Source organism: Caballeronia sp. PC1 (genome assembly GCF_021353155.1).
Taxonomy (GTDB): domain Bacteria; phylum Pseudomonadota; class Gammaproteobacteria; order Burkholderiales; family Burkholderiaceae; genus Caballeronia; species Caballeronia cordobensis.
The window spans coordinates 568,653-624,427 of sequence record NZ_JAJUBH010000001.1 but is presented as its reverse complement, the minus strand read 5'-3'; the positions used below and the strand labels follow the sequence as shown (position 1 = coordinate 624,427).

The window sequence follows — 55,775 nt, the reverse complement described above, 5'->3', positions numbered from 1 at the left end:
AGCGGCAACGTGGACGGAAAGCCGAGCGTATTGCGATACGCCACGCGATGCGTCGCCGAGAACCAGTGCGGCACCACATAGTAACCGTGCATCAGCACGCGATCGAGCGCGTGCGTCGCGTCGACGAGCTGCTCGCGCGTCTGCGCGGAAATCACCTTTTGCAGGATCGCATCGACGGCCGGCGACTTCACGCCCGCGAGATTGTCCGAGCCCTGCTCGTCCGCCGACTTGCTGCCAAAGCGCGACACCTGCTCGGTGCCGGGCACCTGCACGTCGGGCATGCGCACGCTCGTCATGTCGAAGTCGAAGGCATCGAGACGCTTCTGGATCAGCGCGTAATCGACCGTGCGGAAGTTCATCGTGATGCCGAGCTTTTGCAGATTACGCCCGAAGGCGGCCGCGACCGGCTCCATCGACGCGCCGCCGCCGGTGTCGTCGAGGATCTCGAACACGAAGGGCTCGCCTTTCGCGTTGCGCAGCGCGCCGTCGCGGTAGGTCCAGCCCGCCTGCGCCAGCAACTCACGCGCCTTGATCAGATTGGCGCGCAACGAACCGGGCGGATCGGTGTCCGGCTGGCGCGGCATCTCGCCGAACACGGACGGATCGAGCTGCTTTTTCAGCGGGTCGAGTATCGCGAGTTCGCCTTCGCCCGGCTTGCCTTTGGCCTGCAAATCGGTGTTGACGAAGAAACTGTCGATACGCTTGTACTGATTGAAGAACAACTGCCGGTTGAGCCATTCGAAATCGAGCGCGAGATCGAGCGCCTGGCGCACGCGCACATCCTTGAAAAGCGGCCGCCGCGTGTTCATGAAGAAGCCCTGCATGCCCGTGCCGTTGTGCTGCGGAAACTCGCGCTTGATGAGCTCGCCGCTGTCGAAACGCTTGCCGATGTCGCGTCTCACCCAGCTTCGCGCGACGTATTCGACGAGCACGTCGTACTCGCCCGCCTTGAACGCTTCGAGCCGCGCGGTGGGATCGCCGTACAGCTTGTAGTCGATATGCGCGAAGTTGAACATGCCGATGCGCACCGGCAGCGCCGCGCCCCAGTAATCCGGATTGCGCCGGTACGAGATCGTGCGGCCGTTGTCGTACCGGTCGATGAGATACGGCCCGCTGCCAATAGGCTTCTGAAACGCGATCTTGTCGAAGTCGATGCGCGTGCCGTCCGGCTTCATCCCCCATTTGCGCGAGAACACGGGAATGCCGCCCGCGAGCAGCGGCATCTCGCGCGTGGCGATCTTGAACTCGAAGCGGATCGTGAGCGGATCGACGACCACCGCGCGCGCGATCTGCCCGAAATACACCGAAAACTGCGGCGCGGCCTTCGGGCTCTTCAGCGTTTCGAACGAGAACTTCACGTCTTCGGCCGTGACCGGATCGCCGTTCGAGAAGCGCGCTTTCGGATTGATGTGGAACGTGGTGGACATGCCGTCGGGGGCGACGGCGATATCGTCGGCGAGCAGGCCGTAAGCGGTCGATACTTCATCGGAGCTGCCCGTGGTCAGGCTCTCGAACATCAGTGAAAGACCCGGCGCCGGATTGCCGCGCAGCGTGAACGGATTGAACTTGTCGAAGCTCGTGAGGCGGTTCGGGTTGGCGAGCACGAGCGTGCCGTCGCGCGGCGCGTCGGGATTGACGTAATCGAAGTGCGTGAAGCCGGCCGGATACTTCGGCTCGCCGTATTGCGCGATCGCGTGGACGGCGTAAGCCGGGCTCGCCACCGATGCGATCGATCCGGCCAGCGCGCAGGCAATGAATCCGAGCAAGGCGCGGGATGAGCGGATCGTCGTGCGAGTCGTCATGTGCCGTCATGTGCCTCTTGGCGCGATGTGAATGGGGGACGCGTTCGAATGACCCCGGCGAACGCCCGGGACGAACCTTGCGAACGCCGCGAGATTGCCCGGCGAAGCATTGCGATGTGAGAGAATTCTACCCAAAAATTGATACACAGACAACAATGGTCTAAACTCCCTTTACTGGCTTGAGTCCCGCCACTGGTGGGCCTCCGAGGGGTACACAGTCCATGTCAATAGTCCGTGTGTAGCAGTGAGAATTCAACACATATGAGCAAACCAATTCGGCGCGGTGCCGCGTACTACCTACGGCGGAGAGTGCCTCAAGATCTCGTTGCGCACTACAAGCGCGGGGAGATTGTTAAGGCTCTCGGGACCAAGGACCGCCAAATTGCTGTCGTCCTATGCACCGCTGCGGACGACGCCCTTAACGTGGAGTTCGCCCAAGTCCGGGCCAAGCTCAAGCAAGCTAGCGCACCGTCCAAAATCAACCCCGCCAGTCTAGAAAGCATGCTGCCCGAGGAGTGGGGAGACCACGAGGAGAACGCACTCCAAGAGGAGGAGGAGGACGCTATCGCCGACAGACTCGCCGATAAGATAGCCGCACGCCTCGGTATGTCCCGGGAGGCTCTAGGCCTCACGCCCGCCCACACGCCCACCGTAACCGCTCGGGCATCTTACCCCACGCCCGCCGCTCCTCGCCCCGCTGTGACCGAAACGGAGGACCGCACGCTACGGACTCTCGTAGGCCTCTGGCAGGAGGAGCGCAAACCCGACACGCGCACCGCGTCCGCGTACTCCCGGGCCGCCGAGCGGTTCCGCTCCCTCGTTGGGGACATTCCCGTACCGCAGATTAAGAAAGCGGACGTAGTGGCGTTCAAGGACAAACTCGTAGCGGGGGGACACAGCAAGATAACAACGCGGGCGTCCCTCTCTCAACTCTCCACCCTGCTTAAGTTCGCAATGGGCCGAGCTTGGATAGAGCACAACGCGGCAGACGGAGTTACGGTTACCGACAAGAGCAAGGCGTCCGCTAAGGCTAGCCGCCCGCCGTTCGATCTGGCTACGCTTAACCGCCTGTTCTCGTCCAAGATATATGCAGAGGGGTTCCGTGCGCCGCAGGGCGCGGGCGAGGCGCAATACTGGTTACCGCTGCTCGGCCTCTACACAGGCGCGCGCATTGAGGAGCTTTGCCAACTGCGCCCCGCCGACATATTCGAGGAGCAATACCGGGACTCTAGCGGTAACGCGGGTAAGGCGTGGGTGCTTCAGATTACCGAGGACGAGGACGAGGGGCTAGGCGTTAAGAACGCGGGAAGTATACGCCGTATCCCTATCCACCCGGAGCTAATCCAACTAGGGTTTGTGGAGTACTGCCAGCAACAGATCGGCTCCCGGATATTCCCGCTGCTCCGTAAAGACCCGACCGGCCTCGAATCAACGATATGGTCTAAGTGGTGGCACCGGGATTACTTGCGGCGATACTGTGAGCCGTCCGCGTCCAATATGGTGTTTCACTCGTTCCGCCACACGTTCAAGGACGTATGCCGCCAACTTGGGATTAGCAAGGAGCTTGCGGACGCAATCCAAGGCCACACGGATAACACGGCCTCGGGAGGCTACGGCGGCCTGCTCTATCCACTGGCCCCGCTCGTAGAGGCTATGAATAAATACACGGTATATGGATTAACTGCACTTAAAAGGAAAAATTAGAAATATGCGAGTCTTTATCCGGAATCTAGCGTTATCCGCTAGCTGCTTCTTACTTGCCACCACCGCGAACGCGAGCGGCAGCATACTAACGTACAAGGGAACAAAGTTCGGCGTATCGGAGGGCGAGTTTATAAAACAACACCCTAACCAAGGGTTCGTCTGCTCAGATAGTCGCATCTACTCGGGCCGCGAATGCAGGAGCGCATTAGCAACTTACGCAAACGCCAAAGCTGATACAGTGGCCGTATTCTTTGACGATAAATTAGCCCTAATGGTTATCTCCCTAGATATTCCTTCTAGCGATATTACTCAAGGTGCAATCATCGATACTATCGTCCCCAATCAACTAGCGGAGCAATACGGCCAACCCAACAAAACACAATGGCCGGTTACCGTAGAAGGTGGCACACTTTGGACTAAGCGGTGGGATATGCAAAGCGGAGACACCGTGGCTTATGTACACTCCCACCACGTTATTAATGGACAGATTTTCGACTTTCGGAATGTGTCCCTTTCATCGAAGGCCGCCAATAATCTCATTAAGAAAACACCGTCCGATATGTGATTACACCGCACCCATACCCGGCTTGGCCCGAGGCTTAAGAACGTCATAAACCCGGGCCGATTCTTCGATAATCTCCTGCTTGGAGGGATTACCTAAAACCTGTAGGTCGCTAGCCAAGGTCTGACTATTTACCATGATGCGCCGCTTATCGAGAATTGCGGCCAACCTGTTACGCAATCTAGCCTTGTCCCTACTGCGAGTATCGGTGTAGGCCTGATTTATCCAAAGTTCGATAGCGGTTTTAAGGTCAACCACTAGACCGCCTCGATTATTCCGCATCTTTAGAACATAGGTAACAAAATCCCGCTCGCTAGGCGCACACTGCTTAATGCGTTGGAGTGTGTCCAGCATTCGGGCCGATATGGATTTAGCTAAGGGAATGCGTATGTTGTCTCTACGTGCAGAGGCCTTGGTAATCAACTCGCCTGTAGTTTCATCTAGCCAAGTATCCGGCTCAAGGTAAGTAACTGTAGATCGCTCGGCCCGCTTATTACTATTCCAACCGGCCTGCTTGAGCCTAGACCTTGGAACAACCTTAATCCTACCTGACCAAGGTAGATACTTAGGCTCCTCTAGCTTGATTACCTTAGGCTGTTTCTTAGCTAGGGTACCAAGATACTGGTAAGAGTGCTCAACTACCGTAGCTTGCGGCTTAAATCTCGCTTGATGCTTATCTATCTCCTCCTGTGTGAATCGGTATTCCTTGAACAGGTGAGGATAATTGATTCTATCCGGGTCAATTGCATTAGCTGCCGCCTCCGCAATTACGTGGTCTAGATTGTAGGTCATGTAGCCTCGTGGGTACCTCCGTGAGGAACGCGTTGTATATATTAGGCGGAATGCTGGAGAGCCTTACCCCATAAGGGTTTGGGCTTTTCAAAAATGCGGTTTTGCCGCAGATTTTCAGCATTCTGGTAGCCGAGATTGAGGTAAATACCGGGGGTACGCTCAAATGTTAGGCAATTTCGACGTGACACCGACTGGCCTCAGTTGTTTTAACGACAAAAGCTAAAATAAAACTTTTTAACGCCTTAAATCGGCCGGAAACCCTTATTGCATAAGGAATCGCCCTCTAAAACTATCGGGCAAAACGTGCACTCTTTAGCACCACGCGTTACAGCATGCCGTGTTGGCGGAGGCGGTCCCGGATTGGCTGTATTTCGTCCGCATACTCCGCAAGGTCATTACGGAATTGCTCTTGGTACTCCTCGGGCAAGTCCTCGGCCACAATTCCGTAGGCAGCCCATAGTGCGGCGCTCCCGGGCATTAAGTCTGCGTGGTCCGGGTAATCATGGGCGCAGTGGTCTAGAATATGTTGCGCTCTCGGGCTACGCTTAATCTTGATACCTGCGGCCTCGCTACGCTTAATCGAGAGCCTATCCTGTCCAAGCTCGTTACGGAGGCGGCGGAGGGTATTTTCAAGCCTATCTACTGCCACATACTCCGGGCTACGCTTAGTCCCGCCGTTCGCGGTCGTTACCGTAATGGGGGCCTTAGATGCTGCTCGTTGCGCTCTGCGTAATAGGTCCTCGGATGCGAGTAACTCTCCAATACGCGGGTCCTCCCGGTTAAGGGAGGGATTATTTCTCAGTACCTCGCTAATGCGGTCGCTTCTACTCTTTCTGCCCATACTCTAATAATCTCCTTATTCGGCGTTTAACATCGGACATAAATATGTCTTGAATACGTTGGAGAGCGGCCATATCCGCTAGGCGGTCAGCTATCAAGGACATTTCCTTATCCCACCGTGCTCCGGCCTCGGCTCGCTCCCTTTCCAAAGGCCTAGGCGGACCTATCTCCGCCTCTGACTTGCCTCGGGCCAATGTCTCCTCAAGTTTCCGGACCATATCCCGGGCTATCTCTTCGCCGCTCCTGCCGTCGTTCTTGCCTATGTATTTCGCCATGAGTGCCTCCCGTGGAAAGCACCCATAGTAGGACGCGGCTAACCGGCCCGTTCTGCCTCGTGCTTGGCCTGATACTCCCGAGCAAGGGCGTAGTACTCACTGGCGGCCTTGTAGCGGGCCATACGGTGCGCGTGGGTCATAGGCCGCACTACCGTTCGGCCCTTGGCGTCCCGTACGACCGCCATATCTGCCCGAGCCATACGGGTCTCATGCTTCCCGGCCCGGATACACGCCTGAGCCACGGCCAGGGCGTACCCGTTGCGCATTTCGAGCGTGTCCACCATGTGGGCCAAACTGCGGTCCATGTCCGCCGCGTTCATGCCTCCGGTGCATTCGCCCCAATCCGGCCCGTAACAGTGGTCGTGAATGTGGGCGCGGAGGAGATTGTTATGCAGCGGGACCTTACGTTTGGGGCCTTGCTCCGACAGGGGCAGACCGAGAGCACGGCACAGGCGGGTCAGGTGTCGGCGCTGTGCGTGGTAATCGCGTAGGTAACTCACGCCTGCTCCATATCGAACGAGGCCACCAACTCCCCGAGGCAGGACACGGAAACGCCCATACGCTGCGCAACCCGCACAAGGCGGGCGTACACGCTCGGATGGACGCCGCAATTAAACGCGCGGTTGGTCTCCTCCCCCGAGAGGGAGAAAGACGGGCTTTCCGCCCCCGCGAGGGCGAACGCCTTAGAACGAAACATGTTTCCAACGGTGCGCCCCGCCTCCGCCGCCTCGCGGTGCAGGCTTTCGAGAGCGGCTCGGCTAATGCGGAATTCGATGTCTTGATTCATTCCACCTCCGCGTTTTCCAAGTCCTTGTTAATGAGGCGGAGCTTGGCCTGCGCGATCAGTCGATCGTTGATTGCAATGTCCTTGCGGAGCATCGTGTTAGCGATCTCCTTTCCACGAATGAGCGTGTTAAGCGATTCTTCCGTCATGCTAGGGTCGATTACAAATTCCATAAGTTATCCTTAGTTGTAAGTGGGCGGTTTGGGCCGCCCGGGGAGTTCTGGTTAGTAGGCGGAAAAGCCCGAGAGGAAAGCAATAAATTCGTCTTGGTCAATCTTGAGCACCACGTCATTACCGTCTGCGTCCTTGACCGTAACGGTTACTGGGTTGCCACAATTGGTCCCTGCGCCTTGAGCATGAAGAACAGCGGCCTTGCGGTCCGGTTGGCTCATGGTTGCGCGGTATTTCATGCCGAGAGAGAAAAAGTTCATGTGTGTCCTGGGGCGGGTTAATCTGCGAGAAAGGGCAACAGGGAGTAACGCTTAGTGGTTTCTGTGGCCTTGGGACTAGGCTTTGCTGCCTGCGGCTTAACCTTGGCAGGCGCAGCGGGGGCGGCGTCCGGGGTCTCCGAGTACTTAGCCACACAGGCAGAGTTAGCCGGGACAACCACGAGCGAGACCTCATGCACTAGCGAGGTATCGTAGGTCTTGCCGCCGTGCTGGTTAGGCGTTGCGCCCGCGCTACGGAATCCGATGCTGAAAGCCTGCGCCGCGCCAAACTTAGCCGCCGCCGCCCAATCGTCCGCCGTCCGGCTCTCGCCCTTGGGGATCAGGTGCGCCGTAATCATTACGCCTTTGGCGTCCGCCTTGGCCGAGACCACCGTACCGATAGGTAGCTTGTGATCGTGGCCGCCGAGGAGCGGGAGCGGCATTTTGTTAAAAATCACGCCCCCGGGCTTCACAATGTCGCCCACCACGTCAACATCTGACGTAGTGGCGTAGCCTTTCAGGACCCGCATTAGTTGAACACCGACAGGAGCGCCGCCACCGTAGCCGCCGCTTGTTGCTTCACGGCCTCGTGCTGCTTCGCTGCGTGTAGTTGCGGTTGAAGAGCCGCCAACTCGGTACTCAGGCGATGCACCTCCGACTCTGCGGCCCGTTGGCGGGCGAACGTATCCACGTCAACATTCGGACTGAGGCCAGCGGTAGAGAACATATGCAAGCCCTCGAATCCACCAACCTCCTTATGAATCGCCAACCGGGCCTCCGTAGCGACGCGGTTCTGTGCGGCCCGCTCCGCGCTAACCTCCGCAATCTTGGCCGTGAGTGTCTCAACCGAATCCCCTTGGTACTTCAACGCGGCGGCGTTCTGGTACGCCCACATACCCACCGAACGGGCGATAGCGTCCGCGTACACGGCACCGTCCCTAAAGGTGGGCCGTTGCAGCACCTTGGGCATAGCTTGGGCCTCAGCAACCACGGCGTTAATGTCGAATTGAACCGCTGCGGATTCTGCTTTCTTGAAAATACCCATTTGTATTCCTAATTAAAGTTAAAGGTAACGATCCCGAGGGAATCGGCTAGGCCAGTGGATCTACAGGCGGCCCGCCTACATGCACGACTTAGCTTGCTACTACGATCCCGCCACCGGCCAGCACGTAGCGATTCGGGTACGTTGACGCGCCCTCATCCGGAACCGGCTGCACGAGGAGAGCCTCGGCGTAATCGCGCGGGTCTTGGCCCGCAGCGGGGAGACCGTCGAGCCTGATTTGCTGCGTCTGGAGAGGAAATTTCCCCGCCTCATACATTTCCTGAGACAGGTACGAGGACACGTAAGCGTCCGTAGCCCCGGCCCCTGTGTAATCAAGCGACACCTGCATAACCACATGCACGGCGGCAACCGCGCCCGTTGAGGGCGTTACCACGTCCTTTTTAATCATTAATACGCTCCGTAAAAGACGAACCCTTGCACGTACGTATCGTACTGGGCCGAATTCTTAGCTGCCCAAGTCCACGATACCGTACCTGTATTGGTGTCTAACGAGAAAGTGGGGTGAATCAACCCGCCCGAGAGAAACCCAATGTATGAGTCGGGTTGAATAGATATAAACGCCCCGGATTTCATGCGGTCGTCTTGGGCGCTATCGTTAAACCCGCCCACTAACGGCTTGGACGAGATAATGCGCGAAATGCGGTGCGAGGCGTCCAGCACCAAATTACCGGACGCGTCCCAAATACGAAGTCCTGCCGACAAAGGTTAATCCTCTCAAATCTGGTTATATTTCATTTGCCAAGCAAGTCCGCCTTGGCCTCTGAAATTCTGGACAGTCCGCTTGTCTACCCACGACCTAACAACGTTATGGAGGTCCTTTGCGTCCTGTTCTGTCATACTGCCGCCGTTGTTATTGACGACAACGGATACCGGGGAACCACTACCCGCCGAGGCCGTAGAACCGGAACCGACTAACCCGCCCGTAGCGAAGTGCCGCGCCTGCCCCGCGTTAATGCTTTCAAGCAACGAGCGATATTTCTTGGTGCTCGCGGCATTAACCACGAACTCCCCGTTAGAGAGCATTGCCGGGATAGAGTCGCTAGTGCCCGAACCCGCGCCCACGATATGGCCGCCAGTGGCGTAATGCCCCACCCCGCCGCCCGAGCTAAAGAACGAGGTAGACCCGAGGACCGATTCAAAGATGCGGGACTCCGCCGCCTTGAGTGCGATCTTGGCGAGGTCTGCCATAACGCTAGACGCGAACGAGCTAAACGAGAACTTGCCCGTAGTCACGAACTCCTCAAGCGCGGTATTCATATCCCCGAACGCCGTAGAGAACGCGGTACCCGCAACCTCCGCATTGGTCAGCGTTACGCCTGCAATCCCGACCATAGAGAGGCGGATTTGATCGGCGTAGCTCCGCCGTACGGCCATTTGCTTGGCTTGGTCCGCCTGGAGTTGGGCCAGGGACGCATCGTAATAAGACTGGGCGATGGCGAGCTTGGCTTGGTACTCCGTTTGGTCCGCCGTGGGCGAGTCGTATTGCTTGCGGAGGGCGTCCTTTTCCTCCTCGAAGCTGGCGAGCAGTTGGTACGCCGCGTCCGCCTGCGCCTTGGCATCCGGGGCTAAGAACATCGTCGCGTACGCCTGTTGCTGCGCCGCTTGCGTTCTCCGCAACGAGGCCGATTGTTGCTCGGCAAAGCGGGTAATGTCGCTGGACCGCTGCGCCGCGAGGTCCCGGAGATTATCGGTAAGCGTTTGGTCAATCTGCTTACGCTGCGCCGTGAGTTCCTTAAATGTCTTGAGGGCCTCTTGGTACGCCGAGGATTCCGGCTTGGCCTTGGCAAGGTCTACCCGCTTCTGAGCGTTAGCAATCTCCTCGTCCACCGCCTTGGCTTGAATGTCGTGCAGTCGTTGGAAATAACTGTCAACGTCAATTAGGCCCGCCGAGCGTTGCGCCTTAAGGGTTGCCTGTGAACGCTTTTCCTCGGCCTCGATTAGCTGATTAGCCGCAACCATTGCCGTTAGCGCACCGTGGAACGCTTCCGAGTTATTACCGTTCTTGCGCGTGGATTTAGCGTAGTCCTCGTTAATCTTGGCTACGTTGTCGTAATGCCGCTTAAGGGCCGCCTGATAATCCGCACTACCCTTATCCAGACCCGCCGTAGCCTTAGCAAACGCCTTATCCTCGTCCCCAAGCTCTAGGCTATGTTTCTGGCCCGGCGAGGCGTATTTATCGGAGCGGAGGTAACTATCTACAGCAACCTTAGCGTCCCCACCTTTAGCCAAAGCCTCCCGTGCTCGTTGCTGCGTATTAATAACTCCCTGTTGCGCTCGCAATACGTCTAAGCGGGCCTTTTCTTTATCGAGCAGCTCTTGGGCGGACGAGAGATTACCCATTGCGCCCATTGATTTGGCTTGAGCTAGATTACGCTCTGCGGCCTCAACCTTGGCGTATTGGTCTCCAACCTGCTTATCGATTGAGTCCGGAACGCCAATGCCCATTATCGCGTTCTTGGCCCGGGTAACAGAGTAAGTGAGTTGGTTCCACCAATCAACGACTACGCCCATGTGCTTATTAGCATCGGCCTCCACCGCAGCGTGCGATTTAGAAAGGTCCTGCATAATGACCTTGACCGCACTGGCCGTATCCCCGAGCTTGACGAAATTATCAATCTCCTCAATTTGGCCCGCGCTAAAAGTATGGTGCGCCTTTTGATACTCGGCAACCCACTTAAGCACGTCGTCTTGAATCTTAGCCAAGCTCTCGGCGGCCTTATCCGTGCCAATGCCAATATCCGAGGACATAGCAATAGCGGCCTGTGTCGCTAGCTGGATAGAGTCGGCGGTAAATGCGCCTGTGGCCGCAACCTGCGCCATCGCCTCCCGGACCGACTTAAGATTAGTCGTCCCGGTTTGCAGACCGTTAGACATTTCCGCCATCTGCGCGGCGGATAATCCCACATAGCCGCTCGTAGCGTTAATGGCCTTATTAAATTCCTCAACCTGTGCGTAACCATCGTGCACCGTCTTGAGAAACCCGTATGCCGCACCACCCGCCGCCAGAAATGCTACGCCCAACGGGGACATAATCAAGCGGGTAAGGTCCATCGTTTCCGCAAGGACCATCATTGAACCGCCAAACTTGGTCCAACTACCTTGCGAGGCCTCATGTGCCAAAACCATAAGCTCGCGGCGGGAGGCCGTGGTATTAAGGTTGAACTCGTGGGTTTTCTCGCTGGCCTGCTGAATTGCCGAGATATAGCCGGATACTGAATCCGTAACGCCAAGCTGCGCCGCCTTCATTTGCAGGATTTGGGCTTGCGATTTGCCCGCCGTCTGCGCCATGCGGTCCATTTGGCTCACAAAGGAGTTAATGGCCCGGGCCGAGGCGGTAGAGCCTGCCGTGGCCGCCTCTGCAATTGCTTGCTGCGCTACCTTAATGCGGGCCGCCGCTTGATCCTGCGTTTGTTGAAAGGCTCGGGCAGATTTGGCCGCACGGTCTAGCTCGGCGGTATATCCCGAGGCGTCCGCGCTTACCTTAACTGTAGTCTTATTGTCCGCCATTGCTAACGGCCTCCTGAAGTGAATTGATAACGGCTTGGCCCGCTTCCTGTCGCTTTGCCTCGTACGAGGGGCGAATAAAAGGCTTGGCGGCCATCTTGGAGGTACCGAATTCCAACAGACGGGCATACCACGCGTTTTGATTTACGGTTACTGCATAGGTAGCAATCTCGCCCGTTACTGAATCCTCGGGGACGAATACGGTTTTAATGCTGTTTTCGAGAACGCCTGTCCGGTAATGCGGCATGGCCCGAACTTTGATCTCACGGTAGAAAACCCGCGCACCTGCGATAGCTGCTTGGCGTAAAGCAGACTCCGAGGCCGCCACGCTCGCGTTACGGAGGACGTCCGTAAGAGCATCGGGGTTTTCTATGGTTACGCTGTTCTTAGCCACCGTGCGGGCTGTAGTCGCGGAATGACGGGCGGCCACTGCGTCCTGTGATCTGCTCTGCATACTCCCGCAGGATTCGGGATACGGTCTTATCCGAATGTGCCGCCAGCAGGCGCATAGCGTGGTGGGTCTCCGGGGTCATGCGGACGCTAACCACCGCATGGGCGTTGCCGCCATTGTGATGCTTGTGTGTCATGGTGTGTACTCCTTTCTATTACAAACCGAATGTAGGATGTTTCAAAGGCCCAACCGGGGCGTTTATCGAGGTTGCTTCTCTCCTAGTCTGCTGACCACCTTGTAAGCGGATTCTGAAAAGCCCGGAGGCCTTGTGCGGGCTAGCTCCTTCCTAGTCTGTCACGCAACTTGTAAGTGGATACTTAAGGTCGCTTCTCTCTGGGTCTCCGTACCAACAATTAAACGGCCCGTTAATTATTTCCTGCCGCTGCTCTCTAGTCTGTGGGGCAACTTGTGTGCGGGTACTTACTTGGCCTCTCCTAGTCTCTCTACCGACTTGTACGCGGGCGCTGAAAAGCAAAACGGGGCAAGCCTTTCAGCCTGCCCCGCCCTTTCCCCGCCCCGCCCTGTCTATCAGTGCAGCACGTACAGCGTTGTTCCCTCCGGCATTACCGCAAGCGCCTGATTTGCCGCCGCGTGATCCTCCCCGCTGCAATGCCGCACATGGGCCACGATGCACATACCGCCATCCGTGTTGGTTGCGTGGTAGCGGGAAAGCTCGAACCCGTAATGATTGAGGGTTACTTGCGCGGCTTTGAAGTTGTTACGGCTAGCGTCCGGGGTGTTGATAACAAGCGTGGTCATTTGGTCGTCCTCGTCCTTCGTCAATAGGAGCGGCCTTTCCTGACCGCATGAGGAGCATGATAAACGTAAAGACGACTATGTTTAATAGTTGACGTTAGACAGAAAAGTTATGTTTTTATTCGTAGTTATGACTATGAAAATCCGTGCTAGACTGCGGGCCTACACGTAAAGAGGGTTACGAATAATGCCAAGAGGTAGACCACAGAAAGCTCCCGCCCGCTCGCTCAACGTGCGGGTAGAGGAATCAGACCTGGAAAAGCTCGCCCTACTCCAGACCATCACTAAGACATCTACGGCGGACGTAGTGCGGGCCGCCCTGCGGGCCTACATAGCCGAACACGAAGACAAGCTCCGGAAGGCCGGGGAGCGCCTCGCCCGTGGGGAATACTTCAACGAGGGCAAACCCGATGCGCCTTGAAAATTTCATGTCGTGGCAATGGTGGGTGACAGCCGGGATTGGGTCTATCCTGCTTTCGCTGTGCTCGGACCTATTCCGGCGCGCGCTCTATGGGCTACTTGGCAAGGCAAGCACACACTGGCAAGAACGGTCTAATAAGTCTCGTGCTGATTACGATGCCCTCGTTCTGCGCGCAAGTTCGGACGAGAGAATCTACCGCCGTATCGAACGCCAAGAGGTGCGCTGTCGGCTAAACGCGATATACGTGGTAGTTATTGCGTGCACGGGGCTACTCGCGGGGTCTCTTGCGGAGGTACTGCGCGGGACGCCCGGACACGTGCCGATCCTCACTTGGCCCTTTGAACCGCAATCCGTAGCGTTGCAATGGGTTACGGCTGTTTTTACGCTTGTGTTCTTGCTCATGGCGCTATCGTCAATTACCGATCTCTCGCGAGCTACGCGATACAGGAACGTACTTGCGCGAGCCGATGAGCGGAGCGAAACAGCGACGGACACGCCTGCTACACTTCCGCCCCAGGTGGATAGTCCACACGGTACATAGGCGCTCGCTAAGTCATTGATTTTATTGATAGCGGGCGTTCTACCCAAAATCCCGCACCGTTCGGCTTGCGCCACAAGGCCCGCACAGCGCCTGGCCGCCGCCGACGCGCGACATTGACATCAAAGAAGGAGCATTCATGGGCTTTCTCGCTGGAAAACGAATTCTGCTGACGGGCCTGCTGTCGAACCGCTCGATTGCGTACGGCATCGCCGAGGCCTGCAAGCGCGAAGGCGCGGAACTGGCGTTCACGTATGTCGGCGAGCGCTTCAAAGAGCGCATCACCGAATTCGCGACCGAGTTCGGCAGCGACATGGTCTACCCGTGCGACGTCGCCGACGACGCGCAGATCGAAGGCCTCTTCACGTCGCTCAAGGAACGCTGGGACTCGCTCGACGGCCTCGTGCACTCCATCGGCTTCGCGCCGCGCGAAGCGATCGCCGGCGACTTCCTCGAAGGCATGTCGCGCGAGAACTTCCGCGTCGCGCACGACATCTCCGCCTACAGCTTCCCCGCCCTCGCGAAGGCCGCGCGGCCGATGCTGAAAGACGGCTCGTCGCTGCTCACGCTCTCCTATCTCGGCGCGGAACGCGCGCTGCCGAACTACAACACCATGGGCCTCGCGAAGGCTTCGCTCGAAGCCAGCGTGCGTTACATGGCGGCAGCGCCCTCGCTCGGCGGAACCGGCGTGCGCGTGAACGCCATTTCGGCCGGCCCGATCAAGACGCTCGCCGCGAGCGGCATCAAGGGCTTCGGCAAGATCCTGAATTTCGTCGAAGAGAACGCGCCGCTCAAGCGCAACGTGACGATCGAGCAGGTCGGCAATGTCGCGGCGTTCCTGCTGTCGGATCTGGCGGCGGGCGTGAGCGCGGAAGTCGTGCACGTCGATGCCGGCTTCCATGCGGTCGTCGGCGGCATGGGCGCCGAGGCGGAATAAGCGCCCCGTTCTTCGCTTGCAAAAAAGGGCCGCTCACTTCGCGTGAGCGGCCCTTTTTCGTGGCCGGCGCCGCGTTGGGCGCGTGGCTTCAGCGATGTCCGTGACCGTGGCCATTGCCGTGGCCGTTCCCATGGCCGTGGGCATGCCCCGGCGGCGGACCATGATGCGGCCCGCGCCCATGATGGCGATACCAGTCGTCGCGGTTCCAGTAACGGCGCCCGTCCCAATAGCGGCTGCCGTGCCAGCCGATCACCACCGGCGGCGCATAGACCGGCACCGGCTGATAGACGACCGGCGGCGGAGGCGGCGCGTACACCGGCGTCGGTGCAACGTAGACCGGCGCGGGAATGCCGATATTCACGCCGACCTGCACATCCGCGCGGGCGATGCCCGTCCCGCTCAACGCGGTGATGGCGACGACGCCAGCCAGAACCTTCCCCGGGAGTTTCATCTTCATTTGCAAACGGACCTCGCTCTTATGCTTGTTCGCTTGCAACAAAATATAACGGACAGCTTTCAACGCAATATTTCATCTTTGTAAGTTTTTGCGCGTCTGGACCAAATGTCAGGAGAAAGCTTACCTTTTGTTACATTGTGTGGAGGGTGAAATTGCCTTCGGACGTCGTCGCGCTGGCGGATTCGGCTCTGATGGATTTCATCAGATATGAAAAAGCCACCCGCAGCGGACAGGTGGCTTCTTGCTTGCCTCAGGTGACGCGCGGCGGTCAATGCCAGCCGTGATTCCCTTTATCGTGGCCGTAGGCGTGACCATTGCCGTGTCCGTGGCCGTGATAGCGATAGTAATCATCGCGATCCCAGTAGCGGCGGCCGTCCCAGTAGCGGTCGCCATGCCAGCCGACCACGATGACCGGTTGCGCGTACACCGGCGGCGGAGGCGGCGCGTACACGACGGGCGGCGGAGGCGGCGCATAGACCGGCGCGGGCGCGACGTACACGGGCGCGGGCACCCCGATGTTGACGCCCACGGACACGCCCGCGAACGCTGCGCCGGACAATGTCATGCCGCCGATCATCACGGCGCCGGCCAGCACGGAAGCCTTCGATACCTTGTTCATGTGAAGCCCCACCTCGATGGGTCATGTGTTGTGTTGAGGGGACTATATCGGACCGGCGCGCGGCTAAGTGTTTCCGCTTGGTAACGTCCTATTACCGCGGGAAAGCTTTCGAAAAGTAAGGCTCGCCGTGAGAAAACGGCGGCCTTTTAAACGCGTATCAGTTCGGCAGTTCCTGCCCTTTCGTCTCGGGCGCAAGCGGAATGACCGCGAGGCCGATCAGAAACGCGACGGCCGTGATCGCGATCGGCACGCCGAGCGTCTTCATATTGAGCACCATCGCGCCGATGCCGAAGTTCACGATCGCGCCGAAGAAGCGCCCCACCGACGTGCAGAATGCGAACGCGGTCGCCCGCACGCGGGTTTCGAACTGCTCCGGCAGCCACAGCGAAAAGAGCGCGAAGTTGCCGCCGAAGAAGCCCAGCACGAACAGCAGCGCGATGAACGGCACCAGCCCGTTCGGCAGATAGAAGGCCCAGCCGAACGCGAGCGCGATCGATGCCGCCATGCCGACGAAATACACCGCGAGCGTCTTCCTGCGGCCGATCTTCTCGGCCATCGGCGGCAGCGCGAGACAGCCGATGATCGTGCCGATCGACAGCAGCCCGGTCGCGATCGACGCCATGCGCGCCGCGTCGTGCTTGTCCATGCCCGCTTTCGTCGCGAGCTGAATCACCGCCGACGGCTCGTACACCGCACCCGCCCACAGGCCGATGATCGCGACCGTCAGCAACACCGCCGCGACGATCGTGCGCTTGCGGTACTGCGCGTTGAAAATCGCCTTGAGCGGGCTTTCATGCTTGACGTGCGGATGCACGGCCTCGGCGCGCTCCCACTTGTCGGTTTCCTTCACCCGCAGCAGGACCATGATCGACACCACGACCGGAAACAGGCCGACGAGAAACATCGCGCGCCAGCCGAACGCCGCGCCGATGGTGTAGTTCAGCGCGGCGGCGAGAAAGAAGCCCGCGTAATAACCGGTCTGCAGATATCCCGCGCCCATCTTTCGACGATCTTCCGGCCACGCCTCGGCGACGTACGTGCCCGCGAGCGCCCATTCCCCGCCGATCCCCACGCCCGCGAAAAACCGATAGAGCCCGAGTTCCCACACCGTGTGCGCGGTCGCGGCGAGACCCGTGAAGATGGCGAACGTGAAGATGGTCGCCGCGAGCACTTTCGTGCGCCCGAAGCGGTCGGCGAGCGGCCCCCAGATGAACGACAGCCCCCATCCCACGAGAAAGAGCGCGAAGAGAATCGAGCCCGCGAGGCCGACGTTCGCCGGCGTCGCCGCGTAGCCCGAACGCGGCAGGAGTTCCGTGAGCGCCGGCGCGAGCACGAGCGCGTAGATGAACGAATCCATGCCGTCGAGCGTCCAGCCCGCCCACGCGCCCCAGAAACCCGTGATCTGAGACCGGTTCAGCGGCGTTCTTTTGGCGCGCGTGGCGCTTGTCTGTCCATCGACTGTTGTCGGCATGCCATGTCTCCGAAAGGATTAGCGACGCGCGAGTGAAAGGTGTTTGTTGTGGCGTCTAGGGAAAGCACGGGGGTTCCGTGCGCGTTTTTATATATAATATTTGAACATCGACATCCGACAAGCCCGCACTTCTACCTAGCCATGTCCACAGATCTTTCCGCCGGATCGCCGCCTCCGGCCTCGTTTCGCGACGCGCAGTTCGAACCGCGCCAGAGCACGTCGCGCTTTATCGCGGATGCGTTGCGCGCCGCGATCGTCGAAGGCGCGCTTCTGCCGGGCGAGCCGCTGCGACAGGACGCCGTCGCGCGTCAGTTCTCCGTCAGCGCGATTCCCGTGCGCGAGGCCTTCCGTCAGCTCGAAAGCGAAGGCTGGGTCACGATCGAGCCGAATCGCGGCGCGGCCGTGAGCTTGCAATCGGCCGACGAGGCGCGCGAGATCTACGAGATCCGCGCATCGCTCGAAAGCCTCGCCATCGGCATCGCAATCGGGCATCACACGCCGGACACGCTCGCCCATGCGCAGCACCTGCTCGAAGCCGCAGAAAACGAGCCCGATCCCGCGCTCTATGTCGTGCGAAACGAGCAGTTCCATATGAGCCTCTACGCGCCCGCAAACCGCCCTCGCCTGATGGAACTGATCGGTCAGATGCATCGCCGCGGCGAGCGCTACCTGCGCCTGAAGCTCGGCGCGCCGATTCACAAGGAATCGTCCGATGCCGAGCATCGCGCGATCTTCGAAGCGCTCGCCGCGCGCGATATCGAACAGGCGCAAACGCTGGTCGCGCGTCATCTGCTCGCGACGGGCGATCTGATTTACCGCTTTCTCGCCGATGCCCAGGCGCTCGCCCAGAACACACACACCAAAAAGCGACGCCGCGCATCTTCCCGTTCGACTTCCCCCAAGGCCGACCAATGAACGACGTCATCGCCGAAACCCGAAACTGGAACACGCGCGCGCAGGAAAAGGCGCGCCGCCTCAAACTCATCGAGCCGTGGCTCGACGGCGCCGTGCTCGATCCCGCGCGCATCGTCGATGCGCTGCAGGCGCTGATTCACTCGGGCGACCGCGTCGCGCTCGAAGGCAACAATCAGAAGCAGGCGGATTTTCTGTCGCGCGCCTTCGCGAAGCTCGATCCCGCGCGCGTGCACGACATCCACCTGCTGCTCTCCAGCATCAGCCGGCCCGAGCATCTCGCGCTCTTCGAACAAGGCATCGCGCGCAAGGTCGATTTCGCATTCGCCGGCCCGCAGAGCCTGCGCGTCGCGCAACTGCTGGAAGACGGCAAGCTGGAAATCGGCGCGATCTATACGTACATCGAACTGTATGCGCGCATGTTCATCGACCTCACGCCGCACGTCGCGCTCGTGTGCGCGGTGCAGGCGGACCGGCACGGCAATCTCTACACCGGCGCGAATACCGAAGACACCCCGACCATCGTCGAGGCCACCGCGTTCCGCCACGGCATCGTGGTCGCGCAGGTGAACGAGATCGTCGATGAACTGCCGCGCGTCGACATTCCCGGCTCGTGGGTCGATGTGGTCGTCGAGGCGGATCGTCCGTTTGCGGTCGAGCCGCTTTTCACGCGCGATCCGCGTCACATCGGCGAGCTGCAAATCCTGATGGCGATGATGACGATTCGCGGCATCTACGAACGCTACGGCGTCACGTCGCTCAATCACGGCATCGGCTTCGATACGGCCGCGATCGAATTGCTGCTGCCGACCTACGGCGAAAAGCTCGGCCTGAAAGGCAAGATCTGCACGAACTGGGCGCTCAATCCGCATCCGACGCTCATTCCCGCGATCGAGTCCGGCTGGGTGGACAGCGTGCATTGCTTCGGCAGCGAAGTCGGCATGGAGGATTACATCGCGGCGCGCTCCGACATTTTCTTCACCGGGCGCGACGGCAGCCTGCGCTCGAACCGCGTGTTCTGCCAGCTGGCCGGGCAATACGGCGTCGATCTCTTCATCGGTTCGACCTTGCAGATGGACGCCGACGCGAATTCATCGACAGTCACGCTCGGGCGGCTCGCGGGCTTCGGCGGCGCGCCGAACATGGGACACGATCCGCGCGGCCGGCGCCATTCGAGCGAGGCATGGCTCAAGCTCCTGAAGAACGACGGCCCGAATCCGAAGATCGCGCGCGGCCACAAGCTCGTCGTGCAGACCGCCGAGACGTACAAGAAAGGCGGCGAGCCGACCATCGTCGATGCCCTCGACGCGATCGCCGTCGGCGAGAAAAGCAACATGCCGATCGCGCCCGTGATGATCTACGGCGATGACGTCACGCACGTCGTGACGGAAGAAGGCATCGCATATCTGCACGCGGCCGAAGGCGTGGACGAGCGGCGCGCGGCGCTCGCGGCGATCGCGGGCGTGACGCCCATCGGCATGCGCGCCGATCCCGCGAAGTCGGCGGAGTTGCGCCGACGCGGCATCGTTGCGTATCCGGAAGATCTGGGCGTGCGGCGCGGCGAAGCGAAGCGCTCGCTGCTCGCGGCGCGCAGCATCGACGATCTCGTCGCGTGGTCGGGCGGCTTGTACGCGCCGCCCGCGCGCTTCCGGAGCTGGTGATGAAGCTGGCCTTACGTGAAGTCTCATACACGATTGCGTCGCCATCGGTCATCGCCGCGAAAGCCGTCGATGCGCTCATCGCCGAAGCGCGTCTCACGCCCAAGCCCGCGCTCGTCGATGAAAACGGCAGCGGCGCGCACCGCGATCTCGATCTGGGCACGATGCTGTGTTCCGCGAACGCGCTGCAGCCGACCTTTCTCGCGATCGCGCGCGCCGCTTCGCAGGCTCGGCCGTCGCAGGCCTTGCGCGAGCAACTGGCACGCATCGGCCGCGAAGGCGAAGCCGCGATGATGCGCGCGACCGGCGGCAGCAACGCGCATCGCGGCGCGATCTGGATCATCGGCTTGCTGTGCGCGGGCGCGGCCATGCAAGCGTCGGACGACAGCGCATCCATTTGTCTATCGGCGGCGGACATCGCGCGCTTCGACGATCGCTATGCGCCCGCTTCCGTGGGGACCTCGCATGGCGCGCGCGCCGTGGAGCGATTCCACGTGAAAGGCGCGCGCGGCGAAGCGCGCGACGGCTTTCCGCATGCGCTGCGCATCGGCCTGCCCGCCCTCGACGACGCCCGCGCACGCGGCGCGAACGAAGCCGACGCGCGGCTCGATGCGCTCATGGCGATCATCGCGTCGCTCGACGATACGTGTCTGCTGCATCGCGGCGGTTTGCAGGCGCTCGAAGCGGCGCAACGCGGCGCGCGCACGGTGATCGATTGCGGCGGTGTCGCGAGCGGCGCGGGCCGTCGCGCATTGAAAGCGCTTCACGAAGCATTGATGAAGCTGAACGCATCGCCGGGCGGCGCCGCCGATCTGCTCGCGGCGACACTCTTTCTCGACAGTCTCAGGCGCTTGCCCTGAAGAGGAGCGAACGATGGAAAACATGCGATACGAATATCCCGCCAAGCGGCCCGTCACGCGCAACGCGCACGTGGGCGTGGTCGGCTCGGGCGATCTCGAGGTGCTGCTCTCGCCGTCGGCGGGCGCGCATGCGGAAGTGATCATCCGCACGAGCGTCGATGGTTACGGCCATGTCTGGAAAAGCGTGCTCGACCGCTTCTTCCAGCGCTACGACGGCGCGGCGAAGATCGAACTGAACGACTTTGGCGCGACGCCCGGCGTCGTGATGCTGCGCCTGAGCGAAGCGGTGGAAGCCAGCGAAGGAGACACGCAATGAACGCGCACGACACTTTCCTCGCGCGCCACAGCTTCATCGAGCTGACCGCACGAGAACGCGCCGAAGCCTTGCTCGACAAAGGCACGTTCCGCGAACTGCTCGGCCCCTTCGACCGGATCGAATCGCCGTGGCTCGCGATGCAGAACATCGTCTGCCAGGCGGATGATGGCGTGGTCGTCGCGCGCGGCACGCTTGCCGGCGAGCCCGCCGTGATCGCCGCGATCGAGCCTGCGTTTCAGGGCGGCAGCATCGGCGAAGTCTCGGGCGCGAAGATCGCGGCGGCGCTCGAAATGGCCGCGAACGAATTCGAGGCCGGACGCGCGATTCGTCCCGTCGTGCTGTTCGAAACCGGCGGCGTGCGCTTGCAGGAAGCGAATCTCGGGCTGGCCGCGATCGCGGAGATCCAGGCGGCGATCGTTGCGTTGCGCCGTCATGTGCCGGTGATCGGCGTGATCGGCGGCATGGTCGGCTGCTTCGGCGGCATGTCGCTCGCGGCAGCGCTGTGCACCGAGCTCGTGATGACGCGTCAGGCGCGGCTCGGCATGAACGGTCCGGAAGTGATCGAACAGGAAGCGGGCATCGAAGAACTCGATTCGGGCGACCGGCGCCTCATCTGGTCGATGATCGGCGGCGAGGAGCGCGTGGCCGTCGGGCTCGCGGATACGCTCGTCGAAGACGACACCGCCCGGGTGCGCGAGGCCGTCGTCGCCGCGTTCGAGCGCGGCGTGCCGCAGCGGCATCGCAGCGCGGACGTCGATGGTTTCATCGAGCGGCTCGCGCAAGTGAACCCGGACGCCATCGATCCCGATACATTGCGCAACTTGTGGGGCACATCATGACCGACACACTTTCCCGCGGCGCGCGCTGGCTCGATGCGCTGAGCATGCCCGCGAAACACGCCGAAAGCGGCCCGATCCGCGCCCGCGACGGCCATATCGACGACGAGCGCGCCCGTTTCTTCGCCGTCGTGCCCGATCCGCAAAACCGCTTCCCGCGCGCGACCGATAACGTCGTCGGGCTCGAACAGGGCTGGCTGCTCGCGCGCGCGGTCCGCGAAGTCATCGACGCCGATCGCGATGCCGGCGTGAAGCGCCCGATCGTCGCCGTTGTCGACGTGAAGAGCCAGGCGTACGGACGCCGCGAAGAACTGCTGGGCGTTCATCTCGCGTGCGCGGCCGCTGTCGATGCGTATGCCAGCGCGCGGCTCGCCGGCCATCCGGTGATCGCGCTGATCGTCGGGCCGGCCATGTCGGGCGCGTATCTCGCGCACGGCTATCAGGCGAACCGCATCATCGCGCTCGATGCGCCCGGCACCGCCGTGCATGCGATGGGCAAGGAAGCGGCCGCGCGCGTCACGCGGCGCAGCGTCGAAAGTCTCGACGCGCTCGGCGACACGGTTCTGCCGATGTCCTACAAGATGAGCGCGTACGCGAAGCTCGGGCTGCTGCACGAACTCATCGAAGGCATCGATGCGGATGCACCCTCTTCCGCCGATATCGAACGCGTCAAGGCGTCGCTCGCCGCCGCCGTGAAAGATACGCGAAACGGACCGCGCGATCTGTCGAATCGTCTTTCATCCGCCGCCGCGAAGCGCACGCGCGCCGCGTCGATAGCCGTGCGCGAACGGATGCGCGAGCAATGGAACGCGTGAACGTGCGGCCGCACGATCTGGTGCGCCTCGCGCCCGGCGCGCCGCCGTTCGCCGATGCGCCCGGCTGGGTCGCGGCGGCGCTCGAGCGCGCGCCGTTCGCGGTCGTGCGGCGTGCGCCGCGCATCGGCGATCAGATCGCGGTCGGCGTGCGCGGCGACGTGCGCAGCGAGCGTTTCGGCGCGTGGATCGAAGCGCGCTGGATCGATGCGATCCTCACGCCCGAAGATCTGTGCACGCGCACACCCGGGCCCGCGCGCGCCGGCTTGCCCGCATTCGCGCTGTTGCGCGCGGTTGCTTCGATCCTCGATGCGCGCGCGCTGGCCTGGGGACCGGCAGGCAGCGCCGGCTTCGAACTCGCGACCGCGATGCCGGCGATCACCGCGTCGAGCGACCTCGATATCGTCGTGCGCGCGCCCACGCCGCTGCCGCGCGCCGATGCGTCCGCGCTGCTCGACGCGCTGTCGCATGCGGCGCAGCAAGCGGGCACGCGCATCGACGTGCAGATCGAAACGCCCGAGGCCGCCTTCTCGCTCGCCGAATTCGCGCGCGCGGGCCTGCGCGTCATGCTGCGGCACGCCGACGGCCCGCGTCTCGTCGCCGATCCGTGGGCCGCGTCATGATCGCGTTTCTCTTTCCCGGACAGGGCGCGCAAACGCCCGGATTCCTGCATCGCCTCGGCGGCGGCAAGCCGCATCCGGCGATCGCGCGCACCCTCGCGGAGGCGTCGGATGTGCTCGGCGCGAATATCCTCCAGCTCGATGAAGCCGATGCGCTGAAATCGACCGTCGCGGTGCAGGTGACGCTCGTCACCGCGGGCGTGGCGGCGGCGCGCGCACTCGCGGAAGAAGGCATCGAGCCGGAAGCCGTCGCGGGTCTGTCGGTGGGCGCGTACGGCGCGGCGGTCGTCTGCGGCGCGGTTGGCTTCGCCGATGCGCTGCGCCTCGTGCGCCTGCGCGCAAGCTTGATGCAGGACGCCTATCCGCATGGCTACGGCATGCTCGCGGTGCTCGGGCTGAACGAAAGCGAGATCGCCCGCGCCATCGCCGACAGCGGCGCCGATGCCTACATCGGCAATCTGAACGCGCCGCGTCAGATCGTGGTATCCGGCAGCGATGCCGCGCTCGCGAAAGTTCGCGATATCGCGCTCTCGCGTGGCGCGCGCCGTGCCGAGCGGCTCTCCGTCAGCGTGCCGTCGCATTGCGCGCTGCTCGAAGACGCGGCCAACCGGCTGATCGAAGCGGCGCGCGACGTGCGCGTCGAGACACCGCGCATCGCGTATGTCGGCAATCGCGGCGCACGCGTGCTGCGCCACGCCGACGCGGTTCGCGAAGACCTCGCGACCAACCTGCGCCATCCGGTGCGCTGGCACGATTCGACGATCGCGCTTTCCGAACTCGGCGCGAACGTCTTCGTCGAGATGCCGCCGGGCCAGACACTCACGCAACTCGCCGCCGAAGCCCTGCCGGACGCGTCGGCAATCGCCGCCGACGCATCGACGGTCGCCTCGTTGGCCGCCCGCGTGCGCGCCGCCGTCCGCCGCGCGCGGGACTGATTCGTTTCGCGCGCCCCACTGAATCGGATATTTGTCTTGCCGTTGTCAGCTTCTGTAAGAAAATCGGAATTTTCGGGTATGCATCGGGTCGATCTCCGTTGAGCATTTCGCCCCGACCCGCATTCGATGCGGGCTCGAAACCACAACGTACAGAAGAGGCAATCATGAGAATCATCCGCTTGGCGATCGCGGCATCGGCAGTCACCGCGCTCGCCTCGTGCAGCAGCATCAGCAGCCTGAATCCGGACTCGCTCGCCCAGTCGGGCCAACTCGCCACGCAGGCGCTCATGTTGAGCGACGGCGACGTCCGCACACTCTCCGACAAGTCGTGCGCGCAGATGGACAGCGAGAACAAGATCGCGCCGGCGTCGAGTCCGTACACGCAGCGTCTGAACAAGATTTCGAAGCAGCTCGGCGACAACATCAACGGCGTGCCGGTCAATTACAAGGTCTACGTCACGAAGGACGTCAATGCGTGGGCGATGGCCAATGGCTGCGTGCGCGTCTACAGCGGCCTCATGGACCTGATGAACGATGACGAAGTGCGCGGCGTGGTCGGCCACGAGATGGGGCATGTGGCGCTCGGCCACACCAAGAAGGCGATGCAGGTCGCGTATGCCACATCGGCGGCGCGCTCGATTGCGTCGTCGAGTTCGGGCGTGATCGCGAGCATTTCCGGATCGCAGCTCGGCGATCTGACGGAGAAGTTCGTCAACGCGCAGTTCTCGCAATCGCAAGAAACTGCTGCCGACGACTACTCGTTCGACACGCAGAAGCAGAAGGGATACAACCCGGCCGGGCTCGTCACGGCGTTCCAGAAACTGGCGACCATCGACGGCGGGAAATCGAGCATGCTCGATTCGCATCCGTCGTCGCCCGCACGGGCGAAGCACATTCAGGATCGGATCGCGTCGGGGAAGTGACGCCGGCGTAGACACGATGCGCGGGCGTGCGAACGCTCGCGCATCGGCGAGAAAGGATTAGAAGAAGTAGTAGTGCAGGCCGAGCGTCAGGCTGTTGTTGTTCCAGTTGGCGCCGTTGTGACTCGTGGTGTCACCGGTGTACTCGCCCGCGACGCTCCAGTTCTTCGCGAACTTGTATTCGACGCCCGCGCCGTAGTGGATGCGCGTGGTCGGCCAGGATGCCGTGAAACCGACGCGAGCGTACGGCATGATGTTGCCGTTGACCGGCATGCCAACCTTGAGGTCGAGGCCGCCATCCTTCTTGGTCACCGAACCGCCGTGGAAGTCGGCGAAACCTTCGAAGCCGAGCACGACGGGGCCGACATCATAGTTCACGCCGCCGAGGATGCCCGGGAACATCGTCGTATGCGAGCGGCCATTGTCGCCGCTGATATTCGACCAGTTGACGCCGAGCTTCGCGCCGACGTAAGGACCGGCGAACTGGCTGTGCGGTCCGTAGACACCCATCACCTTGAGAAGCGTCGGATCGAGTGTTTCGGAGTGCGCATGACCGATGCAGAGCAACGAAACCAGCGCCGGAGCGAGAAGTTTTTTCAAACGAGACATGTGAATAGTGAATCCTGGAGAGGAGCGCTGCTTCGCTTGTATGCGGATGCGCGGAGAACGCCTTAAGGCAGACAACGCGATGGTTGCTTTTCTTGCAACTGACTGCTTTGTTGCAAGCAACGGGAGGATAGTGAGCAGCGGCGACGCCCGGAAGCGGACTTATCCTAAAGGGATCGGATCAATCGTGACGTTTTGACCCGGCGGGGATGTCGGTACGAATGCGAGTGCAGAGCGCAAAAAGAAAAAGCCCCGCAAGTTTTTAACCTTGCGGGGCCATTCTACGACAACTGGCGGAGACGGAGGGATTCGAACCCTCGATCCAGTTTTTAGCCAGATGCTCCCTTAGCAGGGGAGTGCCTTCGACCTCTCGGCCACGTCTCCCAAACTTTTCGTTGCACCGGGAGTGCAGTGCAACGAGATCGAGATAATAGCGTGTTCGCTCACGCCGGTCAAATTCGCATGACGATTTTTTTCAGATCATCGAAAGCGAAACGCCTTTGCTTCGCGAACCGCAACGGCGTAAAGGCCCGCGAGCCTTCACGCGCGTGTCACGCGACCTTACGCGCGATCCAGCTCGAACGCCTTGTGCAACGCGCGCACGGCGAGTTCAGTGTATTTCTCGTCGATCAGCACCGAAATCTTGATTTCGGACGTCGAGATCATCTGGATGTTGATGCCCTCTTCCGACAGCGTGCGGAACATCGTGCTCGCGATGCCGACGTGCGAGCGCATGCCGACGCCCACCACCGAGACCTTCGACACCTTCGGGTCGCCCAGCACGGTTTCGGCCTGAACGTGGCCCTTCACCTGGTTGTTCAGGATTTCGAGCGCGCGCTGATAGTCGCCGCGGCCGACCGTGAACGTGAAGTCGGTCTTCCCGTTCACGCTCTGGTTCTGAATGATCATGTCGATGTCGATGTTCGCATCGGCGACCGGCCCGAGAATCTGATACGCGACACCCGGCTTGTCGGGCACGCCCATGACCGCGATCCGCGCTTCGTCGCGCTGGAACGCGATGCCAGAAATCACTGCTTTTTCCATGTTCTCGTCTTCTTCAAAAGTAATCAGCGTGCCGGAGTGCATCTCGTCGGCGAGCGGCATCAGCGGATCGGTCAGGCTGGAGAGCACGCGCGTCTTCACCTGATACTTGCCGGCGAATTCCACCGAGCGGATCTGCAGCACCTTCGAGCCGAGGCTCGCCATTTCCAGCATTTCTTCGAACGTCACGCGGTCGAGCCGGCGCGCTTCTTCGACGACGCGCGGATCGGTCGTGTAGACGCCGTCGACGTCGGTATAAATAAGGCACTCGTCGGCCTTCATCGCCGCGGCGATCGCCACCGCCGACGTATCCGAGCCGCCGCGGCCGAGCGTGGCGATATGGCCTTCGGGATCGACGCCCTGAAAGCCCGTAATGACGACCACCTTGCCCGCGTCGAGCTCCTTGAGCACGCGCTCGCCGTCGATCTCGCTGATGCGCGCCTTCGTGAAGGCGCTGTCGGTCTTGATCGGCACTTGCCAGCCGGCGTAACTCACGGCTTCGAGACCTTCGGCGTGCAGCGCGATGGCGAGAAGCCCCACGCTCACCTGCTCGCCGGTGGAGGCAATCATGTCGAGTTCGCGCGGGTCCGGGTCCGCCTTGATGTCTCTCGCGAGACCGAGCAGGCGGTTCGTTTCGCCGGACATCGCCGAAGGCACGACGACCATCTTGTGGCCTGCCTTGTGCCATTTGGCGACGCGCTTGGCGACGTTCTTGATGCGCTCGACCGAGCCCATCGAAGTGCCGCCGTATTTGTGTACGATGAGTGCCATTTGCGTTTTGAACTGGAGGGAAAACCGCGCTTTACACGCTCGATGCGAAAGCGCTCGAGACGCGCGCCCGATCGCTTCAGGGGATGGGTCGAAGCCGACCGGCCGCGGGGCGCTGCCGCACGCCCGCCGTGCGAGCGCACGAGGTGGTACGCGGTGCACGGATGCGTGGTTGCGGGCGAAATCGAGTCTTTTGAACGCAGATGCCGCGCAAAAACGCGCTTGGGCGAAACGAGTAACCGTACCCGATCGAGGCCGAAATTACAAGATAACCGCCGCGCAACGCCGATTTTACCGGCTCCGGCGCAACGGTTGCGCTACGTGCCTCGAATCAGCCCGCAGCCATCAGGCCAGCAACAAGTCCGGCCGCCACGAAATGCGGCGCAGCGGCCCATGCGCGGCGCTCGGCGCGGCTTCCCGGTTGACGCCGACGTGCGGTACGAAGAGCAGCGCCTCGCCGACGAAAAGCAGCGGCACGTCGCGCTTCCAGGCCGGCACGCCGCGCTCCTGAAAGAGATTCTTGAGCGTGCGGCTCGGCGCTTCGCCCGCCACACGCATGCGCTCGCCGCCCGCGCGCGGGCGCGCGACGAGCGATGCGGCGCGCAGCACGCCCTCGCCGACCACATCGTCGAAGGACGAATCGGCTGGCTCGAACACGAACGAGCCACGCCACTGCGGCAGACGCCATACTTCTTCGCCCTGCCATTGCAGTTCCACCGCGGACTGGAGCGCGCTCGCGCCGTCGTCGAGATCGGGCGCGTCGCCGCTGTCGCCCGGTTCCCAGAACAGCGCGTTGCGATACACGCGCAGACTATGCCCCGCATGATCGACGCGCAACGCGTGGCCGTCGCGCGCGGCAGCGGCATCGCGCAACTGACGCAGCATGTCGGCGATGCGCGCCGTCGACGCCGCGAGCAAGCCGCGCGCGCGAATCCAGTGGCGCATGAGGTTGATCGCGCGTTCGTCGTCGAGGGCGAGGAGCGCATCGAGCGCGAGCGCGCCCTCTTCGTCCGCGCTTTGCACATGCTCGAGATCGATGCGCGCAAGCTGATCCAGCAGCCGCTGCGCCGACGCCGCGTGCGATGCGGTGCGCGCGAGGGCATCGCGAAAACCAGGGAAATGCACCGCGAGGACCGGCAGCACGTCGTGCCGCAGCGCGTTGCGCGAATAACGCGTGTCGCCGTTGGACTCGTCGTCGATCCAGGCGAGATCGTACTCGTGCGCGTATTGCTCCAGTTGCGCGCGCAGCAGGCGCAAGAGCGGCCGCAGACGCGGCGCGGCGCCATCGAACCGCTGCGGCGCCATCGCCGCGAGGCCCGCGACGCCCGCACCGCGCAACAGTTGCAGCAGCACGGTCTCGGCCTGATCGTCGGCATGATGCGCGATCAGAAGCGCACGCGCGCCATGTTCGTCGCAGAGTTCGTCGAGCGCGCGATAACGCGCCTCGCGCGCCGCCGCTTCGAGACTTTCGCCGCCCGCGCGCGCGACATCGACGTGACGCGCAGCGAAGCGCACACCGAGCGATGCCGCGAAGCGCTCGCAATGCGCGGCCCACGCGTTGGCGTTCGGGCTCAGGCCATGGTGAATATGCAACGCGACGACGCGTTGCGCGCCAAAGCAGCGCACGGCCGCATCGAGCAGCACGGTCGAGTCGAGTCCGCCGCTCAGTGCGACGGCGAGTAGCGCATCGGAGGAAAGATCCGCGTCCGAAACCGCCGCGCGCACCGCCTCGAAGACGAGGCGGCCGGCCGGGGTTTCGTTATCGGATGTCACGAGAGATCGTGATTAGGAAGAAAGAGCCGGTTACGCGCCCGGCAGCGATTCCTTGAACTTGCCGTACGCCATCAGCTTTTCGAAGCGGCGTTCGCGCAGCTCGTTGACGCTCATGCCCTGGAACTGACGCAGCGAATCGGCGAGCGCACGGCGCAGCAGCGCGGCCATGCCCTTCGAATCGCGATGCGCGCCGCCGAGCGGCTCGTTCACGATTTTATCGATGAGACCGAGCGCCTTCAGCCGATGCGCGGTAAGACCGAGCGCTTCGGCCGCTTCGGGCGCCTTCGCCGCGCTCTTCCACAGAATCGACGCGCAGCCTTCCGGCGAGATGACCGAGTACGTGGAGAACTGCAGCATCATCACGACGTCTGCAACCGCGACCGCGAGCGCGCCGCCCGAACCGCCCTCGCCGATGATCGTCGTGATGATCGGCGTCTTGAGCTCAGCCATGACATACAGATTGCGGCCGATGGCTTCCGACTGGCCGCGCTCTTCCGCGCCGATGCCCGGATACGCGCCCGGCGTATCGACGAACGTGAAGATGGGCAGACTGAATTTTTCGGCGGTGCGCATCAGGCGCTCGGCCTTGCGGTAGCCTTCCGGACGCGGCATGCCGAAGTTGCGCAGCGCGCGCTCCTTCGTGTCGCGGCCCTTCTGATGGCCGATCACCATGCACGGCTGACCGTTGAAGCGCGCAAAACCGCCGACGATCGCGAGGTCGTCCGCGAAGGCGCGGTCGCCATGCAGTTCGTGGAAATCGGTGAACAGTTCGCTCACATAGTCGAGCGTGTACGGACGCTGCGGATGACGCGCGATTTGCGAAACCTGCCAGGGCGACAGATTCGCGTAGAGATCCTTGGTGAGTTGCTGGCTCTTCTTCGACAGCCGCTCGATTTCTTCCGAAATATCGACAGCGGAATCGTCCTGAACGAAGCGGAGTTCTTCGATCTTCGCTTCGAGTTCAGCGATCGGCTGCTCGAAATCCAGAAACGTGGTCTTCATGTGTTCGAATCCTAGAACATCGGGCAGCGCGTATTCTAACCGCGTCCGTCCCCAATCAAATGCGCGCGGAAGCTATGGATTATAAAGCAACGATAGTTCCGCGATTCGCTGGCCGACGTCAGTGGTCAGCCGGGATCGGATTGAGACTGCGCCACATATACCAGGTCGCGACCGTGCGCCACGGTTCCCAGTTGGCCGCGACTTCGCGCGCCTCGCTGCGCGTGACCGGCTCGCCGCTGAAATAGTTGACGCTGATCGCCTGAATCAGGCCGAGATCGTCGAGCGGCAAGACGTCCGGACGCGACAGATTGAAGATGAGGAACATCTCCGCCGTCCACCGGCCGATGCCGCGAATCTGCGTGAGTTCGGCGATCACGGCTTCGTCGTCCATCGACGTCCAGGCGTCGACATGCAGCGCACCCGACTCGAAGTGCTGCGCGAGATCTAGAATGTATTCGGCCTTGCGTCGCGACAGTCCGCACGCCTGCAGCTTGTCGTGACCGAGCTTGATGAAATGCGCGGGGTGAACTTCCGGGCACGCGGTCTTCACGCGTTCCCAGATGGCCTGCGCGGCCTTCGTCGAGATCTGCTGGCCGGCGACCGACCGTGCGAGCGTGGAAAACGGATCGCCGAGATTGACGAGATGGATCTCGCCGAACTTCGGGATCAGCTTCTTGAGGATGCGGTCGCGCTTCATGAGATCGGCGCATGCGCGGTCCCAGTAGTCGGGACGCGTGACTTCACGCGTGAGCCCGCCGATCTGCACCGGCACCGTTGCATCCGCCGTCACGACGCGCGACTTGCGCACGACTTCGCCGTGCTGCGTGTCCGGAACGATCGCCTGCGCGTTCGCGCCGTCGCTCGCGACGGCGCGCCCGTTGCCCTTGAGCGGCAACGCTTCGGCTTCTTCCGTGCCCGCTTTCGATGAACGCGCGACGCCGTTCACACGCGTCGCCGTTTCGGGCTTCGCGGCTTTCAGCGCGGCACTTCTCGCGGGCTTGACGATCGTGGTCTTGCGACCGCCCGCCGCGATGGCGCCGTCGATCTTCTGCGTATTCGTTTTCGTTTGCGCGCCGCGCGTTCGCTTCATTGCGCCCGACGCGTCGCTAACAGACGCGGGTCGCTTGACCGGCGTCTTCCTGGCCGTTGCCATCTTGCCTCCTGCCTGGTGAGTCGATCAGAGGGTTCGAATGACCGCGTTCAAACGCGGCGCCATTCGGTCGACCCACCCGGTTTGTCTTCAAGCGCAATACCGGCTTCGAGCAATTCGGCGCGAATCCGGTCTGCTTCGGCATAGTTCTTCGCCTGCTTCGCGGCGATGCGCTCGGCGATCTTCGCTTCGATCTCCTGCGGCGTGAGCCCTTCCTGCGAGCCCGTGCCGCCCGCCTGCTGCAGGAAGGCGCGCGGCTCGCGCTGGAGCAGACCGAGCACGCCCGCGAGTTCCTTGAGCTGGCGCGCGAGCGCGGAATCGCGCGTGCGGTTCACTTCGCTTGCGAGATCGAACAGCACCGACACGGCCACCGGCGTGTTGAAGTCGTCGTTCATCGCTGACTGGAAACGCTGCGCGTTCGCTTCGTTCCAGTCAAGTTGCTGATTGTCCGGCTCGACATCCTTCAACGCCGTATATAGGCGCGTCAGTGCATTCTTTGCATCGTCGATATGCACATCGCTGTAATTCAGCGGCGACCGATAGTGTGCCCGCGCAATAAAGAAGCGCACGACTTCGGCATCAAATTTTTCAAGGACTTCGCGGATGGTGAAGAAGTTGCCGAGCGACTTCGACATCTTTTCACTATCGATCTGCACGAAGCCGTTGTGCATCCAGTAGTTCACGAACGTCTTGCCCGTCGCGCCTTCGCTCTGCGCGATCTCGTTCTCGTGATGCGGGAACTGCAGGTCCATGCCGCCGCCGTGGATGTCGAACTGGTCGCCGAGCAGCGTGCAGCCCATCGCGGAACATTCGATGTGCCAGCCCGGACGCCCACGCCCCCACTTCGAGTCCCAGCCGGAGTCGACGGGCTCGCCTGGCTTCGCCTGCTTCCACAGCACGAAGTCGAGCGGATCTTCCTTCGCGTCGTTGGCGGCGACGCGCTCGCCCGCGCGCAAGTCTTCGATCGACTTGCCCGAGAGCTTGCCGTAGTCGGCGAACTTGCGCACCGCGTAGTTCACGTCGCCGTCTTTCGCGTGATACGCATAGCCGTTCGCCTGCAACGCATCGATCATGCCGAGCATCTGCGGGATGAAGTCGGTCGCGCGCGGTTCGATATCCGCACGCGCGACGCCGAGCGCATCCATGTCCTCGTGCATCGCGTCGATGAAGCGATGCGTGAGCGCCTTGATCGGCTCGTTGTTCTCGACCGCGCGGCGGATGATCTTGTCGTCGATGTCGGTAATGTTGCGTACGTACGTGACCTTGTAGCCCGACTCGCGCAGCCATCGCTGCACGATATCGAACACGACGAACATGCGCGCATGACCGACGTGACAATAGTCATACACCGTGATTCCGCAGACATACATGCGCACCTCGCCTTCGCGAAGCGGCGTGAAGAGTTGCTTGTCACGGGCGAGCGTGTTGTAGATGCGCAGCGAATTCATAGAAGGCGAAGCGTAGACCGGAAGCAACCGCGTGCCGGAAAGCAGACGGCGTGAACGATGCGTGCGAGAGCGCGATAGACGCACACGCGAGCGCGAACACGACGGTCATGCGACCAGGACGGAGACGGCCACGAGTGGCGAAAGACAGTCTGAGGCCGGCGCCGGATGCGCGCTTGAAACAGCAAGCGCAAGACGCGTGCGCGGGACGTGCAGACCTTTTGTTAGAATGGGTCGGAGTATAACACCGGGACCTGAGCCTATGAAATGTCGAAGCGGCCGCGCGGCGGGCATCGCATGCCGCGCTTTGCGCCCGGTCGAAAGCCTTGCCGGACAGCATGCCGCATCGGGCGTTTCTGCTCGCTTCGCGCGCCTCGCATCGAAGCATGCGCCGTTCCTTTTACCGGCTCTTTCGTCGTCTCTTTCGCCGCTTTCGTGGCTTCTTTCGCTGCATCATTCATTGACTCGATTTCAAGTGACCCCACGCCAAGCGCGCACGCCTCTGCAACTCTCTTGCCGGTCCGCCTCCGGGTCGCTTTCCGGAAAGCTCGGCGCTTTCGCCGCACGCACGCTCGCCATCGCGACGCTCGGCCTGGCCGCCTGCATCGGCATGCCGGGCGCCGCGCTCGCGCAGACTTCGCCCGCCACGCGCGACGACACGCCGCAAATCGACGCGGCCATCGCGAACAAGCAGTGGAACGACGCGCTCACGCAACTCGACGCGCGCATCGCGAGCAATCCACGCGACGCGCAGGCGAAGTTCAAGCGCGCCACCGTGCTCGCGCGCCTGAATCGCGACGACGAAGCCATCGCCGCTTTCACCGAACTCACGCAGACGTACCCCGAGCTGCCCGAACCGTACAACAACCTCGCCGCGCTCTATGCCAAGAAGGGGCGTTACGAGGACGCGCGCGCCGCGCTCGAAACCGCCGTCAAGGCGAACCCCGGCTACGCGCTCGCCTATGACAATCTCGGCGATCTTTATCTGCGGCTTGCGAGCGAGTCGTACAAGCGCGCGCAATCGCTCGGCTCGAAGAGTCCGCTGACGAGCCAGCGCATCGCGGCGATCCAGAGAATCTACGCGCCGCCGAAAAAGCGCGCGGCCACCGCCGACGATGCCTCGGGCGCGCGCGCCGCGGCAGCGCCGGGCGCGTCCGCGGACGAATGGACGCCGGCATCGGGCGTGAACGGGTCCGCCGGCACGGGCGCGGCGATACCCTCGCCCGACGAATACTCGCCGTTCGGCGGCCCGACGAGCCCGCTGCCCACGGCGCCCTACGTGGCGCCGAAGACACAGCCCTAAGGGGAAGCGTTAAGCGCGAGCCGCGCGTGTGCAGCCGCGCGCGGTAAGCTGTCGCCTCGCATCGCGGTATCGGGCGCTTGCCTTCGCGGTCGACTGTTTGCATTCACCACACGAGGATCGATCCTTCATGAAAGTCCTGATGTTGGCGCTCTCGAGCGCTGCCCTGATCGCGAGCGCGCCCGCGTTCGCCCAGCCCAACGCGCAGGCCGCGCACCCCGTCGTGCTCATCAAGACCACGCAAGGCGACATCAAGGTCGAGCTGTATCCGGAGAAGGCGCCGAAGACCGTGGCGAACTTTCTCGATTACGTGAAGTCCGGTCAATACAGCGGCACGATCTTTCATCGCGTGATTCCGGGCTTCATGATCCAGGGCGGCGGCTATAGCACGAGCTTCGCCGAGAAGCCGACGCGCGCGCCGATCCCGCTCGAAAGCCGCAATGGCCTGAAGAACGCCACCGGCACGATCGCGATGGCGCGCACGAGCGACCCGAACTCGGCCACCGCGCAGTTCTTCATCAATACGGTCGATAATGCGGGTCTCGACTATCCGAGCCCGGACGGCAACGGTTATGCGGTATTCGGCAAGGTCGTCGGCGGCATGGACGTCGTGAAGAAGATCGAGGGCAGCCCGACGACCTCGCGCGGCCCGATGCAGAACGTGCCGCAAAAGCCGGCCGTGATCGAATCCGCCGCGGTGGTCACGCAGTAATACGCAGCGCCCTTCACGCCCGCGGCGCGCGCAAGCATTCGCGCCGCGGCTCAATCAAACACACCGGAGAGAACATCATCATGGTCGAACTGCATACGAACCACGGCGTCATCAAGCTCGAACTGAACGCCGAAAAAGCACCGAAGAGCGTCGAAAACTTCCTCAACTACGTGAAGAAGGGTCATTACGACAACACCGTGTTCCACCGCGTGATCGACGGCTTCATGATCCAGGGCGGCGGCTTCGAGCCGGGCATGAAGCAAAAGCCGACCGACGCGCCGATCGACAACGAAGCCAACAACGGTCTGACGAACGAATCGGGCACGATCGCAATGGCGCGCACGAACGATCCGCATTCGGCGACCGCCCAGTTCTTCATCAACGTGAAGGACAATGACTTCCTGAACCATTCGTCGCCGACGCCGCAAGGCTGGGGCTACACGGTGTTCGGCAAGGTCGTGGAAGGCATGGACGTGGTCGAGAAGATCAAAAAGGTCAAGACCGGCTCGAAGGGCTTCCACCAGGACGTGCCGGTCGACGACGTGGTGATCGAGAAGGCCGTCGTGGTCTGATCCCGGCCGTTGCATGATCGATACGAAGACTTCTTCCGATCGTGAAGCAGCGGGCGCAGCGAATCACGCGCGCCCGCTGTTTTTCATTGCGGACCTGCATCTCTCCGAAGCGATTCCGAAGACGGTCGCCGCGTTCGAGCATTTCATCGAGGTCACGGCAAACGACGCCGACTCGGTTTTCATCCTCGGCGACCTGTTCGAGTTCTGGATCGGCGACGACATCCTCGACGCCTCCGCAAGCGACGTTCGCGCGAGCTTCGCGCGCCGCATGACGCGTCTTCTGCACACGCTGACCGAGCGCGGCATCGGCCTTTACGTGATGCGCGGCAATCGCGATTTCCTGCTGGGCAAGCGCTTCATGAAAGACGCGGGCGCGATGTCGCTGCCCGATCCGTTCGTCATCACCGCATTCGGCAAGCGCGTCGTGCTCGCGCACGGCGACGGTCTCTGCACGGCCGACCGCGCCTATCAGCGTTTTCGCGCCTTCGCGCGCAACGCCTTCGCGCAGCGGCTCTTTCTCGCGCTGCCGCTCGACACGCGGCTCGGCATTGGCCAGCGCATGCGCACGAAAAGCGAGGGCGCGCGCGTGATGGGCGCCTCGGCCAAATACGACGTGACGAAAAAAGCCGTGTCCGAGGTTTTCATCCGCAATCACACCGACACGCTGATTCACGGCCATACGCATCGGCCGGCGATGCATCGCGAAGTCGAAGGCGTGCGCTGGGTGCTGCCCGACTGGGAGCTCGACGCGAACACGCCGCGCGGCGGCTATCTGCGTCTCGACGAAAACGGCGTGCGCGCGCTGCCGCTCTAACGCCCGACCGAAGCCGTACGCTCGGACTGCTCTTCGCTCTTGCCGTCCATCGACGTGCACAGGCGCTTGAGATCGATGAGCGCGGCGCCGTCCACGCCATTGAGCGCCTCCACGCGCGCGCCGAGCCGTTCGAGCGCCGCGACGATCTCGTCGATGCGCTGCGTCTGTGTCGATGCGTGATCGATGAGACCGTGGATCGCGAGCGAGACGGGATCGTCGGCGTTCGGCGTGATGCCGTAGGCGCAAAAACCCTCGCGCTTCGTTTCCTTCGGCTTCGACACCGCCGGCATCACGATGCGCGCCGGATTGCCCACCGCCGTGCCGCCCGCCGGCACCGGCTTGACGACGACGGCGTTCGAGCCGATCTTCGCGTCCGCGCCGACCGTGAAGCCGCCGAGCACTTTCGCGCCCGCGCCGACGATCACGCCGCGTTCGAGCGTCGGATGCCGTTTCGCGCCGCGCGTGAGCGACGTGCCGCCGAGCGTCACGCCCTGATAGATGGTGCAGTCGTCGCCGATCTCGGCCGTTTCGCCGATTACGACGCCCATGCCGTGATCGATGAACACGCGCCGTCCGAGCGTCGCGCCCGGATGGATTTCGATGCCCGTGAGAAAGCGCGCGATCTGCGACACGAAACGCGCGAGCCAGCGCCGCTGCCCGCGCCAGCACGCGTGCGCGAAGCGATGCAGCACGATCGCATGCAGGCCCGGATAACACGTCACGACTTCCCAGGCGCTGCGGGCGGCGGGATCGCGCTCGCGGATGGCGGCGATGTCTTCGCGAAGTCGTTCGAACATGGCGATGTCTCTGATTGGGGGCGGGTATGCGTGTATCGCGTGTATCGGCTAATGCACGAAGCGTGCAATGCTTATATCGGCTGACGCCGTTTTTCGCCGATTGTAGGACGAGCGCGGCGAGTCTGCCCGATGCCCCCGATGGCAGCGCGGTCGCTTGAGCGCTAGCCTTTTTTCGCGCGCAGCAGGATGTGCTTCGCGATGCCGCGCAAAATATTCACTTCCTCGCGCTCCAGTCCCGAGCGCGCAAAAAGCCGCCGCACGCGCGACATCAGCTTCTTCGGATTCGCCGGATCGAGAAAATCGAGCGCGACGAGCGCGTCTTGGAGATGCGCGTACATGCCCTCGATTTCCTCGCTCGATGCGCTCTGCTCCGCCGACTCGACGACCGCGAGCGCGCTCGGACTCGCCTGGAACGCGAGCCGCAGCTCGTAGGCGAGCACCTGCACGGCCTGCGCGAGATTGAGCGAGCTATACGCGGGATTGGCCGGAATATGCGCAAGCGCGCTGCAGCGCTCGACATCCGCATTCGACAGCCCGGTGCGCTCGTTGCCGAACACGAGCGCGATATCGCCATGACGCACGTATTCGTGCGCGCGTTCGGCGAGCGCGCGCGGCGGCATCTGCGGCGGGCCGTACTCGCGCATGCGCGCGGTCAGCGCGACCGACCAGCGCACGCCGACGAGCGCATCGGCGAGCGTATCGACGACATGCGCGGACGCGAGCACGTCGTCGGCGCCGGAGGCCATCGCGACGGCTTCCGGCTCGTTCTTGACATCGGGCACGCGCGGCGCGACGAGGACGAGGCGCGCGAAGCCCATCGTCTTGAGCGCGCGCGCGGCCGCGCCGACATTGCCCGGATGACTGGGCTCGACAAGGATGAAGCGCGTGGACGTGAAGCCGCCGGCAGGCGCGGAAAGATCGGTGTGTTCCAAGGCGCGATGTGTGCTGAATGTGCGAACCCGATATGTTAACGCGCTTTGGCCGCGCTTCTCCACGGGCTTCACAGCGACTTTCGGGTAAAATGGCGCCTTCGCGCGCCGCGAACGGTTATCCGAGTCAGTCGGACCCTCGCGCGAACGCCCCGCTCTTATTCAATTCGTCTTTCGTCGACTAGTCGTTGTCGCCAACTTTTCGCCCGCATGCGCTCGGCCCGAGCCTTGCCGGGCGGCCAGAGGATTTCGCTCATGCATCCGATGCTCAATATCGCTGTCAAGGCCGCGCGCCGCGCCGGACAGATCATCAATCGCGCTTCGCTTGATCTGGATCGCATCCAGGTCAGCAAGAAACAGCACAACGATTTCGTGACGGAAGTCGACAAGGCGTCCGAAGCCGCCATCATCGAGACGCTGCACACCGCTTATCCCGATCACTCGATTCTCGCCGAAGAGTCCGGCGAAACCGATCGCGAATCGGAATTCCAGTGGATCATCGATCCGCTCGACGGCACCACCAACTTCATCCACGGCTTTCCGTATTACTGCGTGTCGATCGCGCTCGCGCATCGCGGCGTGGTGCAGCAGGCGGTCATCTACGATCCGACCCGCAACGACCTCTTCACCGCGTCGCGCGGCCGCGGCGCGTATCTGAACGAGCGGCGCATCCGCGTCGGCAAGCTGGACCGTCTGTCCGATTCGCTGATCGGCACGGGCTTCCCCTTCCGCGATGGGCAGGGCCTGAACGCCTACATGCGCCTTTTCAGCGAGATGACGCTCTCGTGCGCCGGCCTGCGGCGTCCGGGCGCGGCCGCGCTCGATCTCGCGAACGTCGCGGCCGGACGGCTGGACGGCTTCTTCGAGCAGGGTATCCATCCGTGGGACGTCGCCGCGGGTAGCCTGATCGTGACGGAAGCGGGCGGGCTCGTCGGCAATTACACGGGTGAGTCGGATTTCCTGTTCAAGAACGAGATCGTCGCCGCCAATCCGAAGGTCTACGCGCAGATGGTCAAGATTCTCGACATGTACTCGCGCACGCGCCTGACCGGCGAATAAGCCTGACCGGCGGGGCGCTTCTTCGCGCCCCGCCGCATCCCCCGCGTTTCTTCTCTCTCCGCGCGCCGGGCGCGCCGCCTGCTCTGCATCGAATGCAGGGCTCCGTTACAGTGCATCTTTTTCCCTCGCCGTTCAAGGCGATGCGCGCCCCCTCTGCCCTTCCCCCGTTTTTCCGCCGCGCGCGCCGCGCCACACCGCCTGCCCGCTCATGAAAAAAGGCTTCTACACGATCATCGCCGCGCAATTCGTTTCGTCGCTCGCGGACAACGCGCTTCTGATCGCCGCGATCGCGATGCTAGCCGTCGTGCATTCGGCGCCGTGGGTCACGCCGCTTCTGCAGATCTTCTTCTCGATTTCCTACGTGCTGCTCGCGCCATTCGTCGGCGCTTTCGCCGATGCCATCCAGAAGCGCCACGTCATGTTCGTCTCGAACGCGCTCAAGGCAGCCGGCTGCGCGATGATGATCGCCGGCGCGCATCCGATGCTCGCGTACGGCGTCGTCGGCCTCGGCGCGGCCGCGTATTCGCCGGCGAAATACGGGATTCTCACGGAACTGCTGCCGCCGCAAAAGCTGATCGCGGCGAACGCGTGGCTCGAATCCGCGACGGTCGGCTCGACGATCCTCGGCACCGTCATCGGCGGCGCGCTCGTGTCGCAGGTCGTCGCGCGCTGGGTCACGCATGCGCATCTGCCGTTCGTGTCCACCGCCGCGCACGCCGCGCTCTTCGCGGTGATGCTCATTTACGTGTCGGCGGCCGTCATCAACATGTTCATTCCCGACACCGGCGCGCGCTATCCAAACCTGCTGAACGAGCCGACCAAGCTCGTCCACGATTTCTCGCACGGCTTCAACGTCCTGTGGCGCGACAAGCTCGCGCAGATCGCGCTGTGGGTCACGACGCTGCTCTGGGGCGCGGCCGTCACGCTGCAACTGCTCGTGCTCAAGTGGGCCGATGCCAATCTGGGCCTGACGCTCTCGAAGGCCGCGGTGCTTCAGGGCGTGACGGGCCTGGGCATCGCGCTCGGCGCCGCGGCGGCGTCCGCGTGGATCGTGCTGCGCCAGTCGCTCAGGGTGTTGCCGGTCGGCGTGCTGATCGGCGCGGTCGCGGTCGCGATGGCCTTCTACAACAAGGACCTGTTCCCCGCGGGCGCGGGCGTGCAGATCGGCCCTTTTTACGCGCCCGCGTACATCCTGATGGCCTATCCGCTGATGATCGGGCTCGGCGGCCTGTCCGGATTTTTCATCGTGCCGATGAATGCGGTCCTCCAGCATCGCGGCGCGACGCTCCTTTCCGCCGGGCATTCGATCGCGGTGCAGAACTTCAACCAGAACATCGCCGTGCTGTCGATGCTCGGCGCCTACGCCCTGCTGCTCACGGTCAAGGTGCCGGTGCAGTGGATCATCGTCGTGTTCGGGCTGTTCGTCTGCCTGATGATGGCGCTCGCGATGCGCCGTCACACCCGCAACGAACGCGAAACCGACCTTGTTGCGCTGGTTGAGGAATGAACCTTGCTCGACGGTGTATTCTGGGTTCATACCCCCAGCCCGGCTGAGGCGGATCAAAGGGAGGGAACGCAGGCGGCGGGGCCAAGTCGTAGGTTGCATGGCGGTTGTAAGCGGCGCGCCGGGCCTTTCCCGCGGCACGAGGCCGCACACAGCGAACCCGGCGTGATTCTTCCTCGGCAACGTCAATAAAGGAGCATGGAAAATGGGATTGTTCACACGTTCGACGCTCGACAGCAAAATCAATGGCGCCGCCGATATCGGCCAGCGCGCGGTGCGCGGTGCGAGCGACGCGGTCGATTCGGCCAGCGGCCAGTTGCGCAGCCTGCTCGACGATCTGGAAAGTTCGATTCTGAACGCGAAGGACATCGATGCCGACAAGCTGCGCAAGGAGTTGCAATCGAAACTCAAATCCGCGCGTTCGCAGATGAACGGCGCGGGCGGCGCGATCTCGGGCAAGCTCGGCGATGCAGCCGGTTACGCCGACGACTTCGTGCACGACAAGCCGTGGCACACGCTCGGCGCGGTGGCGGGGCTCGCGCTGCTCGTCGGCTATCTCGCCGGGCGCACGTAACGAACGCAGCGTTCTTCTGCATGCGCCGCCGGAACGGGCTTGCGCTCGTTCCGGCGGCAAGCGGCGTTGCCGCGCGTCTCTTCCGCTAGGGGCGGGCGCGGATCAACGTTGGCCGTCCGGCCGGCTCGCGCTCATCCCTCGACAGGTTAAACTCATGCCCTATCGGCCAATCGGCGGCCGGCGCACGTCGCGCCCGGCCGTCTGGCCGTTCCTGCTTCCACCGCACGCAAGATGGGCACTCACACGGCTACTCCCGACACCTCCACCGACACCACGCCGCTCGCGGACTTGTCCCAGCACACGCCGATGATGCAGCAGTATCTGCGCATCAAGGCGGAGCATCCTGGCACGCTCGTTTTCTACCGCATGGGCGATTTCTACGAGCTTTTCTTCGACGACGCCGAGAAAGCCGCGCGTCTGCTCGATCTCACGCTCACGCAGCGCGGCGCGTCCGGCGGCAATCCGATCAGAATGGCGGGCGTACCGCATCACGCGTGCGAGCAATATCTCGCCAAGCTGGTGAAGCTCGGCGAGTCGGTGGCGATTTGCGAGCAGATCGGCGATCCGGCGACATCGAAAGGTCCGGTCGAGCGCAAAGTGGTGCGCGTCGTCACGCCGGGCACGCTCACCGACGCCGCCCTGCTCTCCGACAAAAGCGACGTCTATCTGCTCGCGCTGTGCCCCGCGCACAACCGGCGCGGCGTGGTGACGAGCGTCGGCCTCGCGTGGCTCAATCTCGCGAGCGGCGCGCTGCGGCTCGCGGAAGTCGCGCCGGGACAAGTGAGCGCGGCCCTCGAACGCATCCGTCCGGCCGAGACGCTCATCGCCGATTCGATCACGGACGTTCAGTCGTCCCTCGGCGTGACGCACCCCGGCGCGACCACGCGCGTTCCGGCCTGGCATTTCGACGTCGGCTCCGGCACGCAGCGGCTGCGCGAGCAACTCGATGTCGCGAGCCTCGACGGCTTCGGCGCGCAGACGCTCACGTGCGCATGCGGCGCGGCCGGCGCGCTGCTGCTCTACGCCGCCGCGACGCAAGGTCAGCAGTTGCGCCACGTGCGCAGCCTGAAGGTCGAATACGAATCGGAATACATCGGGCTCGATCCCGCCACGCGGCGCAATCTCGAACTCACGGAAACGCTGCGCGGCACCGAATCGCCCACGCTGTTCTCCCTGCTCGACACCTGCTGCACGACGATGGGCAGCCGTCTCTTACGCCACTGGCTGCATCATCCGCCGCGCGATGCATCGATTGCGCAGGCGCGCCAGCACGCCATCGGCGCATTGCTCGACGCGCCCACGAGCGGCGGCCTCGACACCTTGCGCGGCGCGCTGCGCAAGATCTCGGATATCGAGCGCATCACGGGGCGCCTTGCGCTGCTGTCGGCGCGGCCGCGCGATCTGTCGAGCCTGCGCGACACCTTCGCGGCGCTGCCCGACCTGCAAGCGCGCGTCGCGGGCGTGGCGGCGCATGCGTCGGCGCTGGAACGCATCGGCGCGGCGCTCGAACCGCCGCGCGAATGTCTCGATCTCCTGACCAGCGCGATCGCACCCGAGCCCGCCGCGCTGATTCGCGACGGCGGCGTGATGGCGCGCGGCTACGATCCCGACCTCGACGAGTTGCGCGATATTTCGGAGAACTGCGATCAGTTCCTGATCGATCTCGAAGCGCGCGAGCGCACCCGCACGGGCATCGCGAATCTGCGTGTGGAGTACAACAAGGTGCATGGCTTCTATATCGAAGTCACGCGCGGTCAGACCGACAAGGTGCCGGACGACTATCGCCGTCGTCAGACGCTGAAGAACGCCGAGCGCTACATCACGCCGGAACTGAAGGCGTTCGAGGACAAGGCTCTGTCCGCGCAGGAGCGCGCGCTCGCACGCGAACGCGCGCTCTACGACGCGCTGCTGCAAAGCCTGCTGCCTTTCCTCGCGGATTGCCAGCGCGTGGCCGGCGCGCTCGCGGAACTCGATCTGCTGTGCGCGTTCGCCGAGCGTGCGCGCGCGCTCGACTGGGTCGCGCCCGAATTCACCGCCGATGCCGGCATCGAGATCGAGCAAGGCCGGCATCCGGTCGTCGAGGCGCAGGTCGAGCAGTTCATCGCCAACGATTGCCGTCTGAGCGACGAGCGCAAGCTGCTGCTCATCACCGGCCCGAACATGGGCGGTAAATCGACCTTCATGCGTCAGACCGCGTTGACCGCGCTGATGGCTTACGTCGGCAGCTACGTGCCCGCGAAGCGTGCACGTTTCGGCGCGCTCGACCGCATCTTCACGCGCATCGGCGCAGCGGACGACCTCGCGGGCGGGCGCTCGACCTTCATGGTCGAAATGACCGAAGCGGCGGCCATTCTCAACGACGCGAGCGCATCGAGCCTCGTGCTGATGGATGAAATCGGGCGCGGCACCTCGACCTTCGACGGCCTCGCGCTCGCCTGGGCAATCGCGCGGCATCTGCTCACGCACAACGCCTGCTATACGCTTTTCGCCACGCATTACTTCGAGCTCACGCAACTGCCCGCGGAGTTCGCGCAAGCGGCCAACGTGCATCTGTCGGCGGTCGAGCACGATCACGGCATCGTGTTTCTGCATGCGGTGAGCGAAGGACCGGCCAACCAGAGCTACGGCCTCCAGGTCGCGCAGCTCGCAGGCGTGCCGGCGGCGGTGATTCGCGCGGCGCGCAAGCATCTCGTGCATCTCGAACAGCAATCGATCGGCCATCCCACGGCGCAGTTCGATCTGTTCGCGAGCCAGCCGTATGCGCCCTACGACGACGAGCCGCCGCACGAAGACAAAGACGAAGACGAAGCGAAGGCCGACGCGCCCGAGCATCCGGCGATGCAGAAACTGCGCGCGCTGGACCCGAACGAGCTGCGTCCGCGCGATGCGCTCGATCTGCTCTACGAACTGCATGAACTGGCGAACGCCGCGCCGGACGCTTCGCGCTGAGCGTGCCGTAGCGGCCGCGCTGGTCTGCGGCGCGCTCTTCTTCGGCACGCACCGGCAGGCGCATGCGCAAGGCGACGCGCCGCTCGCCTTCGCCGTTATCGCCGATGCACTCACCCGCCCCGCCGACGAAGCGCCCGTGCGCCGCATGCTCGATGCGATCGGGCGCGACGGCGGCATCGCGTTCACCGTCTACGACGGCAATCTGAAGGGCGCCGCCGAACCGTGCCGCGACAGCGTCTATCAGTCGCGGCACGAGGTGCTCGACGCGTCGCGCACGCCGCTCGTGCTGCTGCTCGGCCAGCACGACTGGGCCGATTGCAGCGGCGCGCATGCCGGCGCTTACGATCCGGTCGAACGGCTCGATTTCGTCCGTCAGCTCTTTTTCACCGATGCGAATGCGCTCGGACAAAGCGCGCTCACGCTGTCGCGCGAAAGCGATGTCGCGCGCTTTCGCACCTTTCGCGAAATCGTGCGCTGGCAGTCGCAGGGCGTTGCGTTCATCGGGCTGAACGTGCCGAGCCCGAACAATCACTATCTGACCGCGGGCGGACGCAACGGCGAATTCGAAGATCGCGCGGTCGCGACGAGCTTCTGGCTCGAACACGCGGCGGAATCGGCGCGGCGTACCGACATGCGCGCGCTCGTCGTCCTGTTTCAGGGCGATCCGGATTTTTCGCGCTACGAACACCGCGACCGCTTCGCGTGGCTGCGCTTCTCGCGCTCGAACCAGCCGCGCGACGGTTTTCTCGAACTCAAGCGCAGTCTCGTGAAGGCGGCGGAAATTTTTCGCGGGCCGGTCATCGTGATTCACGGCACCGATGCGCCCGAGCCGAACGGCTTTCACATCGATCAGCCCTTGCGCAACGACAAGGGATTGATCGTCACGAATCTCACGCGCGTGGCGCTCGCGTTGAAGAAGCCGCAATCGCAATGGCTCGAAGTGCAAAGCGATGCGCAATGGCATCCACCGTTTCGGCTGCGCGTGCGCGACGTGAAAGAGACGCGCGCGCGTGAACCGATCGCGCCGCCGCCCGAAGCGCCCACACAATTGGGCACGCCTTTCGTTCCGTATCCAGACGCGTATCCGTCGCCCTCTTCCGCGCCTCATCTGGGCCTGCCGCGCAACGATCTGCCCGAGTCGCTGCCCGCGCCGCCGTCGATGCCGCTGCCGGCCTCCGATTTGCCGCCGCTTCTCACGCCGCCGCAGTCCTCGCCGCCGCAGTCGTCACCGCAATCATCGTCGCCGCAATCTCTGCCGCCGATCTTCCCCGTGCCAGCGACGCCTGCGAGCGCCGCCGGCAAATAAAAAAGCGCAGCCTCGGCTGCGCTTCCTTTCTTCATCCGATGCGCTCAGTGCAGCGTCGGACCTGCGTTCTTGCGCGGTTCGTCGTCATCGTCGTCTTCGTCTTCGTCGACGACATGCAGGCCGTCCGCCCCATGCGCGTGCTGATGCTCGATCTCGTCTTCGGTCGCGGTGCGCACTTCCTGCACCGAGAGCGCGAAGCGCAGCGCCATGCCCGCGAGCGGATGATTGCCGTCGAGCACGACCTTGTCTTCGGCGACATCCGTCACGGTGTAGATGAGTGAATCGATGTCGTCGTCGCCGTCTTCGGGCGTGCCTTCGAACTGCATGCCGACTTCCAGCGGTTCGGGAAAGCGGTTGCGCTCTTCGATCTTCACGAGTTCGGGATCGTACTCGCCGAACGCGTCCTGCGGTTCCAGCTGGATCAGCGTTTCATAACCGGCTTCGTGACCGTCGAGCGCTTCCTCGATCTTGGGGAACGTGCCATCATAGCCGCCGTGCAGATAGACCATCGGCTCGTCGCTCTCCTCGATCAGATTGCCTTGCGCATCCGATAGCTTGTACGCGACCGAAACGACAGTGTCTTTCGCAATTTTCATTGGATCCTCCAAGATACAAGCCTCGATTATACGATGCCGAAGCGGCCCCACCACGCACCCTCGAACCCCGTTTCCGGCCTTTGCTCGCATGCTCGCGCGCCTTTGCCGGACGAACTCACGCCCTTGTTGGGCAACCGCACGCCGCGACAGTTCATGCGGCGTTACTGGCAGAAAAAACCGCTGCTGATTCGCCAGGCTTTTCCCGATATCGCCGCGCCGCTCGCGCGTGACGAACTGTTCGAACTCGCCGATCTCGAAGACGTCGAGAGCCGTCTCATCACGCATTTTCGCAAGACGTGGAATCTCGAGCACGGCCCCTTCGCGCCCGACGAACTGCCTTCGGTCAGAAAACGCGAATGGACGCTGCTCGTGCAAGGCGTGAACCTGCACGACGATCGCGCGCACGCGCTGATGAACCCGTTTCGCTTCATTCCGGACGCGCGCCTCGACGATCTGATGATCTCCTACGCGACCGACGGTGGCGGTGTGGGACCGCACTTCGACTCTTATGACGTGTTTCTGCTTCAGGTTCATGGCAAGCGCCGCTGGCGTATCGGCGCGCAGCGCGATCTCTCGCTAAAACCCGGATTGCCGTTGAAAGTTTTACAGCACTTCGAGCCGGAGCAGGAGTGGGTGCTGGAGCCCGGCGACATGCTGTATCTGCCGCCGCACATCGCGCACGACGGCATCGCCGAGGGCGAATGCATGACGGCGTCGATCGGCTTTCGCGCGCCGTCCGCGCACGAACTGACGGCGCAGTTCCTCTATCACCTCGCCGAGCGCACGGGCGATGCGCCTGACAGCGCCCGCGCGAACGCACGCTATCGCGATCCGGGCCAGGAGCCCGTGGCGAATCCGGCGGCGCTGCCGGCGCTTCTCATCGAACGCGTTGGCGCGATCCTTGCGAACGTCGACTGGAGCGAAAAAGACATCGTCGAATTTTTAGGCACCTATTTGAGCGAGCCGAAAGCGAATGTCGTATTCGATTCGCCCGAACGCGCGTTGAATGAGCAAAAGTTTGTAGAGCGAGCCAAAAAAACAGGCATCGAACTGGATAGAAAGACTATTTTGCTCTATGACGCAAGGTCATTTTTCGTAAATGGAGAAGCCGCAGCGCTGTCTTCGAAGCTGAAAAAGTGGCTCCCGGAATTGGCCGATACACGGCGTCTGGAAGCGAAACGCTTTGTAACACTTACAGACGAATCGTCAATGACAGGGCTGCTGCACGAATGGTATCGTGCGGGCTGGATTCGGATGGGCGCTTTACCTTGACAGGCTTGCCTTAACGAGACTTACCGGACGGCTGCGGATGCTTAAATTTTGCTGTTCCGCAATATGAAAGTTTGTATGAGAAAGACAACGTATCGGCCCCTGATTTATCGACGGTCGTTGCGAAAGTGCCTATAATTTCCGGCCAAGCCGTAGGAAGTCTCACACAAAAATGAATTGTGAGTCTCCACAGCGGCCCAGGTCGGTGTTGGAGCACACATTACCGGTACTTTGCGCTGTTGCTTACCTTTAACCATAAAAGGACGTGATCATGAAGAAATCCCTCCTCGTAGCATCCCTGTTGGCTGCTGTTGCTCTGGCTGCATGCAACAAGTCTAGCGAAACGGCTGCTCCGAGCGCTGCAAGCGAAGCCCCGGCAGCTTCGGCTCCGGCTGCTGCTGCTTCGGACGCAAACGCTGCTGCATCGAGCGCTTCGGCCGCTGCAAGCGACGCAGCTTCGGCTGCTGGCGCGGCTTCGGACGCTGCTGCTTCGGCTGCTGCCCCGGCATCGGGCGCAAGCCAGTAAGGCTTGCCGGCGCTTTGCGCCGTCATGCGACAGGCCGCTCAATGCGGCCCGTCAACGAAAAAACCGGCTCTTGGGCCGGTTTTTTCGTATCTGCTTTTTATCAGTTCTTCTGCGGGTTTCCTGCGCCGCACGGTGCGCCCGGAGAAGTGTCTAGAGCGCGAGCCAGTCGAACCCTTCGGCTTGCGTCGCCACCACCACATCGACGGCCGACGCGTCCAGCACCGCCGCGAGTGCCGCCTGCGCGAGATGCGGCAGATTGTTTTGCTGGCTGAGATGAGCGGCCACGAGATGACGCAGCCTCGAACGATCGAGCGATGCGAGTATGGCCGCCGCCGCTTCGTTGTTCAGGTGTCCGTGATTCCCGCCGATGCGCGCCTTGAGCATGGGCGGATAGCGGCTCGCGGCGAGCATCTCGACATCGTGATTGGATTCGAGCACGAGCGCGTCACAGCCGCTCAGCACGTTCGTGATGTGCGGCGTCGAAACGCCGACGTCCGTCAGAACGCCGAGGCGGCACGCGCCGTCGGAGAAGACGTATTGCAGCGGCTCGCGGGCGTCGTGAGGGACGGTATAGGGCAGCACGCTCAGATCGCCGATAGCGACGCTCTCGTCGCCCCATAACACGTTCAATTCGACGCCGGCTTCATCGGCGCCGATCGCGCGCGCCGTGCCCCAGCTCATATGCAGCGGAATGGACCATTTGCGCGCGAGCGTCAGCGCGCTGCCGATATGGTCCGAATGCTCGTGCGTGATGACGATGGCGTCGAGATCTTCCACGCGGCAGTTCAGGCGCTCGAGACGGCGCGCGACTTCCTTGCCGGAGAAACCGCAATCGAGCAGCACGCGCGTGGTGGTCGTGCCGCTCGATGCCTCGACGAGCAATGCATTGCCCTCGCTGCCGCTGCCGAGACTGGCGAATCTCACGATGTCGTCGGCATGTCGTTTAGTTCAACTGCGCGTGCAGCAGGGAGACGATACGCTGCGCATCGGACGAGGTATCCGGCTGGCCGTTCGCATCGACGACGCCGACTTGCGTCACCGAATCCGCCTTCGGCTTCACGTTGACCAAGAACTGGCGCGTGGGCTTCGGCGTGTTGCTCGAGAACATCTTGCCGAAGATGCCTTCCTTCTTCAGCTCGGCCATCGAATCGGAGAAGTGCACGTAGTAGATGCCCTTCTCGCGATCGCGATTGTCGACCGTGAAGTTCGTGCGATCGAGCGCGAGGCCGACGCGCAGCCAGGCGCGATCGAACGGCTCGGCGAGATCGAGCGTGGAGCCGTTCGCGCCCGGGTCCACCGCCACCTTCGCACCGGCCGGACGCGCCTCGGCGATCAGCTTCTTCGACTGGGCTTCGGTCAGGCCGAATTTCTGCATCAGCTTGCCGAGCACCGCGGATTCGAGCGCCGGATTGCGCGGACGCGCTTCCCAGCGCGAGGACGTCTTGTCCTGCCCCGTCAGCACTTCTTCCATTGCGCTGTGCGTGATGGAAATGTCGGTCGAGCCGTCCGATGCGCGGTCCACCTGCGTGCGGAACATGTCGCGCGTGCCCGACGAATACGCGAAATCCAGCAGCTTGCCCACGCTGTTCCTGAACCAGTCGCTCGGAATGTTCGCGCGGTTTTCGGCCCAGTCGGTCGCCATGATGCCGTTTTGCGCCGAATCGGTCTTGAGCGTGAAGCCGTTCTCTTCCCAGAACTCCTTGAGCGGACCCCAGATCTGATCGGGCGAGCGGCCGTCGACCACGAGCCACTGGCGGTCGCCGTCCTTCTCGACGTGCATGCCGTACGGGTCTTGCGCCGTCGGCACGCCGAGCGTTGCATTGCCTGCGGGCGTGACCGCGCGTTCGGCTGCGCCGCCGAGCGCGTTGACCTTGGGCGGCGCGGCATAGCGCTGGCTGATGTCGGCCGTGCTCAGATCGGACGGCACGCTGAGTGACGGCGCGGTTTCGGCGGCCTTGTAGTTGACGCGATCCGGCGCGAGCCAGTCGTTGAGCGTGTCGCAACCCGCGAGCGCGAACAGCGCGCTGGCGCCCAGCGACAGCACGCTCAGGCGTTTGGCTTGAGTAAGAAAAGCGGAACGTTTCATGAGGTCCTTCTTTGCTGCTGATGACGCATTGCTTCGCGCCGATTCCGCCCTAGCCAGGCAGGTCGACGAGTCCAATGAGCGGCGGTTGATGACTGAAGGCGTGGTTCATTTCGATCACTGGCGGCGGCGCGGGATTTCGATTCTTTGTGGCTTGGCGCGCCGCCTCGCGTGATCAGCCGAGCAGTCCGGATTCGCGCAACGCGTCACGCACGACGTCGTGATAGCGCGCGTCGAGCGGCGTGAGCGGCAGACGGATGCCGCCTTCCATGCGGCCCAGTTCGGCAAGCGCCCACTTGGCCGGAATCGGATTCGATTCGCAGAAGAGTTGCTTGTGCAGCGACAGCAGTTTCAGATGGATACGGCGCGCGGTGATGGCGTCGCCTTCCAGCGCGGCGCGGCAAAGCTGGCTCATTTCCTTCGGCGCGACGTTCGCGGTCACCGAAATGTTGCCGTGTCCGCCGAGCAGCATCAGCGCGATGGCCGTGGGATCGTCGCCGCTGAAAATGCTGAACTGCGCCGGCGCGTGCTTGATCAGATGCGCCGCGCGGTCGATGTTGCCCGTTGCTTCCTTCACGCCGATGATGCCCGGCACTTGCGCGAGACGCAGAATGGTCTCGTTGCTCATGTCGGCAACGGTGCGGCCCGGCACGTTGTAGAGGATGACCGGCAGATCGACGGCTTCGGCGATCGCCTTGAAGTGGCGATACATGCCTTCCTGCGTCGGCTTGTTGTAATACGGAACCACTTGCAGCGTGGCGTCGGCGCCGACCTTTTTCGCGTGCTTCGAGAGTTCGATCGCTTCCGCGGTCGAATTGCCGCCCGCGCCCGCGATGATCGGAAAGCGCTTCGCCGCATGCTCGACGGCCGTCTGAATCATCAGGATGTGCTCTTCGACCGACAGAGTGGCCGATTCGCCGCTCGTGCCCACGACGACGAGACCGTTCGAGCCCTGTTCGACGTGCCAGTCGACCAGTTTTCGAAACGCCGGCAGATCGAGACTACCGTCCTCGTGCATCGGTGTGACGATGGCAGGAATGCTGCCGCGGATCTGGATGCCGCCGTGTGTTCCGTTTGTCATGAAACTCTATGAATTTAATCGAAAATTTAATCGCGAAAAGCGATATTACGCGATTGTAGCGGATTAGCCGGACAACGCGTAACGTGGCGGACCCGGGGGTGTGTTACCGGTTGTGTCTTCCGGGGCGAGCGCGGTTTGCGCCAACGCATCCGCTGCCTGCCGTTCGCGAACCGCGCAGATTCGCTGCACGTAGGCAGCACGCGGGTTGTCGACGAATCCGTCTTCGTAGGCGACCACGCGCAACCGCCCGCGCACGGCGTCGAGCAGTTCGCCGGGTTGCAGCAGAAACGCGGGATTCGACGGCTTGCCGATGCTGCCGTTACCCGCCGCGAAGGTTTCGTAAATCAGCACGCCGCCGGGCGCGAGCGCATCGATCAGATGCCCGAAGAGCGGCCGATGCAGGTAGTTCGTGACGACCACCGCGTCGAACATGCGGTGCGCCGGAATCGCCCAGGGCGCGCCTTCGATATCCGCCGTCAGCGTTTCGACGCCCGCGCATGCGTGCATCGAAGCCAGCGCCTCGGCGTCGCGGTCGATCGCGAGCACGCTCATTCCGCGCGATGCGAACCAGCGCGCATGCCGCCCGCTGCCCGCGGCGACATCGAGCACGGTGCCGCCGGGCGCAACGAGATGCGCCCAGCGCGTGACCCAACCGCTCGGCGCGCCTTCCATCAGTTGTAGGACAGGCCCATGGCCTCGCGCACGTCGCGCATCGTTTCCGTGGCGAATTTACGGGCCTTGTCGCAACCGTCCGCGACGATCGCGCGCAGCAGCGACGGATCGTCCATGTACTTCTGCGCGCGCTCCAGCATGGGCTGCTGCTCGCGCAGGATGCCTTCGATCACCGGCTGCTTGCATTCCAGACAGCCGATGCCCGCGCTGCGGCAGCCCTTCTGCACCCATTTGTGCGTCTCTTCGTCGGTGTAGACCTCGTGCAGCTTCCACACCGGGCACTTGTCCGGATCGCCCGGATCGGTGCGGCGCACGCGCGCGGGGTCCGTCGGCATCTTGCGGACTTTCTGCTCGATGGTCGCGGCATCCTCGCGCAGCCCGATGGTGTTGCCGTAGGACTTCGACATCTTCTGGCCGTCGAGGCCCGGCATGCGCGACGCCTCCGTCAGCAAGACCTGCGGCTCGACCAGAATGATCTTGCGCGAGCCTTCCAGATAGCCGAAGAGTCGCTCGCGATCGTTCATCGACAGGCTTTGCGATTCCTGCAGCATCGCGCGCGCCTGTTCGAGCGCTTCGTCGTCGCCTTCCTGCTGATACGCGACGCGCAGCTCGTGGTACAGCTTCGCGCGCTTGCCGCCGAGCTTCTTGGCGGCGTCCATGGCCTTTTCCTCGAAGTCCGGCTCGCGTCCGTAGAGATAGTTGAAGCGGCGCGCGATTTCGCGCGTCATTTCGACGTGCGGCACCTGATCCTCGCCGACCGGCACGAGCGACGCGCGGTACAGCAGAATGTCCGCCGCCATCAGCACCGGATAGCCGAGAAAGCCGTAGGTGGAGAGATCCTTCTCCTTCAGCTTCTCGATCTGCTCCTTGTAGGTCGGCACGCGTTCGAGCCAGCCGAGCGGCGTGCCCATGCCGAGCAGCAGCGAAAGTTCGGCGTGCTCGGGCACGCGGCTCTGGATGAAGAGCGTCGCCTGCGCCGGATCGATGCCCGACGCCAGCCAGTCGATGAGCACCTCCCAGACGTTTTTCTCGATGACCTCGGGCGTCTCGTAGTGCGTCGTGAGCGCGTGCCAGTCGACCACCGCGAAGAAGCACGGGTACTCGGACTGCAGCCGCACCCAGTTTTTCAGCACGCCGTGGTAGTGGCCGAGGTGCAGCGACCCGGTGGGCCGCATGCCGGAGAAGATACGGTCAGGGAACATGATGTTATGGAAAGAGTGATGCGAGGGGATTCAGGATGGCCGACACCGCCGTATAGCCGACGTTCACGAGCGGCCCGAGCCAGAAGCGCGTCAGCACACCCGTGACGACGAGCGCCATCACGATGAAGAAACCGTACGGTTCGAGCTTCGAAAACGCGATCGACGCGCGCACCGGCAAAAGCGCCATGACGACGCGGCCGCCGTCGAGCGGCGGCAGCGGAAACAGATTCAGCACGCCGAGCACGAGATTCACGCCGACGCCGGCGGCCGCCATGCGCGTGAGGAACTGCTCGTCGACGTGAAAGGCCGCGAGCATCACCGCGATCACGCCCCAGACGATCGCCTGCACGAAATTGCTGCCGGGACCGGCCGCGGCGACCCACAGGCTGCCCCAGCGCGGATTGCGCAGATTGCCGAACGCCACCGGCACGGGCTTCGCGTAGCCGAACATGAACGCGCCGCTCGTCACGAAATAGAGCACGATGGGAATCACGATTGTGCCGATCGGGTCGATGTGGCGCATCGGATTCATGGAAACGCGGCCCAGAACGTAGGCCGTGTTGTCGCCGAGCAGTCGCGCGGCATAGCCATGCGCGGCCTCGTGCAGCGTGATCGCGAAGATCACCGGGAGCGCGTAGACCGCGATGGTTTGTATCAGGGAAGGATCCATAGGGCGGTATTGTATCAAGCAGGCAGGGCTGGACAGGCGCGCGCGGCGGCGCCACACGCGCACATTTTCGCCCCATGATGTGCCGGAACACTTAATCGGGACTTACGCCCGTGTGCGTCACTGCGCGGCGCTTACGCCGTGAGCCCGAACGGTTCGAGACTGCCTCTCCCCGCGCGCACGAGCACTGGCTCCCCCGAAGAAAGATCGATGACGGTCGACGGCTCCGCCGGACACGCGCCCGAATCGATCACGAGTTCGATCTGCTTCTCCAGCCGCTCGCGAATTTCGTCGGGATCGTTGATCGGCTCGGTGTCGGGCGGCAGGATCAGCGTCGTTGCGAGCAACGGTTCGCCGAGCGCCTCCAGCAGATCGAGCGTGATCCGGTGATCCGGCACGCGCAACCCGATCGTCTTGCGCGACGGATGCGAGAGCCGCCGCGGCACTTCCTTCGTCGCCTGCAGGACGAACACGTACGGCCCCGGCGTCACCGACTTGATCAGCCGGTATTGCTGATTGTCGACCATCGCGAAATTGGACAGCTCGGAGAGATCGCGCACGAGCAGCGAGAGCAGTTGCTTGTCGTCGATGCCGCGGATGCGCCGCAATCGCTCGGCCGCGTCCTTGTCGTCGAGATGGCAGGCGAGCGCGTAGCTCGAATCGGTCGGCAGCGCGACGAGCCCGCCGCCGCGAATGATTTCCACGGCCTGATTGATGAGCCGCGGCTGCGGATTGTCCGGATGAATGCGAAAGAATTGAGACATGGCGACGCCTTCTTGTTTCGATCGTTATCGAAAAGGCGGCGCGCGGCGCGGACCGCGCGCAGTGACGCGCCTTCCCGGTGTTGCGTGCGGAAATACCGTTGATGCAAAGACCGTGCGCGCGGCAAGAATGCGCGCAGGGATGCTAAACCCAGCGTTCCCAGACGGGCGTGAGATCGTCGGGCAGCGGCGGAAGCCGGCCGAGATCGACGCGCCCCTCGCCCGCGCCGTGGAAATCCGAACCGCGCGAGGCCTCGAAGCCGTAGCGGCGCGCGACATCGGCGTACTCGCGGTACTGGTCGGGCGTGTGGCTGCCCGTCACGACTTCGATCGCATGGCCGCCGAGCTGGATGAATTCGTCGAAGAGCGCGGCGAATTCGACCGGCGTGTAGTCGTAGCGGCCCGGATGCGCGATGATCGGCTCGCCGCCCGCTCCCCTGATCCACCCGATCGCGTCCGCGAGCTTCGCCCAGCGATGCCCGACGAAGCCCGGCTTGCCGTCGCCGAGATAGCGCGCGAACACTTCCGAGGTCGATTGCGCGTAGCCCGCTTCGACCAGATAGCGCGCGAAATGCGTGCGCGAGATCATGTCGGGATCGTCCGTGTAGCGCAGCGCGCCTTCGTAGCAGTTCGGAATGCCGACCGCATCGAGCGCTTCGCCGATCGCCACGCCCCGCGCCGCGCGCCCGTTGCGCGTGGCTTCGAGCCCGCACAGCAGCGCTTCATTGGCCGGATCGACGTTCATGCCGACGATATGCACCGTGCGCGACGCCCACGTCACCGAAATCTCGACGCCCGGCAAATAGCCCATGCCCAGCGCCTCGGCCGCCTTCTTCGCTTCCTCTTGCCCGCCGAGCTGATCGTGATCGGTCAGCGACCACAGCGTCACGCCGTTCGCATGCGCGCGCGCCGCGACCTCGGCGGGCGCAAACTGGCCGTCGGATACGGTGGAATGGCAATGCAGATCGGCGTTCATCGTGGACTCGTGAGTTTCAATGACATTCTAACTGTAACGGCCTCATGCGACGGCAGACCCGCCGGTTATGCCGTTGCCGCGTTCCGTGCGGTTCCATGCCGTTCATGCGCAAAACGCTTCGATCAGCGCGGCGACGCGTTCCGGCTGATCGTGATGAATCATGTGGCCGGCTTCATCGACGATTTCCTCGCGCCAGTCGGGAAACGCGGCGAAGCGCGTCTTGAACTCGGCGACGGGCGTGTCGCCCGCGAAGCCCGCGAGCGTCGGCGAATCCTTTGCCTCGACGTGCAGCACCGGCGCGGCGACGCGCGTCCAGGCCGCGCTCACTTCATCCAGCCGATACAACGTCGGTCCCCGCAACTTGTGCG

Annotated in this window: 58 protein-coding genes and 1 tRNA gene (2 of these 59 cut by a window edge); 24 read left to right on the top strand and 35 right to left on the bottom strand. The window is 63.0% G+C overall.

Annotated elements, in window-relative coordinates; translation table 11 throughout:
- Positions 1-1,802: the 5' portion of an extracellular solute-binding protein gene (locus tag LY284_RS03045; RefSeq protein WP_041730503.1), read on the bottom strand. The gene continues 67 nt to the left of window position 1, outside the view; 1,802 of the gene's 1,869 nt are visible here — the first part of the coding sequence; the start codon lies at positions 1,800-1,802; the stop codon falls past the left edge of the window.
- Positions 1,803-2,063: 261 nt separating this feature from the next.
- Here LY284_RS03045 and LY284_RS03040 point away from each other — a divergent pair, with 261 nt between their 5' ends.
- Entirely contained in the window at positions 2,064-3,506 is a 1,443-nt protein-coding gene (locus tag LY284_RS03040) for a site-specific integrase (RefSeq protein ID WP_233384509.1), read from the top strand.
- 4 nt (positions 3,507-3,510) lie between these two features.
- Positions 3,511-4,071 (top strand): hypothetical protein, encoded by a 561-nt coding sequence (locus LY284_RS03035; RefSeq protein ID WP_233384501.1) that lies wholly within the window; start codon positions 3,511-3,513, stop codon positions 4,069-4,071.
- On the opposite strand, the gene LY284_RS03030 is transcribed toward LY284_RS03035, so the two are convergent.
- From LY284_RS03030 to LY284_RS02975, 12 genes are all read right to left on the bottom strand, one after another.
- Entirely contained in the window at positions 4,072-4,860 is a 789-nt protein-coding gene (locus tag LY284_RS03030) for a hypothetical protein (protein ID WP_233384499.1), read from the bottom strand. It abuts the gene before it with no gap.
- Positions 4,861-5,684: 824 nt separating this feature from the next.
- Positions 5,685-5,975 (bottom strand): hypothetical protein, encoded by a 291-nt coding sequence (locus LY284_RS03025; RefSeq protein ID WP_233384497.1) that lies wholly within the window; start codon positions 5,973-5,975, stop codon positions 5,685-5,687.
- 496 nt (positions 5,976-6,471) lie between these two features.
- On the bottom strand, positions 6,472-6,762 hold the full coding sequence (locus tag LY284_RS03020; protein ID WP_233384495.1) for a hypothetical protein: 291 nt from the start codon (positions 6,760-6,762) through the stop codon (positions 6,472-6,474).
- Positions 6,759-6,932 (bottom strand): hypothetical protein, encoded by a 174-nt coding sequence (locus LY284_RS03015; protein WP_233384493.1) that lies wholly within the window; start codon positions 6,930-6,932, stop codon positions 6,759-6,761. Before LY284_RS03015 ends, LY284_RS03020 begins: the two co-directional genes overlap by 4 nt.
- A gap of 51 nt (positions 6,933-6,983) precedes the next feature.
- The gene (locus LY284_RS03010) at positions 6,984-7,190 is read right to left on the bottom strand and encodes a hypothetical protein (protein WP_233384491.1); all 207 of its coding nucleotides are present in this window, start codon (positions 7,188-7,190) and stop codon (positions 6,984-6,986) included.
- Positions 7,191-7,207: 17 nt separating this feature from the next.
- Positions 7,208-7,717, bottom strand: coding sequence for an HK97 family phage prohead protease (locus LY284_RS03005; protein ID WP_233384489.1), 510 nt, complete (start codon positions 7,715-7,717; stop codon positions 7,208-7,210).
- Positions 7,717-8,232, bottom strand: coding sequence for a hypothetical protein (locus LY284_RS03000; protein WP_233384480.1), 516 nt, complete (start codon positions 8,230-8,232; stop codon positions 7,717-7,719). The genes LY284_RS03005 and LY284_RS03000 overlap by 1 nt, the downstream gene beginning before the upstream one ends.
- Positions 8,233-8,320: 88 nt before the next feature.
- On the bottom strand, positions 8,321-8,638 hold the full coding sequence (locus tag LY284_RS02995; RefSeq protein ID WP_233384478.1) for a hypothetical protein: 318 nt from the start codon (positions 8,636-8,638) through the stop codon (positions 8,321-8,323).
- 326 nt (positions 8,639-8,964) lie between these two features.
- Positions 8,965-11,757, bottom strand: a complete 2,793-nt coding sequence (locus LY284_RS02990) for a phage tail length tape measure family protein (protein ID WP_233384476.1) — start codon at positions 11,755-11,757, stop codon at positions 8,965-8,967.
- The gene (locus tag LY284_RS02985) at positions 11,744-12,148 is read right to left on the bottom strand and encodes an HK97-gp10 family putative phage morphogenesis protein (RefSeq protein ID WP_233384474.1); all 405 of its coding nucleotides are present in this window, start codon (positions 12,146-12,148) and stop codon (positions 11,744-11,746) included. Before LY284_RS02985 ends, LY284_RS02990 begins: the two co-directional genes overlap by 14 nt.
- The gene (locus LY284_RS02980; RefSeq protein ID WP_233384471.1) at positions 12,141-12,341 is read right to left on the bottom strand and encodes a hypothetical protein; all 201 of its coding nucleotides are present in this window, start codon (positions 12,339-12,341) and stop codon (positions 12,141-12,143) included. Before LY284_RS02980 ends, LY284_RS02985 begins: the two co-directional genes overlap by 8 nt.
- 392 nt (positions 12,342-12,733) lie before the next feature.
- Positions 12,734-12,964 (bottom strand): hypothetical protein, encoded by a 231-nt coding sequence (locus tag LY284_RS02975; protein WP_233384469.1) that lies wholly within the window; start codon positions 12,962-12,964, stop codon positions 12,734-12,736.
- A 1,095-nt stretch (positions 12,965-14,059) separates the two neighbouring features.
- Here LY284_RS02975 and fabI point away from each other — a divergent pair.
- Entirely contained in the window at positions 14,060-14,857 is a 798-nt protein-coding gene (gene fabI / locus LY284_RS02970; protein WP_014191776.1) for an enoyl-ACP reductase FabI, read from the top strand.
- Between the two features lie 88 nt (positions 14,858-14,945).
- On the opposite strand, the gene LY284_RS02965 is transcribed toward fabI, so the two are convergent.
- The 3 genes from LY284_RS02965 to LY284_RS02955 form a co-directional block, all read right to left on the bottom strand.
- Positions 14,946-15,314 carry a hypothetical protein gene (locus tag LY284_RS02965; protein WP_014191777.1) on the bottom strand — a complete coding sequence of 123 codons (369 nt, stop codon included), beginning with the start codon at positions 15,312-15,314 and terminating at the stop codon, positions 14,946-14,948.
- Between the two features lie 268 nt (positions 15,315-15,582).
- Entirely contained in the window at positions 15,583-15,933 is a 351-nt protein-coding gene (locus tag LY284_RS02960; protein ID WP_014191778.1) for a hypothetical protein, read from the bottom strand.
- Between the two features lie 157 nt (positions 15,934-16,090).
- Positions 16,091-17,404 (bottom strand): MFS transporter, encoded by a 1,314-nt coding sequence (locus LY284_RS02955; protein ID WP_014191779.1) that lies wholly within the window; start codon positions 17,402-17,404, stop codon positions 16,091-16,093.
- 141 nt (positions 17,405-17,545) lie between these two features.
- On the opposite strand from LY284_RS02955, the gene LY284_RS02950 reads away from it, so the two are divergent.
- The 9 genes from LY284_RS02950 (at position 17,546) to LY284_RS02910 (ending at position 25,276) form a co-directional block, all read left to right on the top strand.
- Positions 17,546-18,319, top strand: coding sequence for a GntR family transcriptional regulator (locus LY284_RS02950; RefSeq protein WP_014191780.1), 774 nt, complete (start codon positions 17,546-17,548; stop codon positions 18,317-18,319).
- Positions 18,316-19,977, top strand: coding sequence for a malonate decarboxylase subunit alpha (mdcA, locus tag LY284_RS02945; RefSeq protein WP_014191781.1), 1,662 nt, complete (start codon positions 18,316-18,318; stop codon positions 19,975-19,977). Before LY284_RS02950 ends, mdcA begins: the two co-directional genes overlap by 4 nt.
- Positions 19,977-20,834: a triphosphoribosyl-dephospho-CoA synthase gene (locus LY284_RS02940; RefSeq protein ID WP_014191782.1), complete on the top strand. Its 858-nt coding sequence runs from the start codon at positions 19,977-19,979 to the stop codon at positions 20,832-20,834. The genes mdcA and LY284_RS02940 overlap by 1 nt, the downstream gene beginning before the upstream one ends.
- A gap of 13 nt (positions 20,835-20,847) precedes the next feature.
- Entirely contained in the window at positions 20,848-21,150 is a 303-nt protein-coding gene (locus LY284_RS02935) for a malonate decarboxylase subunit delta (protein WP_014191783.1), read from the top strand.
- Positions 21,147-21,989 (top strand): biotin-independent malonate decarboxylase subunit beta, encoded by an 843-nt coding sequence (locus LY284_RS02930; RefSeq protein ID WP_014191784.1) that lies wholly within the window; start codon positions 21,147-21,149, stop codon positions 21,987-21,989. The genes LY284_RS02935 and LY284_RS02930 overlap by 4 nt, the downstream gene beginning before the upstream one ends.
- A 44-nt stretch (positions 21,990-22,033) precedes the next feature.
- Positions 22,034-22,801: a biotin-independent malonate decarboxylase subunit gamma gene (mdcE, locus tag LY284_RS02925; protein ID WP_375294254.1), complete on the top strand. Its 768-nt coding sequence runs from the start codon at positions 22,034-22,036 to the stop codon at positions 22,799-22,801.
- Positions 22,789-23,421: a malonate decarboxylase holo-ACP synthase gene (locus LY284_RS02920; protein ID WP_014191786.1), complete on the top strand. Its 633-nt coding sequence runs from the start codon at positions 22,789-22,791 to the stop codon at positions 23,419-23,421. Before mdcE ends, LY284_RS02920 begins: the two co-directional genes overlap by 13 nt.
- Complete coding sequence (mdcH, locus tag LY284_RS02915) at positions 23,418-24,353, top strand: malonate decarboxylase subunit epsilon (protein ID WP_014191787.1); 936 nt, start codon at positions 23,418-23,420, stop codon at positions 24,351-24,353. Before LY284_RS02920 ends, mdcH begins: the two co-directional genes overlap by 4 nt.
- 164 nt (positions 24,354-24,517) lie before the next feature.
- A complete protein-coding gene (locus tag LY284_RS02910; RefSeq protein WP_014191788.1) occupies positions 24,518-25,276 on the top strand; it encodes a M48 family metallopeptidase in 759 nt (252 codons plus the stop codon).
- A gap of 57 nt (positions 25,277-25,333) precedes the next feature.
- Here the strand turns inward: LY284_RS02910 and LY284_RS02905 are convergent, their stop codons facing one another.
- From LY284_RS02905 to cysS, 7 genes are all read right to left on the bottom strand, one after another.
- Positions 25,334-25,882: a porin family protein gene (locus tag LY284_RS02905; protein WP_045450789.1), complete on the bottom strand. Its 549-nt coding sequence runs from the start codon at positions 25,880-25,882 to the stop codon at positions 25,334-25,336.
- A gap of 288 nt (positions 25,883-26,170) precedes the next feature.
- Positions 26,171-26,263: transfer RNA gene (locus LY284_RS02900), tRNA-Ser, on the bottom strand.
- A 177-nt stretch (positions 26,264-26,440) separates the two neighbouring features.
- On the bottom strand, positions 26,441-27,691 hold the full coding sequence (locus tag LY284_RS02895) for an aspartate kinase (RefSeq protein ID WP_014191790.1): 1,251 nt from the start codon (positions 27,689-27,691) through the stop codon (positions 26,441-26,443).
- A gap of 342 nt (positions 27,692-28,033) precedes the next feature.
- Positions 28,034-29,461 (bottom strand): tRNA lysidine(34) synthetase TilS, encoded by a 1,428-nt coding sequence (gene tilS, locus LY284_RS02890; RefSeq protein ID WP_014191791.1) that lies wholly within the window; start codon positions 29,459-29,461, stop codon positions 28,034-28,036.
- A 30-nt stretch (positions 29,462-29,491) separates the two neighbouring features.
- A complete protein-coding gene (locus LY284_RS02885; RefSeq protein ID WP_014191792.1) occupies positions 29,492-30,463 on the bottom strand; it encodes an acetyl-CoA carboxylase carboxyltransferase subunit alpha in 972 nt (323 codons plus the stop codon).
- Between the two features lie 118 nt (positions 30,464-30,581).
- On the bottom strand, positions 30,582-31,616 hold the full coding sequence (locus LY284_RS02880) for a DNA-3-methyladenine glycosylase (protein WP_014191793.1): 1,035 nt from the start codon (positions 31,614-31,616) through the stop codon (positions 30,582-30,584).
- 47 nt (positions 31,617-31,663) lie between these two features.
- Positions 31,664-33,061: a cysteine--tRNA ligase gene (gene cysS / locus LY284_RS02875; RefSeq protein WP_014191794.1), complete on the bottom strand. Its 1,398-nt coding sequence runs from the start codon at positions 33,059-33,061 to the stop codon at positions 31,664-31,666.
- Between the two features lie 499 nt (positions 33,062-33,560).
- Between cysS and LY284_RS02870 the strand changes: the two genes are divergently transcribed.
- The 4 genes from LY284_RS02870 to LY284_RS02855 all read left to right on the top strand — a co-directional run bounded on the left by LY284_RS02870 (position 33,561) and on the right by LY284_RS02855 (position 36,456).
- Positions 33,561-34,361, top strand: coding sequence for a tetratricopeptide repeat protein (locus tag LY284_RS02870; RefSeq protein WP_375294252.1), 801 nt, complete (start codon positions 33,561-33,563; stop codon positions 34,359-34,361).
- A gap of 127 nt (positions 34,362-34,488) precedes the next feature.
- A complete protein-coding gene (locus LY284_RS02865; RefSeq protein ID WP_014191796.1) occupies positions 34,489-35,070 on the top strand; it encodes a peptidylprolyl isomerase in 582 nt (193 codons plus the stop codon).
- A gap of 80 nt (positions 35,071-35,150) precedes the next feature.
- A complete protein-coding gene (locus LY284_RS02860; protein WP_014191797.1) occupies positions 35,151-35,642 on the top strand; it encodes a peptidylprolyl isomerase in 492 nt (163 codons plus the stop codon).
- A 13-nt stretch (positions 35,643-35,655) separates the two neighbouring features.
- On the top strand, positions 35,656-36,456 hold the full coding sequence (locus tag LY284_RS02855) for a UDP-2,3-diacylglucosamine diphosphatase (protein WP_014191798.1): 801 nt from the start codon (positions 35,656-35,658) through the stop codon (positions 36,454-36,456).
- On the opposite strand, the gene cysE is transcribed toward LY284_RS02855, so the two are convergent.
- Together cysE and LY284_RS02845 are read right to left on the bottom strand one after the other, a co-directional pair.
- The gene (gene cysE / locus LY284_RS02850) at positions 36,453-37,253 is read right to left on the bottom strand and encodes a serine O-acetyltransferase (RefSeq protein ID WP_014191799.1); all 801 of its coding nucleotides are present in this window, start codon (positions 37,251-37,253) and stop codon (positions 36,453-36,455) included. The genes LY284_RS02855 and cysE overlap by 4 nt on opposite strands.
- 161 nt (positions 37,254-37,414) lie before the next feature.
- Positions 37,415-38,185 (bottom strand): RNA methyltransferase, encoded by a 771-nt coding sequence (locus LY284_RS02845; RefSeq protein WP_041730508.1) that lies wholly within the window; start codon positions 38,183-38,185, stop codon positions 37,415-37,417.
- A gap of 252 nt (positions 38,186-38,437) precedes the next feature.
- Between LY284_RS02845 and LY284_RS02840 the strand changes: the two genes are divergently transcribed.
- The 5 genes from LY284_RS02840 (at position 38,438) to LY284_RS02820 (ending at position 45,574) form a co-directional block, all read left to right on the top strand.
- Positions 38,438-39,241, top strand: a complete 804-nt coding sequence (locus LY284_RS02840; protein ID WP_014191801.1) for an inositol monophosphatase family protein — start codon at positions 38,438-38,440, stop codon at positions 39,239-39,241.
- A 208-nt stretch (positions 39,242-39,449) separates the two neighbouring features.
- Positions 39,450-40,748, top strand: coding sequence for a lysophospholipid transporter LplT (gene lplT / locus LY284_RS02835; protein ID WP_014191802.1), 1,299 nt, complete (start codon positions 39,450-39,452; stop codon positions 40,746-40,748).
- A gap of 202 nt (positions 40,749-40,950) precedes the next feature.
- Entirely contained in the window at positions 40,951-41,319 is a 369-nt protein-coding gene (locus LY284_RS02830; protein WP_014191803.1) for a YqjD family protein, read from the top strand.
- Positions 41,320-41,550: 231 nt separating this feature from the next.
- Positions 41,551-44,268: a DNA mismatch repair protein MutS gene (gene mutS, locus LY284_RS02825; protein WP_014191804.1), complete on the top strand. Its 2,718-nt coding sequence runs from the start codon at positions 41,551-41,553 to the stop codon at positions 44,266-44,268.
- Positions 44,231-45,574, top strand: coding sequence for a hypothetical protein (locus LY284_RS02820; protein WP_014191805.1), 1,344 nt, complete (start codon positions 44,231-44,233; stop codon positions 45,572-45,574). The genes mutS and LY284_RS02820 overlap by 38 nt, the downstream gene beginning before the upstream one ends.
- Before the next feature lie 44 nt (positions 45,575-45,618).
- Here the strand turns inward: LY284_RS02820 and LY284_RS02815 are convergent, their stop codons facing one another.
- Positions 45,619-46,170: a peptidylprolyl isomerase gene (locus tag LY284_RS02815; RefSeq protein WP_014191806.1), complete on the bottom strand. Its 552-nt coding sequence runs from the start codon at positions 46,168-46,170 to the stop codon at positions 45,619-45,621.
- A gap of 33 nt (positions 46,171-46,203) precedes the next feature.
- On the opposite strand from LY284_RS02815, the gene LY284_RS02810 reads away from it, so the two are divergent.
- Positions 46,204-47,442, top strand: coding sequence for a cupin domain-containing protein (locus tag LY284_RS02810; protein WP_041730510.1), 1,239 nt, complete (start codon positions 46,204-46,206; stop codon positions 47,440-47,442).
- A gap of 268 nt (positions 47,443-47,710) precedes the next feature.
- The gene (locus tag LY284_RS02805) at positions 47,711-47,965 is read left to right on the top strand and encodes a hypothetical protein (RefSeq protein ID WP_041731112.1); all 255 of its coding nucleotides are present in this window, start codon (positions 47,711-47,713) and stop codon (positions 47,963-47,965) included.
- A 150-nt stretch (positions 47,966-48,115) separates the two neighbouring features.
- On the opposite strand, the gene LY284_RS02800 is transcribed toward LY284_RS02805, so the two are convergent.
- Both LY284_RS02800 and bamC read right to left on the bottom strand, forming a co-directional pair.
- Positions 48,116-48,889 (bottom strand): MBL fold metallo-hydrolase, encoded by a 774-nt coding sequence (locus LY284_RS02800; protein ID WP_014191808.1) that lies wholly within the window; start codon positions 48,887-48,889, stop codon positions 48,116-48,118.
- A 19-nt stretch (positions 48,890-48,908) separates the two neighbouring features.
- Complete coding sequence (gene bamC, locus LY284_RS02795; protein WP_014191809.1) at positions 48,909-50,051, bottom strand: outer membrane protein assembly factor BamC; 1,143 nt, start codon at positions 50,049-50,051, stop codon at positions 48,909-48,911.
- Between bamC and LY284_RS02790 the strand changes: the two genes are divergently transcribed.
- Positions 50,050-50,223 (top strand): hypothetical protein, encoded by a 174-nt coding sequence (locus tag LY284_RS02790; protein WP_175582466.1) that lies wholly within the window; start codon positions 50,050-50,052, stop codon positions 50,221-50,223. The genes bamC and LY284_RS02790 overlap by 2 nt on opposite strands.
- Here LY284_RS02790 and dapA read toward each other — a convergent pair whose 3' ends face one another.
- From dapA to LY284_RS02755, 7 genes are all read right to left on the bottom strand, one after another.
- Positions 50,224-51,129, bottom strand: coding sequence for a 4-hydroxy-tetrahydrodipicolinate synthase (dapA, locus tag LY284_RS02785; protein WP_014191810.1), 906 nt, complete (start codon positions 51,127-51,129; stop codon positions 50,224-50,226).
- Between the two features lie 63 nt (positions 51,130-51,192).
- Positions 51,193-51,801, bottom strand: a complete 609-nt coding sequence (locus LY284_RS02780; RefSeq protein WP_014191811.1) for a bifunctional 2-polyprenyl-6-hydroxyphenol methylase/3-demethylubiquinol 3-O-methyltransferase UbiG — start codon at positions 51,799-51,801, stop codon at positions 51,193-51,195.
- Positions 51,801-53,003 (bottom strand): tryptophan--tRNA ligase, encoded by a 1,203-nt coding sequence (locus tag LY284_RS02775; RefSeq protein WP_014191812.1) that lies wholly within the window; start codon positions 53,001-53,003, stop codon positions 51,801-51,803. The genes LY284_RS02780 and LY284_RS02775 overlap by 1 nt, the downstream gene beginning before the upstream one ends.
- Before the next feature lie 4 nt (positions 53,004-53,007).
- A complete protein-coding gene (locus LY284_RS02770; protein WP_014191813.1) occupies positions 53,008-53,673 on the bottom strand; it encodes a site-2 protease family protein in 666 nt (221 codons plus the stop codon).
- 131 nt (positions 53,674-53,804) lie between these two features.
- A complete protein-coding gene (locus tag LY284_RS02765; RefSeq protein ID WP_014191814.1) occupies positions 53,805-54,434 on the bottom strand; it encodes an L-threonylcarbamoyladenylate synthase in 630 nt (209 codons plus the stop codon).
- Between the two features lie 142 nt (positions 54,435-54,576).
- Positions 54,577-55,407, bottom strand: a complete 831-nt coding sequence (locus tag LY284_RS02760) for a 3',5'-nucleoside bisphosphate phosphatase (RefSeq protein ID WP_014191815.1) — start codon at positions 55,405-55,407, stop codon at positions 54,577-54,579.
- A gap of 102 nt (positions 55,408-55,509) precedes the next feature.
- Positions 55,510-55,775 carry the 3' end of an alpha/beta fold hydrolase gene (locus LY284_RS02755; protein WP_041730511.1) on the bottom strand. The gene runs 619 nt beyond the window's last position, so 266 of the gene's 885 nt are visible here — the last part of the coding sequence; its start codon lies beyond the right edge, outside the window — the gene reads right to left on this strand; its stop codon occupies positions 55,510-55,512.

Excerpts from the sequence above, each read along its gene's own strand:
- LY284_RS03040 (WP_233384509.1), top strand. The coding sequence starts at position 2,064 with ATGAGCAAACCAATTCGGCGCGGTGCCGCGTACTACCTACGGCGGAGA.
- LY284_RS03035 (WP_233384501.1), top strand. The coding sequence starts at position 3,511 with ATGCGAGTCTTTATCCGGAATCTAGCGTTATCCGCTAGCTGCTTCTTA.
- LY284_RS03030 (WP_233384499.1), bottom strand. The coding sequence starts at position 4,860 with ATGACCTACAATCTAGACCACGTAATTGCGGAGGCGGCAGCTAATGCA.
- LY284_RS03025 (WP_233384497.1), bottom strand. The coding sequence starts at position 5,975 with ATGGCGAAATACATAGGCAAGAACGACGGCAGGAGCGGCGAAGAGATA.
- LY284_RS03020 (WP_233384495.1), bottom strand. The coding sequence starts at position 6,762 with ATGAATCAAGACATCGAATTCCGCATTAGCCGAGCCGCTCTCGAAAGC.
- LY284_RS03015 (WP_233384493.1), bottom strand. The coding sequence starts at position 6,932 with ATGGAATTTGTAATCGACCCTAGCATGACGGAAGAATCGCTTAACACG.
- LY284_RS03010 (WP_233384491.1), bottom strand. The coding sequence starts at position 7,190 with ATGAACTTTTTCTCTCTCGGCATGAAATACCGCGCAACCATGAGCCAA.
- LY284_RS03005 (WP_233384489.1), bottom strand. The coding sequence starts at position 7,717 with ATGCGGGTCCTGAAAGGCTACGCCACTACGTCAGATGTTGACGTGGTG.
- LY284_RS03000 (WP_233384480.1), bottom strand. The coding sequence starts at position 8,232 with ATGGGTATTTTCAAGAAAGCAGAATCCGCAGCGGTTCAATTCGACATT.
- LY284_RS02995 (WP_233384478.1), bottom strand. The coding sequence starts at position 8,638 with ATGATTAAAAAGGACGTGGTAACGCCCTCAACGGGCGCGGTTGCCGCC.
- LY284_RS02990 (WP_233384476.1), bottom strand. The coding sequence starts at position 11,757 with ATGGCGGACAATAAGACTACAGTTAAGGTAAGCGCGGACGCCTCGGGA.
- LY284_RS02980 (WP_233384471.1), bottom strand. The coding sequence starts at position 12,341 with ATGACACACAAGCATCACAATGGCGGCAACGCCCATGCGGTGGTTAGC.
- LY284_RS02975 (WP_233384469.1), bottom strand. The coding sequence starts at position 12,964 with ATGACCACGCTTGTTATCAACACCCCGGACGCTAGCCGTAACAACTTC.
- fabI (WP_014191776.1), top strand. The coding sequence starts at position 14,060 with ATGGGCTTTCTCGCTGGAAAACGAATTCTGCTGACGGGCCTGCTGTCG.
- LY284_RS02965 (WP_014191777.1), bottom strand. The coding sequence starts at position 15,314 with ATGAAGATGAAACTCCCGGGGAAGGTTCTGGCTGGCGTCGTCGCCATC.
- LY284_RS02960 (WP_014191778.1), bottom strand. The coding sequence starts at position 15,933 with ATGAACAAGGTATCGAAGGCTTCCGTGCTGGCCGGCGCCGTGATGATC.
- LY284_RS02955 (WP_014191779.1), bottom strand. The coding sequence starts at position 17,404 with ATGCCGACAACAGTCGATGGACAGACAAGCGCCACGCGCGCCAAAAGA.
- LY284_RS02950 (WP_014191780.1), top strand. The coding sequence starts at position 17,546 with ATGTCCACAGATCTTTCCGCCGGATCGCCGCCTCCGGCCTCGTTTCGC.
- mdcA (WP_014191781.1), top strand. The coding sequence starts at position 18,316 with ATGAACGACGTCATCGCCGAAACCCGAAACTGGAACACGCGCGCGCAG.
- LY284_RS02940 (WP_014191782.1), top strand. The coding sequence starts at position 19,977 with ATGAAGCTGGCCTTACGTGAAGTCTCATACACGATTGCGTCGCCATCG.
- LY284_RS02935 (WP_014191783.1), top strand. The coding sequence starts at position 20,848 with ATGGAAAACATGCGATACGAATATCCCGCCAAGCGGCCCGTCACGCGC.
- LY284_RS02930 (WP_014191784.1), top strand. The coding sequence starts at position 21,147 with ATGAACGCGCACGACACTTTCCTCGCGCGCCACAGCTTCATCGAGCTG.
- mdcE (WP_375294254.1), top strand. The coding sequence starts at position 22,034 with ATGCCCGCGAAACACGCCGAAAGCGGCCCGATCCGCGCCCGCGACGGC.
- LY284_RS02920 (WP_014191786.1), top strand. The coding sequence starts at position 22,789 with ATGGAACGCGTGAACGTGCGGCCGCACGATCTGGTGCGCCTCGCGCCC.
- mdcH (WP_014191787.1), top strand. The coding sequence starts at position 23,418 with ATGATCGCGTTTCTCTTTCCCGGACAGGGCGCGCAAACGCCCGGATTC.
- LY284_RS02910 (WP_014191788.1), top strand. The coding sequence starts at position 24,518 with ATGAGAATCATCCGCTTGGCGATCGCGGCATCGGCAGTCACCGCGCTC.
- LY284_RS02905 (WP_045450789.1), bottom strand. The coding sequence starts at position 25,882 with ATGTCTCGTTTGAAAAAACTTCTCGCTCCGGCGCTGGTTTCGTTGCTC.
- LY284_RS02895 (WP_014191790.1), bottom strand. The coding sequence starts at position 27,691 with ATGGCACTCATCGTACACAAATACGGCGGCACTTCGATGGGCTCGGTC.
- LY284_RS02885 (WP_014191792.1), bottom strand. The coding sequence starts at position 30,463 with ATGAAGACCACGTTTCTGGATTTCGAGCAGCCGATCGCTGAACTCGAA.
- LY284_RS02880 (WP_014191793.1), bottom strand. The coding sequence starts at position 31,616 with ATGGCAACGGCCAGGAAGACGCCGGTCAAGCGACCCGCGTCTGTTAGC.
- cysS (WP_014191794.1), bottom strand. The coding sequence starts at position 33,061 with ATGAATTCGCTGCGCATCTACAACACGCTCGCCCGTGACAAGCAACTC.
- LY284_RS02865 (WP_014191796.1), top strand. The coding sequence starts at position 34,489 with ATGAAAGTCCTGATGTTGGCGCTCTCGAGCGCTGCCCTGATCGCGAGC.
- LY284_RS02860 (WP_014191797.1), top strand. The coding sequence starts at position 35,151 with ATGGTCGAACTGCATACGAACCACGGCGTCATCAAGCTCGAACTGAAC.
- LY284_RS02855 (WP_014191798.1), top strand. The coding sequence starts at position 35,656 with ATGATCGATACGAAGACTTCTTCCGATCGTGAAGCAGCGGGCGCAGCG.
- cysE (WP_014191799.1), bottom strand. The coding sequence starts at position 37,253 with ATGTTCGAACGACTTCGCGAAGACATCGCCGCCATCCGCGAGCGCGAT.
- LY284_RS02840 (WP_014191801.1), top strand. The coding sequence starts at position 38,438 with ATGCATCCGATGCTCAATATCGCTGTCAAGGCCGCGCGCCGCGCCGGA.
- lplT (WP_014191802.1), top strand. The coding sequence starts at position 39,450 with ATGAAAAAAGGCTTCTACACGATCATCGCCGCGCAATTCGTTTCGTCG.
- LY284_RS02830 (WP_014191803.1), top strand. The coding sequence starts at position 40,951 with ATGGGATTGTTCACACGTTCGACGCTCGACAGCAAAATCAATGGCGCC.
- mutS (WP_014191804.1), top strand. The coding sequence starts at position 41,551 with ATGGGCACTCACACGGCTACTCCCGACACCTCCACCGACACCACGCCG.
- LY284_RS02820 (WP_014191805.1), top strand. The coding sequence starts at position 44,231 with ATGAACTGGCGAACGCCGCGCCGGACGCTTCGCGCTGAGCGTGCCGTA.
- LY284_RS02815 (WP_014191806.1), bottom strand. The coding sequence starts at position 46,170 with ATGAAAATTGCGAAAGACACTGTCGTTTCGGTCGCGTACAAGCTATCG.
- LY284_RS02810 (WP_041730510.1), top strand. The coding sequence starts at position 46,204 with ATGCCGAAGCGGCCCCACCACGCACCCTCGAACCCCGTTTCCGGCCTT.
- LY284_RS02805 (WP_041731112.1), top strand. The coding sequence starts at position 47,711 with ATGAAGAAATCCCTCCTCGTAGCATCCCTGTTGGCTGCTGTTGCTCTG.
- LY284_RS02790 (WP_175582466.1), top strand. The coding sequence starts at position 50,050 with ATGAGGTCCTTCTTTGCTGCTGATGACGCATTGCTTCGCGCCGATTCC.
- bamC (WP_014191809.1), bottom strand. The coding sequence starts at position 50,051 with ATGAAACGTTCCGCTTTTCTTACTCAAGCCAAACGCCTGAGCGTGCTG.
- dapA (WP_014191810.1), bottom strand. The coding sequence starts at position 51,129 with ATGACAAACGGAACACACGGCGGCATCCAGATCCGCGGCAGCATTCCT.
- LY284_RS02780 (WP_014191811.1), bottom strand. The coding sequence starts at position 51,801 with ATGGAAGGCGCGCCGAGCGGTTGGGTCACGCGCTGGGCGCATCTCGTT.
- LY284_RS02775 (WP_014191812.1), bottom strand. The coding sequence starts at position 53,003 with ATGTTCCCTGACCGTATCTTCTCCGGCATGCGGCCCACCGGGTCGCTG.
- LY284_RS02770 (WP_014191813.1), bottom strand. The coding sequence starts at position 53,673 with ATGGATCCTTCCCTGATACAAACCATCGCGGTCTACGCGCTCCCGGTG.
- LY284_RS02765 (WP_014191814.1), bottom strand. The coding sequence starts at position 54,434 with ATGTCTCAATTCTTTCGCATTCATCCGGACAATCCGCAGCCGCGGCTC.
- LY284_RS02760 (WP_014191815.1), bottom strand. The coding sequence starts at position 55,407 with ATGAACGCCGATCTGCATTGCCATTCCACCGTATCCGACGGCCAGTTT.